The organism is Lichenicoccus roseus, from assembly GCF_005844085.1.
GTDB classification, from domain to species: domain Bacteria; phylum Pseudomonadota; class Alphaproteobacteria; order Acetobacterales; family Acetobacteraceae; genus Lichenicoccus; species Lichenicoccus roseus.
Window position 1 is genome coordinate 1,084,028 of record NZ_VCDI01000001.1, and the last position, 55,060, is coordinate 1,139,087.

General features: G+C 67.5%; 64 protein-coding genes (2 of these 64 cut by a window edge). 41 read left to right on the forward strand and 23 right to left on the reverse strand.

The features are described 5' to 3' along the window. On the forward strand, positions 1-628 hold the 3' portion of the coding sequence (locus FE263_RS04880; protein WP_138324759.1) for a methyl-accepting chemotaxis protein. Its footprint begins 1,064 nt before the window's first position; 628 of the gene's 1,692 nt are visible here — the last part of the coding sequence; its start codon lies beyond the left edge, outside the window; the stop codon is at positions 626-628. Positions 629-735: 107 nt separating this feature from the next. On the opposite strand, the gene FE263_RS04885 is transcribed toward FE263_RS04880, so the two are convergent. Continuing rightward, positions 736-1,290 carry a TylF/MycF/NovP-related O-methyltransferase gene (locus FE263_RS04885; RefSeq protein WP_138324760.1) on the reverse strand — a complete coding sequence of 185 codons (555 nt, stop codon included), beginning with the start codon at positions 1,288-1,290 and terminating at the stop codon, positions 736-738. Between the two features lie 6 nt (positions 1,291-1,296). Next, positions 1,297-1,458, reverse strand: coding sequence for a hypothetical protein (locus tag FE263_RS22025; RefSeq protein WP_171033937.1), 162 nt, complete (start codon positions 1,456-1,458; stop codon positions 1,297-1,299). A 417-nt stretch (positions 1,459-1,875) separates the two neighbouring features. Here FE263_RS22025 and FE263_RS04890 point away from each other — a divergent pair, with 417 nt between their 5' ends. The 12 genes from FE263_RS04890 (at position 1,876) to FE263_RS04945 (ending at position 11,009) form a co-directional block, all read left to right on the forward strand. Beyond that, on the forward strand, positions 1,876-2,436 hold the full coding sequence (locus tag FE263_RS04890) for a general stress protein (RefSeq protein ID WP_138324761.1): 561 nt from the start codon (positions 1,876-1,878) through the stop codon (positions 2,434-2,436). A gap of 6 nt (positions 2,437-2,442) precedes the next feature. Beyond that, positions 2,443-3,834: a F0F1 ATP synthase subunit beta gene (atpD, locus tag FE263_RS04895; protein WP_138324762.1), complete on the forward strand. Its 1,392-nt coding sequence runs from the start codon at positions 2,443-2,445 to the stop codon at positions 3,832-3,834. Further along, entirely contained in the window at positions 3,831-4,265 is a 435-nt protein-coding gene (locus tag FE263_RS04900; RefSeq protein WP_138324763.1) for a F0F1 ATP synthase subunit epsilon, read from the forward strand. The genes atpD and FE263_RS04900 overlap by 4 nt, the downstream gene beginning before the upstream one ends. Further along, on the forward strand, positions 4,262-4,552 hold the full coding sequence (locus tag FE263_RS04905; protein WP_138324764.1) for an AtpZ/AtpI family protein: 291 nt from the start codon (positions 4,262-4,264) through the stop codon (positions 4,550-4,552). Before FE263_RS04900 ends, FE263_RS04905 begins: the two co-directional genes overlap by 4 nt. Further along, on the forward strand, positions 4,549-4,821 hold the full coding sequence (locus FE263_RS22030) for an N-ATPase subunit AtpR (protein WP_171033938.1): 273 nt from the start codon (positions 4,549-4,551) through the stop codon (positions 4,819-4,821). The genes FE263_RS04905 and FE263_RS22030 overlap by 4 nt, the downstream gene beginning before the upstream one ends. After that, positions 4,818-5,489, forward strand: coding sequence for a F0F1 ATP synthase subunit A (locus tag FE263_RS04915; protein WP_138324766.1), 672 nt, complete (start codon positions 4,818-4,820; stop codon positions 5,487-5,489). The genes FE263_RS22030 and FE263_RS04915 overlap by 4 nt, the downstream gene beginning before the upstream one ends. Next, positions 5,486-5,731, forward strand: coding sequence for a F0F1 ATP synthase subunit C (locus tag FE263_RS04920; protein ID WP_138324767.1), 246 nt, complete (start codon positions 5,486-5,488; stop codon positions 5,729-5,731). The genes FE263_RS04915 and FE263_RS04920 overlap by 4 nt, the downstream gene beginning before the upstream one ends. A gap of 4 nt (positions 5,732-5,735) precedes the next feature. Then, a complete protein-coding gene (locus FE263_RS04925; protein WP_138324768.1) occupies positions 5,736-6,539 on the forward strand; it encodes a F0F1 ATP synthase subunit B family protein in 804 nt (267 codons plus the stop codon). Continuing rightward, positions 6,536-8,098 carry a F0F1 ATP synthase subunit alpha gene (locus FE263_RS04930; RefSeq protein ID WP_138324769.1) on the forward strand — a complete coding sequence of 521 codons (1,563 nt, stop codon included), beginning with the start codon at positions 6,536-6,538 and terminating at the stop codon, positions 8,096-8,098. Before FE263_RS04925 ends, FE263_RS04930 begins: the two co-directional genes overlap by 4 nt. Next, complete coding sequence (locus FE263_RS04935) at positions 8,095-8,946, forward strand: F0F1 ATP synthase subunit gamma (RefSeq protein WP_138324770.1); 852 nt, start codon at positions 8,095-8,097, stop codon at positions 8,944-8,946. Before FE263_RS04930 ends, FE263_RS04935 begins: the two co-directional genes overlap by 4 nt. 129 nt (positions 8,947-9,075) lie before the next feature. Continuing rightward, positions 9,076-9,684, forward strand: a complete 609-nt coding sequence (locus FE263_RS04940) for a gluconokinase (RefSeq protein ID WP_240758986.1) — start codon at positions 9,076-9,078, stop codon at positions 9,682-9,684. Next, positions 9,681-11,009 (forward strand): MFS transporter, encoded by a 1,329-nt coding sequence (locus FE263_RS04945; protein WP_138324771.1) that lies wholly within the window; start codon positions 9,681-9,683, stop codon positions 11,007-11,009. The genes FE263_RS04940 and FE263_RS04945 overlap by 4 nt, the downstream gene beginning before the upstream one ends. Here FE263_RS04945 and FE263_RS04950 read toward each other — a convergent pair. From FE263_RS04950 to FE263_RS04960, 3 genes are read right to left on the reverse strand one after another with little or no spacing between them, the layout of a single operon-like run. Next, on the reverse strand, positions 10,981-11,691 hold the full coding sequence (locus FE263_RS04950) for a histidine phosphatase family protein (protein ID WP_240758987.1): 711 nt from the start codon (positions 11,689-11,691) through the stop codon (positions 10,981-10,983). The genes FE263_RS04945 and FE263_RS04950 overlap by 29 nt on opposite strands. Continuing rightward, on the reverse strand, positions 11,688-12,788 hold the full coding sequence (locus FE263_RS04955; RefSeq protein ID WP_138324772.1) for a class I fructose-bisphosphate aldolase: 1,101 nt from the start codon (positions 12,786-12,788) through the stop codon (positions 11,688-11,690). The genes FE263_RS04950 and FE263_RS04955 overlap by 4 nt, the downstream gene beginning before the upstream one ends. After that, positions 12,785-15,193 (reverse strand): phosphoketolase family protein, encoded by a 2,409-nt coding sequence (locus tag FE263_RS04960; RefSeq protein WP_138324773.1) that lies wholly within the window; start codon positions 15,191-15,193, stop codon positions 12,785-12,787. The genes FE263_RS04955 and FE263_RS04960 overlap by 4 nt, the downstream gene beginning before the upstream one ends. A 172-nt stretch (positions 15,194-15,365) precedes the next feature. Between FE263_RS04960 and glk the strand changes: the two genes are divergently transcribed. From glk to FE263_RS05005, 10 genes are all read left to right on the forward strand, one after another. Further along, entirely contained in the window at positions 15,366-16,409 is a 1,044-nt protein-coding gene (glk, locus tag FE263_RS04965) for a glucokinase (RefSeq protein WP_138324774.1), read from the forward strand. A gap of 84 nt (positions 16,410-16,493) precedes the next feature. Next, a complete protein-coding gene (locus FE263_RS04970; RefSeq protein WP_138324775.1) occupies positions 16,494-17,144 on the forward strand; it encodes a BON domain-containing protein in 651 nt (216 codons plus the stop codon). Between the two features lie 39 nt (positions 17,145-17,183). Then, on the forward strand, positions 17,184-18,059 hold the full coding sequence (locus FE263_RS04975) for a universal stress protein (protein ID WP_138324776.1): 876 nt from the start codon (positions 17,184-17,186) through the stop codon (positions 18,057-18,059). Between the two features lie 10 nt (positions 18,060-18,069). After that, entirely contained in the window at positions 18,070-18,720 is a 651-nt protein-coding gene (locus tag FE263_RS04980) for a BON domain-containing protein (protein WP_138324777.1), read from the forward strand. 18 nt (positions 18,721-18,738) lie between these two features. Beyond that, positions 18,739-19,167, forward strand: a complete 429-nt coding sequence (locus FE263_RS22360) for a hypothetical protein (RefSeq protein ID WP_205880258.1) — start codon at positions 18,739-18,741, stop codon at positions 19,165-19,167. Further along, positions 19,164-19,877, forward strand: coding sequence for an HAD family hydrolase (locus FE263_RS04985; protein ID WP_205880259.1), 714 nt, complete (start codon positions 19,164-19,166; stop codon positions 19,875-19,877). Before FE263_RS22360 ends, FE263_RS04985 begins: the two co-directional genes overlap by 4 nt. Next, a complete protein-coding gene (locus FE263_RS04990; RefSeq protein ID WP_138324779.1) occupies positions 19,874-22,228 on the forward strand; it encodes a glycoside hydrolase family 65 protein in 2,355 nt (784 codons plus the stop codon). Before FE263_RS04985 ends, FE263_RS04990 begins: the two co-directional genes overlap by 4 nt. 82 nt (positions 22,229-22,310) lie before the next feature. Continuing rightward, positions 22,311-22,862, forward strand: a complete 552-nt coding sequence (locus FE263_RS04995; RefSeq protein ID WP_138324780.1) for a BON domain-containing protein — start codon at positions 22,311-22,313, stop codon at positions 22,860-22,862. After that, positions 22,859-23,626: a hypothetical protein gene (locus FE263_RS05000; protein WP_138324781.1), complete on the forward strand. Its 768-nt coding sequence runs from the start codon at positions 22,859-22,861 to the stop codon at positions 23,624-23,626. Before FE263_RS04995 ends, FE263_RS05000 begins: the two co-directional genes overlap by 4 nt. Positions 23,627-23,672: 46 nt before the next feature. Beyond that, entirely contained in the window at positions 23,673-25,220 is a 1,548-nt protein-coding gene (locus FE263_RS05005; RefSeq protein ID WP_138324782.1) for a mechanosensitive ion channel domain-containing protein, read from the forward strand. On the opposite strand, the gene FE263_RS05010 is transcribed toward FE263_RS05005, so the two are convergent. Next, positions 25,190-25,993: a Crp/Fnr family transcriptional regulator gene (locus tag FE263_RS05010; RefSeq protein ID WP_138324783.1), complete on the reverse strand. Its 804-nt coding sequence runs from the start codon at positions 25,991-25,993 to the stop codon at positions 25,190-25,192. The genes FE263_RS05005 and FE263_RS05010 overlap by 31 nt on opposite strands. 27 nt (positions 25,994-26,020) lie before the next feature. Then, complete coding sequence (locus FE263_RS05015; RefSeq protein ID WP_138324784.1) at positions 26,021-26,278, reverse strand: hypothetical protein; 258 nt, start codon at positions 26,276-26,278, stop codon at positions 26,021-26,023. 103 nt (positions 26,279-26,381) lie between these two features. Here FE263_RS05015 and FE263_RS05020 point away from each other — a divergent pair, with 103 nt between their 5' ends. Together FE263_RS05020 and FE263_RS05025 are read left to right on the forward strand one after the other, a co-directional pair. Next, the gene (locus tag FE263_RS05020) at positions 26,382-27,143 is read left to right on the forward strand and encodes a LuxR C-terminal-related transcriptional regulator (protein ID WP_138324785.1); all 762 of its coding nucleotides are present in this window, start codon (positions 26,382-26,384) and stop codon (positions 27,141-27,143) included. Between the two features lie 32 nt (positions 27,144-27,175). After that, entirely contained in the window at positions 27,176-28,003 is an 828-nt protein-coding gene (locus FE263_RS05025; protein WP_138324786.1) for a universal stress protein, read from the forward strand. 57 nt (positions 28,004-28,060) lie between these two features. Here the strand turns inward: FE263_RS05025 and FE263_RS05030 are convergent, their stop codons facing one another. Next, positions 28,061-29,044: a zinc-dependent alcohol dehydrogenase family protein gene (locus FE263_RS05030; protein ID WP_138324958.1), complete on the reverse strand. Its 984-nt coding sequence runs from the start codon at positions 29,042-29,044 to the stop codon at positions 28,061-28,063. A gap of 192 nt (positions 29,045-29,236) precedes the next feature. Here FE263_RS05030 and FE263_RS05035 point away from each other — a divergent pair, with 192 nt between their 5' ends. The 3 genes from FE263_RS05035 to FE263_RS05045 are packed head-to-tail and all read left to right on the forward strand — an operon-like array spanning position 29,237 to position 34,215. Next, complete coding sequence (locus FE263_RS05035; RefSeq protein WP_205880260.1) at positions 29,237-30,337, forward strand: HlyD family secretion protein; 1,101 nt, start codon at positions 29,237-29,239, stop codon at positions 30,335-30,337. Positions 30,338-30,368: 31 nt separating this feature from the next. Beyond that, positions 30,369-33,086: a ribosome-associated ATPase/putative transporter RbbA gene (gene rbbA / locus FE263_RS05040; RefSeq protein ID WP_276611161.1), complete on the forward strand. Its 2,718-nt coding sequence runs from the start codon at positions 30,369-30,371 to the stop codon at positions 33,084-33,086. Between the two features lies 1 nt (position 33,087). Continuing rightward, complete coding sequence (locus FE263_RS05045; RefSeq protein ID WP_138324788.1) at positions 33,088-34,215, forward strand: ABC transporter permease; 1,128 nt, start codon at positions 33,088-33,090, stop codon at positions 34,213-34,215. A gap of 107 nt (positions 34,216-34,322) precedes the next feature. Here the strand turns inward: FE263_RS05045 and FE263_RS05050 are convergent, their stop codons facing one another. From FE263_RS05050 to FE263_RS05065, 4 genes are all read right to left on the reverse strand, one after another. Next, on the reverse strand, positions 34,323-34,715 hold the full coding sequence (locus FE263_RS05050) for a response regulator (RefSeq protein WP_138324789.1): 393 nt from the start codon (positions 34,713-34,715) through the stop codon (positions 34,323-34,325). A gap of 52 nt (positions 34,716-34,767) precedes the next feature. Beyond that, positions 34,768-35,010, reverse strand: coding sequence for a hypothetical protein (locus FE263_RS05055; RefSeq protein ID WP_138324790.1), 243 nt, complete (start codon positions 35,008-35,010; stop codon positions 34,768-34,770). Positions 35,011-35,022: 12 nt separating this feature from the next. After that, entirely contained in the window at positions 35,023-35,289 is a 267-nt protein-coding gene (locus FE263_RS05060) for a hypothetical protein (RefSeq protein WP_138324791.1), read from the reverse strand. Positions 35,290-35,567: 278 nt separating this feature from the next. Next, positions 35,568-36,113: an NUDIX hydrolase gene (locus tag FE263_RS05065; RefSeq protein WP_138324792.1), complete on the reverse strand. Its 546-nt coding sequence runs from the start codon at positions 36,111-36,113 to the stop codon at positions 35,568-35,570. 128 nt (positions 36,114-36,241) lie between these two features. Here FE263_RS05065 and FE263_RS05070 point away from each other — a divergent pair, with 128 nt between their 5' ends. Together FE263_RS05070 and FE263_RS05075 are read left to right on the forward strand one after the other, a co-directional pair. Continuing rightward, on the forward strand, positions 36,242-36,964 hold the full coding sequence (locus FE263_RS05070) for a hypothetical protein (protein WP_171033939.1): 723 nt from the start codon (positions 36,242-36,244) through the stop codon (positions 36,962-36,964). Positions 36,965-36,971: 7 nt separating this feature from the next. Then, a complete protein-coding gene (locus FE263_RS05075; RefSeq protein ID WP_138324794.1) occupies positions 36,972-37,169 on the forward strand; it encodes a hypothetical protein in 198 nt (65 codons plus the stop codon). Here FE263_RS05075 and FE263_RS05080 read toward each other — a convergent pair. Further along, positions 37,166-37,498 (reverse strand): hypothetical protein, encoded by a 333-nt coding sequence (locus FE263_RS05080; RefSeq protein ID WP_171033940.1) that lies wholly within the window; start codon positions 37,496-37,498, stop codon positions 37,166-37,168. The two genes, FE263_RS05075 and FE263_RS05080, sit on opposite strands and share 4 nt — an antisense overlap. Before the next feature lie 295 nt (positions 37,499-37,793). Between FE263_RS05080 and FE263_RS05085 the strand changes: the two genes are divergently transcribed. From FE263_RS05085 to FE263_RS05100, 4 genes are all read left to right on the forward strand, one after another. Then, positions 37,794-38,501: a glycosyltransferase family 4 protein gene (locus FE263_RS05085; protein ID WP_276611172.1), complete on the forward strand. Its 708-nt coding sequence runs from the start codon at positions 37,794-37,796 to the stop codon at positions 38,499-38,501. Positions 38,502-38,793: 292 nt separating this feature from the next. After that, the gene (locus FE263_RS22450; RefSeq protein ID WP_240758989.1) at positions 38,794-39,795 is read left to right on the forward strand and encodes a helix-turn-helix transcriptional regulator; all 1,002 of its coding nucleotides are present in this window, start codon (positions 38,794-38,796) and stop codon (positions 39,793-39,795) included. Next, entirely contained in the window at positions 39,792-40,076 is a 285-nt protein-coding gene (locus FE263_RS05095; protein ID WP_138324797.1) for a hypothetical protein, read from the forward strand. Before FE263_RS22450 ends, FE263_RS05095 begins: the two co-directional genes overlap by 4 nt. A gap of 240 nt (positions 40,077-40,316) precedes the next feature. Next, a complete protein-coding gene (locus tag FE263_RS05100) occupies positions 40,317-41,123 on the forward strand; it encodes a Crp/Fnr family transcriptional regulator (protein WP_138324798.1) in 807 nt (268 codons plus the stop codon). Here FE263_RS05100 and FE263_RS22455 read toward each other — a convergent pair. The 6 genes from FE263_RS22455 to FE263_RS05115 all read right to left on the reverse strand — a co-directional run bounded on the left by FE263_RS22455 (position 41,057) and on the right by FE263_RS05115 (position 43,558). Next, positions 41,057-41,359: a hypothetical protein gene (locus tag FE263_RS22455; protein WP_240758990.1), complete on the reverse strand. Its 303-nt coding sequence runs from the start codon at positions 41,357-41,359 to the stop codon at positions 41,057-41,059. The two genes, FE263_RS05100 and FE263_RS22455, sit on opposite strands and share 67 nt — an antisense overlap. After that, on the reverse strand, positions 41,299-41,628 hold the full coding sequence (locus tag FE263_RS22775) for a thiolase family protein (RefSeq protein WP_276611162.1): 330 nt from the start codon (positions 41,626-41,628) through the stop codon (positions 41,299-41,301). The genes FE263_RS22455 and FE263_RS22775 overlap by 61 nt, the downstream gene beginning before the upstream one ends. 130 nt (positions 41,629-41,758) lie before the next feature. Next, on the reverse strand, positions 41,759-42,040 hold the full coding sequence (locus FE263_RS22780) for a thiolase family protein (RefSeq protein ID WP_338086661.1): 282 nt from the start codon (positions 42,038-42,040) through the stop codon (positions 41,759-41,761). After that, positions 42,007-42,189, reverse strand: coding sequence for a hypothetical protein (locus FE263_RS22465; RefSeq protein WP_240758991.1), 183 nt, complete (start codon positions 42,187-42,189; stop codon positions 42,007-42,009). Before FE263_RS22465 ends, FE263_RS22780 begins: the two co-directional genes overlap by 34 nt. After that, a complete protein-coding gene (locus FE263_RS05110; protein WP_138324799.1) occupies positions 42,186-42,839 on the reverse strand; it encodes a CoA transferase subunit B in 654 nt (217 codons plus the stop codon). Before FE263_RS05110 ends, FE263_RS22465 begins: the two co-directional genes overlap by 4 nt. An 11-nt stretch (positions 42,840-42,850) precedes the next feature. Beyond that, on the reverse strand, positions 42,851-43,558 hold the full coding sequence (locus FE263_RS05115; protein WP_138324961.1) for a CoA transferase subunit A: 708 nt from the start codon (positions 43,556-43,558) through the stop codon (positions 42,851-42,853). Positions 43,559-43,851: 293 nt separating this feature from the next. On the opposite strand from FE263_RS05115, the gene FE263_RS05120 reads away from it, so the two are divergent. The 3 genes from FE263_RS05120 (at position 43,852) to FE263_RS05130 (ending at position 47,532) form a co-directional block, all read left to right on the forward strand. Then, on the forward strand, positions 43,852-44,967 hold the full coding sequence (locus tag FE263_RS05120; RefSeq protein ID WP_240758992.1) for an LLM class flavin-dependent oxidoreductase: 1,116 nt from the start codon (positions 43,852-43,854) through the stop codon (positions 44,965-44,967). 151 nt (positions 44,968-45,118) lie between these two features. Beyond that, on the forward strand, positions 45,119-45,886 hold the full coding sequence (locus FE263_RS05125) for an SDR family oxidoreductase (protein WP_138324800.1): 768 nt from the start codon (positions 45,119-45,121) through the stop codon (positions 45,884-45,886). A 62-nt stretch (positions 45,887-45,948) separates the two neighbouring features. Then, a complete protein-coding gene (locus FE263_RS05130; protein WP_240758993.1) occupies positions 45,949-47,532 on the forward strand; it encodes an APC family permease in 1,584 nt (527 codons plus the stop codon). A gap of 53 nt (positions 47,533-47,585) precedes the next feature. On the opposite strand, the gene FE263_RS05135 is transcribed toward FE263_RS05130, so the two are convergent. Beyond that, the gene (locus FE263_RS05135; protein ID WP_138324801.1) at positions 47,586-48,356 is read right to left on the reverse strand and encodes an SDR family oxidoreductase; all 771 of its coding nucleotides are present in this window, start codon (positions 48,354-48,356) and stop codon (positions 47,586-47,588) included. Positions 48,357-48,483: 127 nt separating this feature from the next. On the opposite strand from FE263_RS05135, the gene FE263_RS05140 reads away from it, so the two are divergent. Genes FE263_RS05140 through FE263_RS05155 form a run of 4 tightly spaced genes read left to right on the forward strand, consistent with a single transcriptional unit; the run spans position 48,484 to position 51,983 of the window. Then, entirely contained in the window at positions 48,484-48,987 is a 504-nt protein-coding gene (locus FE263_RS05140) for a winged helix-turn-helix transcriptional regulator (protein WP_138324802.1), read from the forward strand. Further along, complete coding sequence (locus tag FE263_RS05145; protein WP_138324803.1) at positions 48,984-50,090, forward strand: HlyD family secretion protein; 1,107 nt, start codon at positions 48,984-48,986, stop codon at positions 50,088-50,090. The genes FE263_RS05140 and FE263_RS05145 overlap by 4 nt, the downstream gene beginning before the upstream one ends. Before the next feature lie 3 nt (positions 50,091-50,093). Beyond that, positions 50,094-51,629: a DHA2 family efflux MFS transporter permease subunit gene (locus FE263_RS05150; protein WP_240758994.1), complete on the forward strand. Its 1,536-nt coding sequence runs from the start codon at positions 50,094-50,096 to the stop codon at positions 51,627-51,629. Positions 51,630-51,677: 48 nt separating this feature from the next. Next, on the forward strand, positions 51,678-51,983 hold the full coding sequence (locus FE263_RS05155) for a DUF1330 domain-containing protein (RefSeq protein WP_171033942.1): 306 nt from the start codon (positions 51,678-51,680) through the stop codon (positions 51,981-51,983). Positions 51,984-52,300: 317 nt separating this feature from the next. Here the strand turns inward: FE263_RS05155 and FE263_RS05160 are convergent, their stop codons facing one another. From FE263_RS05160 to FE263_RS05170, 3 genes are all read right to left on the reverse strand, one after another. Beyond that, the gene (locus FE263_RS05160; protein ID WP_138324805.1) at positions 52,301-53,677 is read right to left on the reverse strand and encodes an MFS transporter; all 1,377 of its coding nucleotides are present in this window, start codon (positions 53,675-53,677) and stop codon (positions 52,301-52,303) included. Between the two features lie 83 nt (positions 53,678-53,760). After that, positions 53,761-54,786 carry an ABC transporter permease gene (locus tag FE263_RS05165; RefSeq protein WP_138324806.1) on the reverse strand — a complete coding sequence of 342 codons (1,026 nt, stop codon included), beginning with the start codon at positions 54,784-54,786 and terminating at the stop codon, positions 53,761-53,763. A 13-nt stretch (positions 54,787-54,799) separates the two neighbouring features. Beyond that, a protein-coding gene (locus FE263_RS05170) for a sugar ABC transporter ATP-binding protein (RefSeq protein ID WP_138324807.1) crosses the window boundary here: on the reverse strand, positions 54,800-55,060 show its 3' portion. The gene runs 1,221 nt beyond the window's last position; only the last 261 of its 1,482 coding nucleotides appear in the window; the start codon falls outside the window, past its right edge; the stop codon is at positions 54,800-54,802.

Here is a 55,060-nt window from a genome sequence, read left to right on the forward strand (position 1 = left end):
TTCCATCAGCGAGATCAGCCGGCAGGTCGCACAGTCCGCACTCGTGACCAACAGGGCCGTGAACGATGTTCGCCAGACCGACCAGGTCGTCCGGGCCCTGGCGGCGAGTGCCCACAGGATTGGCGACGTTGTAAACCTAATCGCATCCATCGCCAGCCAGACCAACCTCCTGGCGTTGAACGCGACGATCGAGGCGGCCCGCGCGGGAGAGGCGGGCAGGGGCTTCGCAGTGGTCGCTTCGGAAGTGAAAAGCCTCGCCCAGCAGACGGCCCGAGCCACCCACGACATCGGCTCGCAGATCGCCCAGATCCAGGCCTCCACCGGATCGGCAGTTGACGCCATCGGCGGTATCACCGGCATCATCGAGGAGATGAGCGCCATAGCGGCGTGCATTGCAGCCGCCGTCGAGGAGCAAGGCGCGGCGACTTCAGAGATCGCCCGCAACGTGCAACAGACCGCCCATGCCACCCATGAGGTGACCATGAACATCACCGGCGTGAGTCGCGGTTCCAAGGAGACCGGAGCGGCCGCCTCGCAGGTTCTGGAGGCGGCCGCCGACCTCGCGCGACGGGCCGAACTGCTCTCCTCGGAGGTGAGCGGCTTCATCGTGGGAGTGCGCGCCGCATAGGGACGCGTCGTTCGAGTATTCCCGTGAATGTCTATCCGGCGGTCCGGATTACCGACTGCACACGCCCGCCTCGGTGCGCGGTCCCATGCTCACGGTGGCGGGACACGTCAGGGCTTGACGATCAAGCGGACGTTTTCATCGACGCGCGACAAGAAGACCTTCAAATCGGCCTCCGCTATGTATTCGTCCGTCGCCTTCCTTGCGCCCTGGAAGATCCCGTAATCGTCTATAATCAATATTCCCCTGCTTTCCAGTAGCGGATATAGATGAACGAGTTCGTGCAGCGTGGATTTGTAGAAGTCGGTATCGAGGCGCAGTAGGCTGATGCTGGCATGACAGGCATTGGGAAGCGTATCTTCCACCATACCTGGCATGAAGATGAACTGATCCTGGGGGTATTCAGATTTGCGAAGGACTTCGCGGACCACGTCGATCGTACCGCCGTAGCCCCAGGGTTGACCTCTCGTCGTGAAGCTTTCCCAAGTCGGCAAAGCTGAGATTCCATCCCAGCGTTTGTCGATATCATCCGGACGCGGCATCCCGTTGAAGGTGTCGTAGAGGTAAAGCCTTCTCGATGTATCGCCGAAATGGATCAGCGCCATCGCAGCGAGGAGGATGGATCCACCGTTCAAGACACCACATTCGACGATGTCGCCCGGTATGTCGTTCTATACGATGTACTCGATCGACTTGTAGAGCGCCCAGGTCGGTTCGGCGCCACCCATGGCTGTGATGGTATGGTCCTTGATCTTCGGGAAGGTCTCGATGAAGAAGGGATCGTCGATGTCGTGGTAGGACTTCGTAACGCCGTCGACTTCGACCTTCAGCATGCCCGATCACTTTCTTCCAATCTGCGACGGCAGTCCTTCGGGCTTCCTGCCATCTAAGCATGAACAAACAGTTAAGAGCTCTCGAGGTACTCTGCGCAGGCATTCGCGTCCTCCGGTACAAGGCGCTGGATGCGGGGCCTCCCGATAACGGTCGGGAACACGCAGCAGAGCCTGGGCGCCGGTAGGACCTGCATGCACGGACGCGCGTACTGGCGATGCAGGCCGTTCGACGTCGCTACCGCGGCCCGCAAGCCGGCGTCAGGGTCGGCATCTACCCAGCCCCTGCCCTCGAACAGAGGTTGAGTGTTTTCCGATGCTTCGGAAGTCGAGCGCTCCTGCCTAGCATCCGAGGGCACGGCCGCGACCGGAAGGTCCGGCGGATGCTCCAGCATACGCGCATCGGAACAGGAGGAAGTCATGAGCTTCGAGGGAACGGCGGTCGCTACGTTCGTTGATCACGCCGCGGCCGAGGCGGCAATCAAGCGCCTCACGGAAGGCGGCTTCGACATGAAGCACCTCAGCGTCATCGGCAAGGGCTACCACACCGAGGAGAAGGTCGTCGGCTTCTACACCACCGCCGACCGGGTGAAGTTCTGGGGCTCGCGCGGCGCATTCTGGGGCGGGCTCTGGGGCCTGTTCTTCGGCGGCCTGTTCATGACGATCCCGGTGGTGGGGCACGTCGTGGTGCTCGGCTACCTTGCCGCCACGGCGGTCTCCGCCGTCGAGGGAGCCGCGTTCACCGGCGGGCTCGGCGCGATCGGCGCCGCGCTGTTCAGCTCCGGCATTCCGAAGGACAGCGTCCTGCAATACGAGGCCGCCATCAAGGCTGACGAGTTCCTGGTTTCCGCCCGAGGCACCGCGGCGGAAGTCGCCCATGCGCGCGACATCCTGCAGCTCGGCAATCCGTCCATGCTGTCGGTGCACGACCATGCCGAAGCCGCGCCGGCCCGTGCCCCGCTGCTGCAGTCGCACGGCTGAGCAGGAGTGGACAACGGGCGGGTGGTGTCTGTACGCGGCGCGGTCGTCGATGTATGCTTCGATGACGGCATGCTGCCCGCGCTCGATACCGAACTGGTAGTGGCCTGGGACCGGCCGGAAAAGCTGGTCCTCGAAGTGCACAGCCATGTCGACGAGAACACCGTGCGTGGTGTCGCGCTGCAGGCCACCGGCGGCCTGTCGCGGAACGCGAAGGTGCGGCCGACCGGTGCGCCGGTCACCGTGCCGGTCGGGGATGCGGTGCTCGGCCGCCTGCTCGACGTCACCGGCAACATTCGCGACGGTGGTCCGCCACTCCCGGCGGACTGCCCCGTGCGCGGCATCCACGCGTCGCCGCCCGCCCTGAAGGACGAGACCTCGGCGACCGTGCTGTTCGAGACCGGCATCAAGGTCATCGACCTGCTGGCGCCGATCGCGCAGGGCGGCAAGGCGGCGATGTTCGGCGGCGCCGGTGTCGGCAAGACGGTGCTGGTGATGGAGCTGATCCACGCCACGGTGGAAAAATACAAGGGCATCTCGGTGTTCGCCGGCGTCGGCGAGCGGTCGCGCGAGGGCCACGAACTGCTGACCGACATGCAGGGCTCCGGCGTGCTCGCGCGCACGGTACTGGTCTACGGCCAGATGAACGAGCCGCCCGGGGCGCGCTGGCGGGTGCCGCTCACCGCCCTCACCATTGCCGAATATTTCCGCGACCAGAAGCACCAGAACGTGCTGCTGCTGATGGACAACGTGTTCCGCTTCGTGCAAGCCGGCAGCGAGCTGTCGAGCCTGCTCGGCCGGCTGCCGTCGCGTGTCGGCTACCAGCCGACCCTGGCCACCGAGGTCGCGGCACTCGAGGAACGGATCGCCTCCGTCGCCGGTGCGTCGGTAACCGCAATCCAGGCGGTCTATGTCCCGGCGGACGATTTCACCGATCCCGCGGTCACCGCGATCTCGGCGCATATCGACAGCATCATCATGCTGTCGCGCAAGCTCGCGGCGGAGGGCTTCTATCCGGCGATCGATCCGCTGGCCTCCTCCTCGGTGCTGCTCGATCCACTGGTGGTCGGCGAGGAGCATTATCGCATCGCCGAACGGGCGCGCGAGGCACTGGCGCGTTTCAAGGACCTCGAGGACATCATCGCGTTGCTGGGCGTCGAGGAGCTGGCCGCCGGCGACCGCCTCGTGGTCGGGCGTGCGCGGCGGCTGCAACGCTTCCTGAGCCAGCCCTTCGTGGTGACCGAGGCCTTCACCGGCATGCCGGGCCGCAGCGTCAGCCGTGCCGATACCCTCGCCGGTTGCCGGGCCATCCTGGACGGCGAGGCCGATGGCTGGGCAGAACGCTCGCTCTACATGGTCGGCACCCTCGACGAGGCCCGCCAGAAGGAACACGCGGCGTGAGGCTGCGCATCACCACGCCGCTCGACACGGTGATCGACGAGGTCGGCGTGCTGGTGCTGTCGGCCGAGGATGCGAGCGGCTGCTTCGGCATCCAGCCGTGCCATGCCGACTTCCTGACCAGCCTGGTTGTCTCGGTGGTGAGCTGGTGTTCCGCCGACGGCGGCCGGCATTACTGCGCCGTGCGCGGCGGCGTGCTGACCGTCACCGGACGGAGCGGCTCGGGCTGCCAGGAGTTGGCCATCGCGACGCGGGAAGCCGTCCCGGGAGACGATCTCGCGCATCTAGACCGGGACATCGTGACGCAGTTCGACCGCGAGCTCGAGGCGGATCGTGGCGCGCGGGTGGACAGCACGCGCCTGCAGCTCAACGCGATCAGGCAGATCGTCCGCCATCTGCAACCGGGCGGTCCGGGCTCGGGCGACTTCTCATGACGGTGACACCGGGACCCAACCCTCCCGATCCCATGGTTGCCGGCGCACGCCTTCGCCGCGAGCGGCATTCGCTGTGGCTGCGCGACGGCGACGGCTCGGTGGCGCGCCGGCTCGGCCAGATCGGCGTGCTCGGCTGGATCGTCGTCTTGCCCATGCTGACTGGCATCTTCCTCGGTCGCTGGCTGGATCGCTGGCTGCATTCGGGCCTGTTCTGCACCGCTCCGCTGCTGATGCTCGGCGCCGCACTCGGCTGCTGGTCCGCCTGGCGCTGGATGCAGTCGTCGTGATCCTGACGCTCTACTCCGCCGCGGGCTTCGTGCTCGGACTGCTGTATTTTCAAGCCCTCATCTGGAACGCCGACCAGTTCGCCTCGGGCGGCGCGACGCTGTCGGCGGTCGGGCTGCTTGTCGGCCGCTTCGGGTTGCTTGCCTGCATCCTGCTGCTGACCAGCCTGCAGGGCGCGTTGCCGCTCCTCATGCTGACGCTCGGGCTGCTGGTCGGCCGCTACGTGCTGTTGCGTCGCGCCCGGCTCGCCACGCTGCCGGACGTTTCGTGAATTCGCCGCTCAGCAGTCCGCCGGTCTGGCAGATCGGACCGGTGACGATCACCGGTGACGTGGTCGCGACCTGGGTGATCATGGCGGTGCTGGTGGCTGCCAGCCTGCTCGCGACCCGGCACCTCGCCCTGGTGCCGACACGGACGCAGGCGGTGCTGGAACTGATCGTGGGCACCGTCGACCAGCAGATACGCGACACCATGCAGTTGCCACCCGGGCGCTACCGCGCCTTCATCGGCACGCTGTTCGGTTTCATCTTCGTTGCCAACTGGTCCTCGCTGATCCCGGGCGTGCGGCCGCCGACGGCGCATCTGGAGACCGATGCGGCACTCGCCCTGCTGGTGTTCCTCGCGGTGATCTGGTTCGGCGTGCAGGCCGGCGGGATACGCGGCTATCTCGCGACCTTCGCCACCCCGAACCTGGTGATGGTGCCGCTCAACGTCATCGAGAGCGTCACGCGCACCTTCTCGCTGCTGGTCCGCCTGTTCGGCAACGTGATGAGCGGCGTGTTCGTGGTCGGCATCGTGCTGTCGCTGGCAGGCCTGCTGGTCCCGATCCCGCTGATGGCGCTCGACCTGCTCACCGGTGCGGTGCAGGCCTACATCTTCGCCATCCTGGCCATGGTGTTCATCGCCGGCGCGATGCCTCCCAAAGGAAACAAGCAATGAACTGGTTGGCCTGCGTCAGCATCGTGTCGGCCGCGATGGCGGTCTCGTTCGGGGCCATCGGGCCGGCGCTCGCGGAAGGCCGTGCCGTGGCGGCGGCGATGGAGGCGATCGCCCGGCAGCCGGAATCGGCCAGCACGATCTCGCGCACGCTGTTCGTCGGCCTGGCGATGATCGAGACGATGGCGATCTACTGCCTGGTGATCGCGCTGCTGCTGCTGTTCGCCAACCCGCTGCTGAAATAGCCGCATGACCCTCAACTGGTGGACGCTCGGGTTCCAGACCGTCAACGTGCTGGTGCTGATCTGGCTGCTGCAGCGGTTCTTCTGGCGGCCGGTGAGCGCCATGATCACGCAGAGGCAGGCGACGATCCGCAAGTCGGTGGACGATGCCCATGCGATCGAGGCGAAGGCCGCCGCTGCGCTGGCCACCACGGTCACCACGCGCGCAGGGTTTGAAGCCGAGCGCCAGACGATCCTGGCCGATGCGCACAAGGCCGCGGAGGCCGCGCGCGCCTCGCTTCTCGACACCGCACGCACCCAGGCCCTGGCACTGCAGGCGGCGGCGACGGCGGCGATCGAGGCCGGCCGGCAGGCAGCCGACGCAGCGTGGTCAGGGCGCGCCGGCCAGCTTGCCATCGGAATGGCCGGCCGGCTCGCGACCCGGCTCGAAGGTGCCGCTGTGCAGGCATTGTTCCTCGACAGCCTGGTGCAGGCGATCCGGGCGCTGCCGGAAGCGGTGCGCGCCGGGCTTGCCGTGGATGGAGTGACCCTCGACGCGGTCAGCGACGCACCGCTCGACGATGCGGCGCGCGCGGTGGCCGTCACCGCGATCCACGGCGCCATCGGCGCGCAGCCGGAGATCGGGTTCAAGGTCGACGCGAGCCTGATCGGCGGACTGGAGCTGCATGCGCCGCATCTCACCGTCGCCAACAGCTGGCGGGCCGACCTTGCCCGGATCCATGACCAGCTTCCCGGTGAGAGCCAGCCCGCCCCCCGGCCCAAGGCCTCCAATGCGCCGCTGCCGCTGGCCACGGTTCCGACCGCGGCATGAACGAGACCGGTGCCACCGCCTGCGTCGCCGCAGCGGATGCGTGGCTCGCCCTGGCGACGCAGGCGGTGGCACGAACCTCGTTGGGTCCGCGCGCCGAGCAGGTCGGCCGGGTCGAGGCGAGCGGCGACGGCATCGCGCAGGTCTCCGGCCTGCCCGATGCCCGCCTCGACGAGCTGCTGCGCTTCGAGGGCGGCGAGGTCGGGTTCGCGCAGGTGCTGGAGCGCGACCGCATCGGCTGCGTGCTGCTCGACGACGCCGACGGCATCGCGGCCGGCGACATCGTGCGCCGCACCGGTGACGTGGTGCGTATCCCGGTCGGACCGGCGCTGCTCGGCCGCGTCGTCGATCCGCTCGGCCGGCCGCTCGACGGGCTCGGGCCCCTCACCGGCACGCAATCGATGCCGATCGAGCGGCCGGCGCCGGGGATCATCGAACGCGACCTGGTGGTGCAGCCGGTGCAGACCGGGCTGGTGGTGATCGACACGCTGTTCGCACTCGGCCGCGGCCAGCGCGAGCTCATCATCGGCGACCGCGCCATCGGCAAGACCACCATCGCCATCGACACCATCATCAACCAGAAAACCAGCGACATGGTCTGCATCTACGTCGCGATCGGGCAGAAGAGCTCCAGCGTGCGCCGCGCCATCGATGCGATCCACGTCGGCGGCGCGTTCGAGCGCTGCGTCGTCGTCGTCGCCAATGCGGCCGGACCGCCGGGGCTGCAATGGATCGCGCCGTTCGCCGGCATGACGATGGCGGAGTATTTCCGCGATCGCGGCGGCCACGCGCTGATCGTGTTCGACGATCTCAGCAAGCACGCGGCGACCCATCGCGAGATCGCCCTGCTGACACGGCAGTCGCCGGGCCGCGAAGCCTATCCGGGTGACGTGTTCTACGTGCATGCACGCCTGCTGGAGCGTGCCGCGAAATTGTCGAAGGCCAAGGGCAGCGGCTCGCTGACGGCGCTGCCGATCGCCGAGACCGATGCCGGCAATCTCAGCGCGTATATTCCCACCAACCTGATCTCGATCACCGACGGCCAGATCGTGCTCGATGCCAAGCTGTTCTATGCGGGCCAGAAGCCGGCGGTGGATGTCGGCACCAGCGTCAGCCGGGTCGGCGGCAAGACCCAGGCACCGGCATTGCGCGAGGCCGCGCAGACCGTGCGGCTGGATTACGCGCAGTTCCTGGAGCTGGAGAGTTTCACCCGGTTCGGCGGCATGTCGGACAAGCGGGTGCGGGCGCAACTGACGCGCGGCGCGCGGATCCGGGCGATCCTGGACCAGCCGCAGCATGCGCCGCTGCGCCTCGCGGACGAGGTGGCGCTGGTGCTTGCGGTACAGGCCGGACAGCTGGACGAGTTGACCCTGGAGGATGTGATCCGGTTCCGCAGCGGGCTCGGCGCCAAGCTCGATGCGTCCGCCGCTGTCCTGGTGGCGTCGATCCAGGTGAACGGCACCCTCGACGAGGCAGGCCGGAAGACCATGATCGAAGTACTGCTCGCCTATTCCAAGAGCTTCCCGCCACCTGCCGGGCCGGCCAAGGCCGCCGTCGCTTGACCGGACGGCTGTCAGAGGTCAGCGGCCGCCTCGACGGCATCCGGCAGCTTGGCGTGGTGGTGAATGCCATGCGCGGCATCGCCGCCGCCCGGGCGCAGCAGGCGCGTGGCCAGCTGGTCGCGGTGGACCGCTATTCCCACTCCATTGCTGCCGCCCTGGGTCGCGCCCTTGCCTTCCTGCCGCCGGCGCAGGCGGGCGGCAGTCCGGTGCCGAAACGACCGGCGCTGATCCTGTTCTGTGCCGAACAGGGTTTTGCCGGACCCTATAGCGAGCACGTGCTCGATACCGTGGCCGGCGATCTCGGGCGCTCCGAACTGTTTCTGGTCGGCACGCGTGGCCTGTCGGTGGCGCGCGAGCGCGGCGTGCAGCCCGGCTGGTGGATCGCGCTGCCCTCGCATTCGCCGGCGATCCCCCGCCTGGCGGACCGGATCGTCGAGGCGCTGTACCGACGCATCGACGCCGGCAAGCTCGACCGGCTCGATGCGGTGTTCTGCCGACGCGATCCGGGCGAGCCGTTACGGGTCCTGCGCAGATCGCTGTTCCCGCTGGATGTGGACAGCCTCGACATCGCGCGCAACGAAAATCCGCCATTGCTGACGCTGTCGCCGCCCCGGCTCGTGGAAGCCCTCACCGCCGACAACATCCACGCCCAGCTCTGTGCCTGCGCGCTGCACGCCTTCGCCGCCGAGAACGAGGCGCGCATGGAGGCGATGGCGAGCGCCCGCAACCAGATCAAGCGCCAGCTCGACACGCTGCAGGCCACCGAGCGCCAGGTCAGGCAGGAGGAGATCACCGCCGAGATCATCGAGCTCGCAGCCGGCGAGACAGCGAGCCGGGAGCGGACCTGATCGGCCTCATGGGCGGGTCAGACGGTTGGGTGTTTTCCGAAGCTACGCCGTGACGGTTCCCGCGGGCACCCTGGTTGCTGCGATTGCACGGCGTCCTGCGGACCCGCTTGCCCTGATTGGAGATCGATCGTGGACATTGAACAACCAGCGCGGCGGGTGTGGTCGCCGGCGCTTCGGCACACGATCGCACGGCCGGTCATCGTTGTCGTCATGGGCGTCTCCGGATCGGGCAAGACCACCGTGGCGGCGCTGCTTTCGGCCGCCTTGGGCTGCCAATTCCAGGAAGGCGACGCGCTCCACTCCGCGGCCAACGTGCGCAAGATGCACGGCGGCACGGCGTTGACCGATGCCGACCGGTTGCCGTGGCTGCATGCCATCGCCGGAGAGATCGACGGCTGGCGCGCCCGGGGCCAATCCGGTGTACTGACCTGCTCGGCGCTGAAACGGTCCTATCGGGATATCGTCATCGACGACCGTCCGGGCGTAGCGCTGGTCTACCTGCGCGGATCGCACGACCTGATCCGCCGCCGCATGGCGGCGCGATACGAGCATTTCATGCCGCTGGCGCTGCTGGACAGCCAGTTCGCAACCCTCGAGGAGCCGACACCGGACGAGCAGCCGATCACCGTGGATGTCAGCCTTCATCCGGCCGATATCGTAACGACCATCGTACATCAGCTCGAACTGCGCGACGCCATCGCCACCGCTCCGCACAGGCTTTCCGAGGCACGGACATGAGCGCCAGCGCCCCGGCCGTGCTGCCGGCGGCCAGTCAGGCGCCGACCGGACGCGTGCCACGCCTGCGCTGGGGCATCGGCCTGCTGCTCGGCTTCGGCGTACTGGTGAACTATTTCGACCGCATCAACCTCTCGGTCGCCGCACCCCAGCTCAGGCAGGAGTTCCACCTCAGCGACAGCGAGCTCGGCTGGCTGTTCAGCGGTTTCTTCTGGTCCTACGCCTTGATGCAGATCCCGACCGGCATGATCCTGGACCGCTTCGGCGTCAGCCGGACCAACCGCTGCAGCACGCTGTTCTGGTCGATCGTGTCGGCTTCGACGGCCTTGTTCGCCAGCGGATTCGGCAGCATGTTCGGCGCGCGCATCCTGCTCGGCGCGGCCGAGGCGCCCGGCTTCCCCGCCAGCGCGAAGGCCACCGGCTACTGGTTTCCGCGCCAGGAACGATCGCTGGCAACCTCCATCTTCGATGCCAGCGCCAAGTTCGCCAATGTCATCGGCGTGCCGCTGGTCGCGGTCGCCGTGGTGACATTCGGCTGGCGCTGGGGCTTCGCGATCACCGCGAGCCTGAGCTTCCTGTATTTCCTGGCGTTCTTTTCCTTCTATCGCGATCCCAGCAAGCACAAGTGGCTGAGCGCCAGGGAACGCACCTACATCCAGGCCGGCGGCGCCGCTGTCGAGGGGCCATCCCGCAGCGGCGAGATCGCCATGCTCGGCCATCTGCTGCGCAACCGGAAGGTCTGGGGGCTGACCATCGGTTTTGCCGCGTACGGATATTCGTTCTACCTGTTCCTGACCTGGCTGCCGAACTACCTGGTCGAGACGATGCACATGAGCATCCTGCGATCCGCGGGCTTCGCCGCCGTGCCGTGGATCTGCGCGACCGTCGCCGACCTGATCGTCGGCGGCTGGCTGATCGACCATCTGATCGCCAGGGGCTTCGCGGAGACCCCTGTGCGCAAGACCGTGCTGGTGACCGGAATGCTGCTCGGTCTTGCGGTGTTCGGCGCCACGCTCACCACCAGCCCGGTCTGGGCGATCGCGTGGATCTCGATCGCCCTCAGCGGCCTCGCCGCGGCAGCGCCGGTCGGCTGGTCGATCCCGTCGCTGATCGCTCCGCGCGGCGCCACCGGGACGATCAGCGGGATCATGAATTTCCTGAACAACCTGATGGGCGCGGTGGCCCCGATCACTACCGGCTACATCGTCGGCGCCACCCACTCCTTCACCGGCGCATTCCTTGCAGCCGGTGTCGTGCTGGTCGTCGGCATCCTCTCCTACGTCTTCGTGCTCGGCAGCCTTACGCCGATCCCGGATCCGTCGCGGTGAGCATTCCGAAGCGTGGCAGGAACGGCGGGGCGGCGTTCCACAGTGCGATGACCGCAACATCCGGATGCGCCGGGTTGTAGCGCAGGATGCTGAGCGATGCGGTGGTCAGCGCGAGATGCTCGGCCGCCAGCACCGGCGCCATGATCCAGCGCGCCGCCAGCACGCAGGCGAACTGGCCGTGCGAGAACAGGGCGATGTTGCCATGCCCGGCGCGCAGCCTGGCGATCAGCCGGTCGGCCCGGTCGGCAACCTGCTCGGGCGTCTCCCCACGCGGGCAGCCATCCCTGAAGACAGTCCAGCCGGCGTGCTTCGCGCGTATGTCGGACGAGCGAAGTCCCTCGTAGTCGCCGTAGTTCCATTCGAGAAGGTCGGGCTCCGGTCGCGCCGCGCCGCCGAGTCCGGCGAGCTCGCAGGTGCGTCGCGCGCGCAGCAGCGGGCTGGTCAGCACCCGGTTGAATTCGATCGCGGCCAGCGACGGCTGCAGGGCGCGCGCCTCGTCCTCGCCCTCCGGCGTGAGCGGGATGTCGGTGCGGCCGGTATGCTGGCCAGATCGCGACCAGGCGGTCTCGCCATGCCGGACCAGGTACAGGCACAAGGGTGGCCGCTCCGGGCACGCCATGTCCTCGAGCGTGCCGCCACCCTGGTGCTGCATCCGGGCCGGCGCGACCGACGCCAGCATCATTGCGCCGCCTGCATGGTCGCTGGCGCGTCGATGAGGGCGTCCAGGTCGAAGGGCGGCACGCGGCGTCGCTCCAATCCGGGATCGTAGGCGCCGTGCAGGGCGGCCCGGTTGCAGGCCGCCCGGTGGAACAGCACCTGCTGCGCGGCCACGGTATTCGCCTCGAAGCCTTGCCAGAGGTGCAGTGCGGGCTGCTGGATTGCCCGGGCGAAAGAGAAGCCGAGCGTCCAGGGGATGCGAGCCCTGGGGACGGTCGACTGCGCGTTGATCGCGTTCAGCCGCAGGGAGGCCAGCTCGGCGGACTGTCCGCCCGACAGGAACACGATCCCGGCCAGCGCCGGCGGCACGATCGCGAGCAGGCAGCGCAGCGTGGCGTCGGCGACCTCTTGCGCCGAAACCTGTCCTGCGGGCGGCTGGTCCAGCCCGGGCAGCACCATGTTGGCCTTCAGGACCAGGCCGTCGAGCTGCACGCCCTGCCGCCCGATCTGCTCGAAGACGCACGACAGCAGTTCGCCGGTGACTTCGCCGCACCGGGCCAGGGAATGCGCACCGGTCATCAGCACCTCCGGCTCGACGATCGGCACCAGGCCGGCTTCCTGGCACAGCGCCGCATAGCGAGCCAGCGCATGGGCGTTGACCGCGATGGCGCAGGCGGTGGGCGTGTGCGGCCCGATCGCCAGCACGGCACGCCATTTCGCAAAGCGCGCGCCCATTGCGCAATACGCCTGCAGGCGCGCGCGCAGCCCGTCGAGCCCCTCGGTCACCGTCTCGCCGTCACGCAGGGCGAGCGGCTTCGCACCGGTATCGACCTTGATGCCAGGCACGATCCCGGCTTCCGCGAGCACCTGCAGGAAGGGGGTGCCGTCGCCCGTGGCCTGCCGGATGGTTTCGTCGTGCAGGATCGCACCGCTGATGCAGGCGCCGAGATGCGGCGTGGTGACCAGCAGCTCGCGGTAGCGCCGTCGCATCTCGCCGGTCTGCGGGATGCCGGCCTCGGCGAACCGCCGGTTGCAGGTTGGCACGCTCTCGTCCATCGCGAGCAGGCCACGCCCGCTGCCGACCAGCGTACGGGCGGTATCGACGAGGATGTCGGATGTCACGCGGGCGCGCCCCATTTCCAGTCACGGATCTCGGGAAGGTCCTCGCCATGCGCATCGATATAGCGCTTGTGCTCGATCAGCCGGTCGCGCAGGTGCTGCTTGAGATACGCCCCGCGCGTGCCGAGGCCGGGCAGCCGGTCCACCACATCCTCGACCAGGTGGAAGCGATCCAGCTTGTTCTGCACACGCATGTCGAATGCGGTGGTGATGGTGCCCTCCTCCAGGTATCCGCGCACGTGCAGGTTTCGGTTGAAGCGGCGATAGGTGAGCCGGTGTACCAGCGACGGATAGCCGTGGAAGGCGAAGATGATGTGCTTGTCGCGGGTGAACAGCGCGTCGTAGTCGGTTTCGCTCAGGCCGTGCGGATGCTCGCTGCTGGACTGCAGCTTCATCAGGTCGACAACGTTCACGACGCGTATCCGCAATTCCGGCAGATGCTCGCGCAGGATCGACACCGCGGCCAGGATCTCCAGCGTCGGGGTGTCGCCGCAGCAGGCCATCACCACATCGGGCTCGCCGTCCTGGTCGTTGCTGGCCCAGGACCAGATGCCCAGGCCCTGCGTGCAATGCACGATTGCCTGCTCCATGGTGAGCCATTGCGGCAGCGCATGCTTGCCGGCGACGACCACGTTCACGTAGTGCCGGCTGCGCAGGCAGTGGTCGATGGTCGAGAGCAGGCAGTTCGCGTCCGGCGGCAGGTAGGCGCGGACGATGTCGGCCTTCTTGTTGATGACGTGGTCCAGGAAGCCAGGATCCTGATGGGTGAAGCCGTTATGGTCCTGCTGCCAGACATGCGAGGCGAGCAGGTAGTTGAGCGAGGCGATGTTGCGGCGCCACGGCAGTTCCAGGGTGACCTTCAGCCACTTGGCGTGCTGGCTGAACATCGAGTCCACGATCCGGATGAAGGCCTCGTAGCTGTTGATCAGGCCGTGGCGTCCGGTCAGCAGGTAGCCCTCGAGCCAGCCCTGGGACTGGTGCTCGCTGAGCATCGAATCCAGCACGCGACCGGTGGGCGCCAGGAACTCGTCGTTGCCTTGGTGTTCCGCGTCCCATTGCCGGCTGGTGACCTCGAAGACCGCGCCCAGCATGTTGGAGAGGGTCTCGTCAGGACCGAAGATCCGGAAGTTGCGACCGCGGGCGTTGAGTGTGACGACGTCGCGCAGGAACTGCCCGAGCACCAGCGTGTCCTGCGCGTGCACGGCGCCGGGCAACGGCACCTGTACTGCATGCTCGGCGAAGTCCGGCATCCGCAGGTCGCGCAGCAGCAGCCCGCCGTTGGCGTGCGGATTGGCGCCCATCCGCCGCGTCCCGGACGGCGCCAGCTCGGCGAGCTCCGCGATCAGCCGGCCGTCGGCATCGAACAGCTCCTCGGCACGGTAGCTCCGCATCCAGGCCTCGAGATCGGCGACATGCCCGGGATGGGCCGCATCGACCAGGATCGGGACCTGGTGCGCCCGGAAGGTACCCTCGATCTGCAACCCGTCGATGACCTTGGGTCCGGTCCAGCCTTTCGGAGACCGCAGCACGATCATCGGCCAGCGCGGCCGGGATGCATCGCCGGTGCTGCGCGCGGTCTGCTGGAACTGCCTGATGTCGGCGATCGCCCGGTCGAGGGCGGCGGCCATCAGCTCGTGCATGGTGGCCGGGTCGTCGCCCTCGACGAAATACGGCATCCAGCCGCAGCCGCGCAGGAATTGCTCGAGATCCTCGTGGCCGATACGCGCCAGGATGGTCGGGTTGCTGATCTTGTAGCCGTTGAGATGCAGGATCGGCAGCACCGCGCCGTCGTTGATCGGATCGATGAACTTGTTCGACTGCCAGGCGGTAGCCAGCGGTCCGGTCTCCGCCTCGCCGTCGCCGATCACGCAGGCAACGATCAGGCCGGGATTGTCGAAGGCGGCACCGAAGGCGTGGCTGAGCGAATAGCCGAGCTCGCCGCCCTCGTGGATCGACCCCGGCGTGGTGGGTGCTACATGGCTGGAGATGCCGCCCGGGAACGAGAACTGCTTGAACAGCCGCTGCAGGCCGGGCTCATCCTGGCTGATGTCCGGATAGATCTCGCTGTACGAGCCTTCGAGATAGGTGTTCGCCACCAGCGCCGGACCGCCATGGCCGGGACCGGCGATGTAGATCATGTCGATGTCGTAGACCTTGATCACCCGGTTGAGGTGCACGTAGATGAAGTTCTGCCCCGGGGTGGTGCCCCAGTGGCCGACCACCAGCGGCTTGACGTGCGCCTGGGTCAGCGTCTCCTTCAGCAGCGGGTTGGCGTACAGATAGATCTGTCCGACCGAAAGATAGTTGGCGGCGCGCCAGTATGCGTCCATCCGGGCCAGCAGATCGGGCGATAGTGCGGGCGCCTCGACATGACGCGTCAGCTCCCGTGCGGGGGTCGTGGCATCCATCTCGGCGATCCTTCGATTTCCGCTGTCCGGCGCGGGAAACGTGCCGGCTGTCGGGGGCGCCGGATCGTAGGACGCCGCCATTCGCGGACGCAGGTTCGGAAACTACCCAACGGGATCGACGTGGGTAGTTTCCGCCTGTCGTGCCGCCGGCCGCGAACCGCTATGGCGGATCATGCCCCATGCATCGTCGAGCCACGTCGCCGGGGGAAACCTGATCGCCGGGGATATCGGCGGCACCATGACACGGCTCGCGCTGGTGTCACCCGAGAGCGGACCGAGGCATTTCCTTGCCCAGCGAAACTACCGGAGCGCGGAGCACCAGGGATTGCAGCAGATCGTCGAGACATTTCTCGCCGATATTGGCACGCGTGCCGCCAACGCCTGCTTCGATGTTGCCGGGCCGGTGGTGGATGGCCACGCCCAACTCACCAACCTGCCATGGCAGATCGACGCGGAGGAGCTCAGGTCGGGGCTTGGGCTTGCGTCCGTCAGGCTGCTCAACGACCTCCAGGCCGTCGCCACCGCGATCCCGCACCTGCTGCCGGACGAGACCGCCATCATCAATGCGGGCTCTCCCGTCACCGCCGCACCGATCGCGGTGCTGGCGCCGGGGACCGGCCTGGGGGAAAGCTTCCTGATCTGGAACGGAAGCTCCTACATCGCCTGCCCGTCGGAAGGCGGCCACGCCGATTTCGCACCGACCAGCGAGCACCAGGCCGGCCTGTGGAGGTATCTCACCGACCGGTTCCGGCACGCCGCCTACGAGCGCGTCTGCGCCGGATCGGGGATCCCCAACGTGTACGACTATGTCAGGTCGCAGGATCCATCCTCGGAGTCTCCGGGGTTCGCGTCGCGGCTGCACGCGGCGCCGGATCGCTGCCCGATGATCGTCGACGCCGCCCTGCACGACGCCGACCGCAATCCCCTTGCCGCCGCCGCACTCCGGCTGGTGATCGACGTATGGGGCGCGGAGGCCGGCAACCTGGCGCTCAAGGTGCTTGCGACCGGCGGCGTCTACCTGGGCGGCGGACTGCCGCCACGGATGCTGCCGCTGCTGCAGGACGGCGCCTTCATGCGCGCCTTCACCGCCAAGGGACGCTTCTCCGGCCTGCTGCAGGCGATCCCGGTGCGTGTCATCCTGGTGAATGCAGGATTGCTGGGTGCTGCGCTCCATGGCCTGGCGCCCGAGGAAGACCCGGTCACGCCGGCTGCGTAGTTTCCGATTCTGCGGCAGCGGCGCGGTGCGGCGTAGAACGCTCCCGCAAGGTCCAGCGGATCTCGCCAGAACCCGGAGAGCGCCATGTCGAACGACAGCCAGCTGCAGAAGTCGGTCCTTGCCGAATTGGCCTGGGAGCCGAGCATCACCGCCGCCCACATCGGCGTGGCCGCCGATGACGGCGTGGTCACGCTGACCGGCCATGTCGACAGCTTCGTCCAGAAGCACGCGGCCGAAGACGCTGCCCGGCGCGTGCGGGGCGTCAGGGCGGTCGCGGAAGAGATCGAAGTGCGGCTGGCCTTCGACATGACCCGGGGCGACGACGATATCGCGCGGGCGGCCGTCGACCGGCTGTCCTGGGACATCTCGGTGCCGAAGAACGAAGTCAAGGTCAGCGTCGAGGCGGGATGGGTCACGCTGAGCGGCGAGGTGCAGTGGTATTTCCAGAAGCAGGCGGCGGTGCAGGATGTCCGCCACCTCACCGGCGTCATCGGCCTGACCGACCGGATCACCATCCGCGCCAGCGAGAGCGCCGGCGATATCAGCGACGAGATCACGCACGCCTTGCACCGGTCGTGGTTCTTCGATCCGACCCTGGTCACCGTCACCGCGGAGCACGGCCGCGTCCGCCTGCTCGGCACGGTGAAGTCGTCATACGAAAGGCAGGTCGCCGCCGAGACCGCATGGGCCGCCCGGGGTACCATCTCGGTCGAGAACGACATCCTGGTCGGCTGAACTCCACGTGCCGGGCATGCAGCTGACGAGGATGGGCCGATGAGCATCAGGACGATACTGGTGGTGCTGGAAGTGGAAAGCGCCGTCGAGCAGCTTCTCGATGGAGCGCTCGAGATCGCCAGGGCGATGGAGGGTCATCTCGAGATACTCCTGCTGCAGGGTGATCCGGAACAACTCCTTGCCGACTGTGCGTTCACGCCACTCGGCTCGATCCCGATCCAGGCGCTGAATGAAGGGCGCGACGCCGCAGAGACCGAAATCAAGCGGCGCTTCACCGCCTGGCGCGACGCCCGCGACCTGCCCGGCGATATCGTCGACCACAGGCTGCGGACCACCTACGCCAGATGGTCCAGCTGGCAGGGCCGCGCGGAGATCGGGCTGTTGCGTCGCGGCCGTCTCGCCGACGTGATCGTCATGGCACTCCAGCCCAGGCGGCTGGGACTGCGCTCGGCACTGGTCGACGCCGCCCTGTTCGATAGCGGACGACCGGTGCTGTTCCTGCCCGGCGTGCCCGTGGTGCCGCCGCTCGGCAGGGTCGCGCTGGCCTGGAACGACAGCCTGCAGGCGGTGCGGTGCCTCGCCTGCAGCCTGCCGTTCCTGCACGAGGCCGAGCGTGTCTTCGTGCTGTCGATATCCTCCGGCCCGGACGATATCGGTGGCGACAGCGCCAGCATACCCGCCGAGGATGTCGTCGAGGCGATGACGTGGCAGGGGATCAACGCCTCGCTGGTGCGCGTCGCGCCGAAGTCCGGCGAGACCATCGGTGCGCGGATGCTGCGCGAGGCCGCCGACCTCGATGTCGGGTTGCTGGCGCTCGGGGCGTTCACCCACAGCCGGGTACGCGAGGCGTTGCTCGGCGGTGTGACCCGGCATGTCCTCGACCACGCGACGATCCCGCTTCTCATGATCCACTAAGGAAGCAACGGTGTCCCACGACAGCGATCTGCAATCGTCCGTTCTCGCCGAAATGGCCTGGGAGCCGAGCATTGCCGCCGGCCATATCGGCGTGACGGCCAGGAACGGCATCGTCACCCTGTCGGGTCATGTCGACAGCTTCCTGGAGAAGAATGCCGCCGAGGAGGCGGCACGGCGGGTGAAGGGCGTGAAGGGCGTTGCCGGGGAGCTCGAAGTGCGCCTCGCCTTCGACATGACGCGCGGCGACGACGATATCGCTTCCGCCGCGATCAGCCGTCTCGCATGGGATACCGCGGTGCCCCGGGACGCGATCCAGGTCGAGGTCGAGCGCGGCTGGGTCACCCTGACCGGCGACGTACGCTGGCACTTCGAAAAGGAGGCCGCCGCAACCGACGTGCGCAACCTTGCAGGCGTGACCGGGCTCACCGACAAGGTCACGATCAAGGCCGCCGTCAGCACGCTGGACATCTCCGACAGCATAATGGACGCGCTGCACCGTTCCTGGTTCTTCGACCCGAAAACGGTGACGGTCACCGCGGAAGGCGGCCATGTGCGGCTGTCGGGCACCGTGCGTTCGCTGAACGAGCGCCGTGTCGCCGCGAATACCGCGTGGGCAGCACCCGGAACCTCGGATGTCCAGAACGATCTGGTCGTCGTCTAGCGGTAATCGACTCCGGGCATGGAAGAGCAACCGGCCACCATCATCGGGATGATCGGCGCCCTGCTCGCAGGTCCCGGTGCACAACCCGGGCACTGCGAACGGCGGGACGGCAACGGCGCGATCCGGTTCACCCTGTCGCAGGGACCCGACGGGTCGCTGGTCGAAGGTTCCAGCCGGTATCGCGGCCTGGACGGGCAGTTCTCCGGGCAGATCAGGGCAAGCGCCACCACCGGCGTCAGTCGATACTGCCTCGAATACTCGGACGCGGAATGCTGCGGCACCACCCTGTCCTTTACCGTCGACGACGGCAGCGGCAGGATCCTGTCGATCGAGCCGCCGGAGACCGACCGGCGCGACAGGATCGTGCTCCCGGTTGCGGCGGACGCCGAAGCCGCCCAGCTTGCCGAGGACCTCGACTATCGCGAGCAGCATCAGGTCGGCCCGTGACGGATGGCGCAGGCGGGCCGATCGCCGCGATCTTCGACGTGGATGGCGTGCTGCTTGCCTCTCCGCACGAACGCGCATGGCGCGAGGCGCTCGGTGGCCTCGCCGACCCCGCCCTGTTCACCACGGCGCTCTACCAGGAAACGGTCGCCGGCAAGCCGCGGGCAGCCGGCGCGCTGGCGTCGCTGCAGGCACTTGGCGTAGCCGATGCCGCGGGGCAGGCGCCGGCCTATGCGATCCGCAAGCAGGCGCGGCTGGAACAACTCGTGCAGGCCGGCGCGGTACAGGCATTTCCCGACGCCATGCGTCTCGTTCGTACCCTGCGCGGGCTCGCCTGGCCAATGGCGGTCGCATCCTCGTCGAAGAACGCCGCCGCGATGCTGCGCGCGATCGTGGTCGAGCCTGGCTGCAGCCTGTTCGAGATGTTCGCGGTGGACATGTGTGGCCGCGATCTCGCGCACGGCAAGCCGGATCCCGAGATCTTCCTGCTGGCAGCGGCGGGATTGGGAATCGAGCCGAGGCACTGCATCGTCCTGGAGGATGCGCCGGCCGGGATCGAGGCCGCGCGCGCCGGCGGGATGTCATCGATCGGCGTCGCGCGGCTCGACGATGCGGCCGGCCTGCGCGCGGCGCAGGCCGACATGGTCGTGACCAGGCTGGATGACGGCTCGGTGCAGGCCCTGGCGGCCAGGATGCTCGGCGGGACGGTATGATCGCCCCGTCCGCCCCGGGCCTTGCCGGGACGCCCGATCCGGATCCTGCCTGGGCGCTGACCACCGACGGCTTCGACGCCCTGCGCGAGGGCAGCCTGGAATCGCGCTATGCCATCGGCAACGGCCTGATCGGCGTGCGCGGCGCCCGCGCGGCCACACGCGGCAGCCGCTGGCTGGCGCCGCCCCGGACCTACGTTGCCGGCCTGTTCGATACGCCGGAACGATCCGCATCCAGCTCGCAACAGGACGAGGCCGTCTCGCCCGGACTGGTGCCCGCGGCCGACTGGCTGCATGTGCGGGTGCTGCTCGATGGCCATGCCCTGCTGCGCCATCCGGCCGAGGTGACCGCGCATCGCATGACGCTGGACATGCGGGGTGGCGCGCTGCTGAGCCGTTTCGAGCATCAGCATCGCGACCGCGACGGCGGCAATCCCCTGCGCCTGCTGGTGCACACCTTGCGGCTGACCTCCCAGGCGGATCGTTCGATCGGCCTGCAGGTCATCGAGATCGAGGTTCTCGACGGCGAGGCGGCGATCAGCTTCGAGGCTTCGTTCGAGGGCGTGGAACTCGGCCTCGTGCCCGAGCGGATCGGCGACGGGCTCGGCGAATGGCGCACCCATACCGGCGGCCACCGCCTCGCCATCGCCACCAGGGCGAGCCTCGCCATCGACGGCGGCATCCGGCCGCCATCCGGGACCGGGCCGCTGCGCAGCACCTGGCAGTGGCGCTGCCTGGCCGGTGAGCAAATCCGCTTCGAACGCACGGTCGCGGTGGTGCGGTCGGATGGGCCGCAACCTGATCCGGGCACTGCCGCCACCAGACGGCTGGCCAACGCCTCCGACCTCGGCACCGCTGCGGTGATGGCGGCGCACCGGCTCGCCTGGGACGCGCGCTGGACGTGCAGCGCTGTCGAGGTCGGCGGCGATCCCGCTGCCCAGCGTGCGCTGCGCTTTGCGCTCTACCATCTCAACAGCGCGGCAAATCCCGACGACGGGCATGTCTCGATCGGCGCGCGTGCGCTCACCGGCGACGGCTATCGCGGCCACGTGTTCTGGGACACCGAGATCTACCTGCTGCCGTTCTACAGCCTGACCTGGCCGGCGGCGGCGCGCGCGATGCTGATGTATCGATACCGCACCCTCGACGGCGCGCGCGCCAAGGCGGCCGGCATGGGCTGGCAGGGCGCGCTGTATGCCTGGGAGTCGGCCGACAGCGGCGCGGAGGCGACGCCGCTGCATGCCGTCGCCGCCGACCATGCCGTCATCGATATCCTCTGCGGCAAGCAGGAGCAGCATATCAGCGCCGACGTCGCCTTTGCGGTCTGGCAATACTGGCAGGCGACCGGCGACGAGGCCTTCCTGCTCGAAGCCGGCGCCGAGATCCTGCTGGAGACCGCGCGCTTCTGGTCCAGCCGCGCCCGGCTGGAAGCGGACGGGCGCAGCCACATCCGCGGCGTCATCGGGCCCGACGAATATCACGAGCATGTCGACGACAGCGCCTTCACCAACGTCATGGCGCGCTGGAACATCCGCACCGGTCTCGCGACCGCATCCCTGTTGCGCGACCGCTGGCCCGGGCGCTGGGCCAGCCTGTCCGCCGCCCTCGGCCTCGAAGCGGAAGAGCTTGCCCGCTGGGGGACCACGGGCGCGACCATCGTGACCGGGCTCGATCCGGCGACCGGCCTCTACGAGCAGTTCGCCGGCTACAACGAGCTGGAACAGATCGATCTCGCCGACTATGCCGGGCGCTCGGTGGCGATGGACATGATCCTGGGACGCGAGCGGATCGGCCGCTCCCAGGTGGTCAAGCAGGCCGACATCGTCGCATTGCTCGGGCTGCTGCCGCAAGAATTCGCCGGTGCGTCCGGGCTGGCCAATTTCCGCTTCTACGAGCCCCGGTGCAGCCATGGCAGCTCGCTCAGCCGGGCCATGCACGCGTTCGTCGCCGCACGCCTCGGCCTCTCGGATCTGGCGCTGCGGTATTTTCGCGAGACCGCCGATATCGATCTCGGCGACAACCAGGTCGCCTGCGACGGCGGCATCCATATCGCAGCACTCGGCGGGATCTGGCTCACCGCGGTGTTCGGCTTCGCGGGGCTGTCGCTCACCGATGATGGCGTTGCGCTCGATCCGCAACTGCCGCCGCAATGGACCAGCCTTGCCTTCTCCGTGCAGCGGGGCAGGTGCGACCTGCACATCTCCATCGGCACCGGCGTCGATGTGGCGATGCAGGGGCCCGTCACGCTGACCTTGCGTTACCGTGGCGCTGTGCATGTCCTGCAGCCGGGGCAGACGCTGCATCTCGACAGCATCGCATCGGCGGATCGCCCTGCTGCCGGCGTGGTTAGGTAGTTTCCGGCGCTTCAAGAAGTTCCAGGCGGCGTCCAGGTTGTTTGCAGGATCGATGACATCGTAGAACCAGATCGGAAGCATCATGATCGACGACATCCGGCTGCGAGAGGACGTCCTGGCGGAACTGCTCTGGGAGCCGAGCGTCGCCTGCGACGGCATCACGGTGACCGCCCGCCGCGCGGTCGTCACCCTGTCGGGTCATGTCGGCAGCTACGCCCAGAAGTCGGCGGCGGCGGCGGCAACACGCCGGGTGGCCGGGGTGCAAGCCGTGGTGGAGCGGATCAAGGTCCGGCTGCCGGCGGAGATGGGCTGGTCCGATGGGATGATCGCGGCGACCGCGGCCGCGCGCCTGGCCTCGAACGTCTTCGTCCCGGCTGGTCGCGTGCTGATCGCGGTCAAGGCGGCCCGGGTGACGTTGACCGGCCAGCTCGACTGGTGGTTCCAGCGGGAAGCGGTGGAGCAGGACATGAGGGCGCTCTCCTGCATCGTCGACCTCTCGAACCGGATCACGATCCAGCGCCTGTGCAGCCTGGCGGCGCCACCCGCCGCGGACCGGGGCGACGAGATGGTCGAGGCGCTGTACCGCGCGTGGTTCCTGCCCACCGGTGCGTCATCCGATCGGCCGAGGGCATGACCACGAACGACATCACCGCAACCTTCGGGCCCGGCGCCACGGACCGGGACAGCCTGTCGCGCTCGCACCGCTCGACGCTGGATGCGATCTTCGGGCATCCGGTCGCGCACGGAGTGTCCTGGACGGATGTCGTCGCCCTGGTAAAGGATGTCGGTGTGGTCGAGCACGAAACGAACGGCGAGACCAGCTTCGTCATCGGCGGCGACCGCAGGCTGTTCAGGGCGCCGCACAGCAAGCAGATCGAGGCGACCACGGTGATCGATCTGCGCCACATGCTGGCGCGTGCCGGTTGGTCGCCCCATGCCGCCGGGTCGCCGGGGCCAGCACCCGACGCCCCACCGGCCGCGCCGGATGTTCTCGTGGTCGTGGAGCAGGCCGAGGCCCGGGTCTATCGCCTGCATGAAGAGGCCGGCGAGCCGACCGACCAGGTCATCCGGTCGGATCTCTCGTCGCACCGGCTGCATGAGCTCGCACGCCGGGAAGGCGGCCATGCCGGCGAAACCGGTTGGCAGGCGGATACCGAATTCTACGAGCGCATCGCCGGGGCCCTGCACGGGGGCGGCGCCATCGTGCTGGCCGGTCATGGGCACGGCCACAGCGATGCCGCACATGCCCTCGAGCTCTACCTGCAGCGGCATCATGCGGACATCGCCGGCCGGCTATGCAGGACACTCGGAGCCGATCTGTCGAGCCTTACCGACGCGCAGCTTCGTGCCCTGGGGCGGCGGGCGCTTGTGACGGCGGAACCGGCGACCAAAGCCTGAGCCTCGGGCAAGCCCCGGGTCCAGCACCCGTGGTTGACGCCTGATAATGGCCTCGCTCCGATCGGGCTGGCTCGCGACGTCCTGGCCGCTGCCGGTCTCGCTTGCCGCCGCCGCCGCGATCCTGCTGGCCGGGTTCTTCTTCACGCGCAGGGCATTCCGCGACAATCCGGTCGGGCATTTCCTCTGCCAGTTCGCGATCTTCGCCGGAGCCACCCTGGTCATCGTGGGCGGCGGCGTGGTGCCGTTCGAGCCGGCGCCGGCGATGCCTCCGGTCGCCGGCATGCGGCACCTCCTGGAGGCCATGGTCGTCGGCGCCTTCAAGATGGTCTGGTGGCTGGCCGGCGCCTGGCTGCTGGCCGGACTCACGCGCGCCGCCCTGGCGTTCCGGCGCAAGCCGGTCGAGACCCGCTTCCTGCAGGACCTGTGCGCCGGCTTCATCTACGTCAGCGCCGTCCTGGGCATCACCTCCTACGTGTTCGGCATCTCGCTCGGCGGCCTGCTGGCGGCCTCGGGCATTGTCGCGATCGTGCTGGGGCTCGCGCTGCAAAGCACGCTGGGCGACGTGTTTTCGGGTGTCGTGCTCAACCTCGGCCGGCCCTACCATCCGGGCGACTGGGTGACGCTGGAAAGCGGGCTCACCGGACGGGTGATGGAAACCAACTGGCGGGCCACCCAGCTGCTCACGCTGTCGCACGACGTCGCCATCATCCCGAACAGCGTGATTGCCAGGACCAGGCTGGTCAATCTCAGCAAGCCGGGCGGTGCGCACGGCGTCACCCTGTCGATGCGGGTCGATCCGGCCGGAGCGCCCGCGGCGGCAGTGGCGATCCTGGAAACCGCCATGCTCGGCTGCAGCCATATCCTTCGCGATCCGAAGCCGGTCGTCACCATCCTCTCGCTCGATGCGCTGGCGCTGGAATGCGAGCTGATGTGCTTCGTGTCCGCCTACGAGCAGGGCCCGGCCGCACGCAACGAGGTGTTCGACCGCGTGTTCCGGCACTGCATGGCCGCCGGGTTGCGGCCGGCGCCTCCGGCCGGCAGCCCAGGCCTGCCGGTGCCGCACGCAGCATCGACCCGTGACGAGACCGCCCGCCGGTTGCTCGACCACCTGCCGGTGTTCGCTTCGCTGACCGGCGAGGAGCGCGCCGCGCTCGTGCCCGGCATGCGTCGCGACACCTTCAAGGCCGGCGAGACGCTGCTGGAGGAGGACAGCGTGGCGCCGGCCCTGTTCATCCTCACCGCCGGCGTGCTGGTGGCGTCGAGACTACAGAACGGCACCGATGTCGAGACGACGCGCCTTGCGCCGGGCGAGTGCTTCGGGCAGAGCAGCGCGCGGCTCGAGGTCAGGACGTTCTTCAAGGTCAGGGCGCTGACCCGGGCCACGGTCTACCGGATCGCGCGGGCGGAGCTGACACCGCTGCTGCTGGCGAGGCCGGCCTTCCTGCTGGATCTCGAGCAGCTCGCCGCCCGCCGCATCGGCGCCGCCAGTCCACGCGCGTCGCCGGCCGTACCATCGCCGCCGGCCACCGCCGGAAGGCGGCTTGCAGGGCGCCTGCGGACGATCTACCGGTTGCTCTCCAGCCGTTCGAAATAATCCGTCAGCTCCTTCGGCGCGCCACCGAAATGCAGGTAGGTCTCGTTGAAGTCGGCGATCTTCTGCAGGCCGGGAAGGCTGACGAGTTCGAGTTTCCGTCGCTCCATGACGATCAGCCCGTGCTTGCGGAAATCCTGCAGGATCCGGTTCACGTGCACCGCCGACAGGCCGAGCGCGTCGCCGAGTTCGGTCTGTGTCAGGGGCAGGCTGAAAGAACGGCCCTTGGTCAACCCGACCGCCCGGTGGCGCCAGAACAGCTCGCAGAGCAGGTAGGCGATGCGGCCGCGAGCGTCGCGCCGGCCCAGCGCCACGATCCGCTCGCGGAGCATGGCCTCCTCCTGCAGGGAACTCCACCACAGCGCCGCCGACACCCTCGGATGACACGTGAACAGATCCATCATGCCATCGCGGGAGACCGGCGCGATGCGGACCGGCGTGAGCGTTCCGATCGAATGGTCCATGGTCTTCAGCAGGAAGACATGCAGGTCGCAGACATCGCCGGGGATCAGGAAGGTGATGACCTGCCGGGTGCCGTCGGAAAGGTTGCGGTAGCGGATCGCCATGCCCTCGAGCAGGACGAACACCGAGCGCGGCACCGAGCCTTCGGCGACGATGTCGACATGCGACGCAAAACACTCCTCCTTCGACGCGAGAGATTCGAGTGCCGTGCGATCCGGCTCCGAAAGCGGCAAAAAATTCCATAGCTTGCGCGTCAGCGGATTGCGGTTCGGCACCGGCCACCATTCCCTATCCGACAGTGTCGCAACGAGCATGTCCTGTTCACGCCGGAATGGCTACCGTCAAGCCGGCCGATCCGTACGAAGCGGATCCGGAGCCGCCGACAGGCTGCGCGCGACGGCTTGCAGCAGCGAGATCGACTTGACGCTCACCACGACGCTTTCGGTGGTTCCAGCCATTTCGCGCTTGACGTCGATCACCCCGGTGATCGCCTCGAGCATCTGCGCCTTTTCAACCACCCCTCGCTCGATGAGGATTAACGCGACACTCTCGCAGAGCATCAGGGCGGCCTGGCCGTGCGGGTCCGGATCTTGATCCATCACGCAGCATAGAACTTGCCCGGCAACCGGCGGGCTATCCCAGGTTAGCTCGATTCGCCTGCGAGCCCGGCTATGGTCCAGCCCGGCAAGCCGGGACCAGACAATGCAACGGTACAAAGCAGCGATGAGCGCCTTTTCCTGCGAGACGGCGTCCTCGGCACTTCCGCCCGACGCCAGGATCGGTCTGGTTCTGCAGCGCATCGCGCAATCCGACCAGCAGGCCCAGTCGCTGCCTTGCGAAAACCTGGTCTACGAACTCATGCCACCACCTGCCGTGCGCGGCTACCAGACCGCGGATCATGTCGACGGCGCGGCCAGGCGCGCCTTGAACCTCGCCCGCCTGTATGCGGAGCGCCTTGGCGGGGCAGAGCAGGAGCAGTCGGAGCTCGAGAACACGCTCTACGAGTTCAGCAGGATCCTGCTCGGGCTGGATTGTCAGCAGAACGACATGCGCATTGCGAGACCGGCGATCCCGGATGCCACATCCGAGCGGCGGCGCGACGCGAGGCGGCTGATCGCCACCCTCACGACGCGGCAGCGGCAGGTGATGGTCCTGGTTCTGGCAGGACGGCCCAACAAGCTGATCGCCCAGGATCTTTGCATCAGCCAGCGCACCGTCGAGAACCATCGCGCCGCCGTGATGGCCAGGACCGGGTCGAAATCGCTTCCGGCACTGGCACGGACGGGACTCTACGGCGCGCTGGCGGAGCAGCAATCGTCGACCCGGATCGACGCCGAGAATTCGGATCTGCGCGTTCCGCCCGGGTCCTGTTGTTCCGTCGCAGGGTCGCCACCGTCCCGGCCACTCCGTCTATCGAAGCGCCTGGGGCGCGCGAACCGGAGCGGCAACCGCCCGTCGGCCTGATCGGCCCGGTCATTCGACGAGGAAGCCGCATCATGCGCGTCACCCTGATGATCTGCCTGCGGCCCGGCTGCTCCAACAGCGCGCTGCTGCACTTCACCGCCGACCTCGCCGACCGGCTGGATGCCGAAGTCGTCGGCATCGCCGGCTGCCAGCCGATCGTGATCGCCACCAGCGAGGACTGGGCCATCGGCGACGTGGTCGGGCAGGACCGCCTGCAGATGCAGCGCGAGATCGAGGCCGCCCGCAATGAATTCATGACGATGCCCGGCCTGCGCTCGCACGCGCCGCAATGGCGTTCGCACGTCACGCCGGCCAACCTGTCGACCTATGTCGCCCGCGAGGCGCGCTGCGCCGACCTTCTCATCGTCGGCGCAATGCAGGATCCGCCGCACGCCCGTCCGGCGCGTGACGTCGATGGCGGCACTCTGGTGCTCGAGGCCGGCCGTCCGGTGCTGCTGGTGCCCTCCGCGTCGGCGACGCTGCCGCTGGCACAGGTGCTGGTCGCCTGGAAGGACACGCGGGAGGCGAGACGCGCCGTGCTGGACGCCCTGCCGCTGCTAAGGCTGGCGCGCCGGGTGGCGGTGGTCGAGATCGCCCCCGCGATCGACGAGGATGCGGCGCGGCACCGTGTGGCGGACGTCTCGCACTGGCTGCACAGGCATGGCATCGAGTCCGCCGCGTCGGTCAGCCGGTCCTATGGCGAGGATGCGAACGAGCTGGCGAGCGTGGCGCAGGAGATGGGCGCCGATCTCCTGGTCGCCGGCGCCTACGGCCACGGACGGCTGCGCGAGTGGGTGCTGGGAGGCATGAGCCGCGACATGCTGCTGCATGTCGAGCACTGCACGCTGCTCTCGCACTAGGCCCGACCGGTCAGCATCGGGCCGGCGCTCCCTCACCGTGGATCGCAGCGCGGTCGGCTATGGCACCAGCACCGCGGCACCCTCGAAGCGACCGGCGCGCAGATCCGCCAGTGCGCGGTTCGCCTCCCGGAGCGGATAGGAAGTCGTGCGGGTGACCAGGCCCATGCGCGGGACCAGGCCGAGGAAATCGAGCCCGTCCTGGCGGGTCAGGTTGGCGACCGAAAGCAGGGCGCGCTCCTCCCAGAGCAGGGCATACGGGAAAGCCGGGATGTCGCTCATGTGGATGCCGGCGCACACCACGCGGCCCCCCTTGCGCACCGCGCGCAGCGCCACCGGGACGAGGTCGCCATCGGTCGCGAAGATGATCGCGGCGTCGAGCGGCTCCGGCGGCGACTGGTCGGAGCCACCTGCCCAGACCGCTCCCAGTGTCCGCGCGAAGGCCTGCGTCGTGCCGTCCCCCGGCCGGGTGAAGGCATACACCGACCGGTCCTGCCATCGCGCCACCTGGGCGAGGATATGCGCTGCCGCGCCGAAGCCGTAGAGGCCGAGCCGCCTGCCCTCGCCGGCGATCGACAGCGCGCGCCAGCCGATCAGTCCGGCGCACAGCAGCGGCGCCAGCGAGACATCGCTGCCGCTCTCGCCGAGCGGAAATGCGAACCGTGCATCGGCGATGACGCTGGTGGCAAAGCCGCCATCGCGCGTGTAGCCGGTGAATAGCGGACGGTCGCACAGGTTTTCCCGCTGGGTCGTGCAATACGGGCAGGCGCCGCAGGTATGCCCGAGCCAGGGTACGCCGACACGCTCGCCCACCTGCAGCCCCGTCACATCGGCTCCGATTGCCTCGATGCGGCCGACGATTTCGTGGCCCGGGATGATCGGCACAAGCGGCGATGGCAGTTCGCCGTCGACGACATGCAGATCGGTCCGGCAGACACCGCAGGCCGCGATCGACAGCTTTATCTCGCCGCTGCCCGGCAGCCGATCCGGCAGCTCGGTCCAGACCAGCGGCGTACGCAACTCGTTGAGTACCATGGCCTGCATTGCGACCGTCACGATCCGGAAAGATCCAATCACACCACCGGCCGCTATCTCCGGCAACGTTCGGGAAGTACACACAGCGCTCCCGCGGTCGCGACCGGGATGGGTATTTTCCGTTCCTCGCAACGATGGCACCCGGATGGTTGATGACGGCATGCGGGATACTTGCGATGCCACGTCGGGACGGACGATCTGATGCCGGCGTCGCCGACCCCAACGACGGCAGCACCTCCGGCCCCCGGTGCCGTACTGGAGGTTGCACCCGATGTGCAGCCGGGCCGTTCCGGGCGCGGATGGCGGCGCCTGGCAGCCGCAACCCTCCTCCTCGCCGTCATCGCCGGTGCCTCGGCGTGGTGGCTGACGCGTCCGCCAGGGCTGCCCGCCGGGTTCGCTGCCTCGAACGGCAGGCTGGAGGCGGAGGAGATCGATGTCGACACCAAGTTTGCCGGCCGGATCTCCGAGATCCTGGTGGACGAAGGCGACCTGGTGAAGCAGGGCCAGGTGCTGGCGCGGATCGATACCCGGGACATCGCCGCCCAGCTCGCCCAGGCCAACTGGCAGGCGGCACAGGCACAGCAGGCGATCCTCGAGAACCAGGAAACCCTCGTGCAGATGCAGAGCTCGCTGAAGCTTTCCGCACAGGAATTGCAGATGGCGCGACGGCTGGTGCAGCAGGGCTTCGAGACGATCGAGGTGCTGGACCAGCGCCAGTCGCAATTCGACAGCGCGATGGCCAACTACCACACCACCGAGGTCGGCATCATCTCCGCGCGAGCCGGAATGCAGGCCGCCATCCACAATGCCGAGCTGTATGCCGTCAACATCGCCGACGACACCCTGGTGGCGCCGAAGGACGGCCCGATCGAGTACCGGCTGCACAACGTCGGCGAGGTGCTGCCCGCGGGCGGCAAGGTCTACACGATGCTCGATGCGACCTACGTCTACATGGACATCTTCCTGCCGACGAGCGCTGCCGGGCGGGTCAGGTTCGGCGACCAGGCGAGCCTGGTGCTCGATGCGTTGCCTGGGCGTCCGCTGCCCGCCACGGTGTCGTTCATCGCCACCGAGAACGAGTTCACCCCGAAGGCTGTCGAGACGCAGTCCGAGCGCGACCTGCTGATGTTCCGCATCCGGCTGCGCATCGATCCGGCACTGCTGCGTGCGCACGAGGCCCATGTCCGTTCCGGCCTGCCCGGCATGGGCTACATCCGGCTGGATCGGAAGGCCGGGTGGCCCGATGCCATCAAGCCGCTCCCCCGGCCCCCGGCCCATCAGCCCCCGACCAACCAGCCCTGAAGTGCCAGTGCCGCAGCAGGCCGATGCACCGGTGGCCGACCTCGCAGGCGTCCGGCACCTCTACCGCAAGACGGTGGCGCTGCGGGATGTCTCGCTCAGGCTGCAACCCGGCGGCCTGGTCGGACTGATCGGTCCGGATGGCGTCGGCAAGTCCACCCTGCTCGGCATCCTGGCCGGCGCCAAGCGCATCCAGGCAGGCGACGTGCGCCTGTTCGGCGGCGACTTCCGCAGATCGGGCCATCGTCGCGCCGTCTGCTCGCGCATCGCCTACATGCCGCAGGGGCTCGGCCGCAACCTCTACCCGGATCTCACGGTCGTCGAGAACCTTGCGTTCTTTTCCAGGCTGTTTGGCCAGAACGCCGCCGAACGCCGGCGCCGGATCACCGCCCTGCTCGCCGCGACCGGCCTCGCACCATTTCCCGACCGTCCCGCCGGCAAGCTCTCCGGCGGCATGCGGCAGAAGCTCGGCCTGTGCTGTGCACTGATCCACGATCCGGACCTGCTGATCCTCGACGAACCCACCACCGGCGTCGATCCGCTCTCGCGCCGGCAGTTCTGGGACCTGGTCGACGAGATGCGTGCCGGACGGCCGGCGATGAGCGTCATCGTTGCCACCGCCTACATGGAGGAGGCCAATCGTTTCGCGCAGCTGCTTGCCATGAACGACGGCGCCGTGCTGGCATCCGGCACGCCTGCCGACATCATGCGGCAGACCGGCTGCGCGTCACTCGACGAGGCTTTCATCGCGCTGCTGCCGCAGGCGCTGCGCGACCGCCGCGTGCGGCCGGACATCGCGCCCCTCGAGGCGAAGCCGGGCGAGGTCGCCATCGAGGCCATCCACCTGACCCGCCGGTTCGGCAGCTTCACCGCCGTCGACGATGTCAGCTTCAGGATCGGGCGTGGCGAGATCTTCGGGTTTCTCGGATCGAACGGCTGCGGCAAGACGACCACGATGAAGATGCTGACCGGCCTGCTGCCGGCGACGTCGGGCCGCGCGATGCTGTTCGGGCGCGATGTGGACGCGACCGACAAGGCGCTGCGCTACCGGGTCGGCTACATGTCCCAGTTGTTCTCGCTCTATACCGAGCTGACCGTCGAGCAGAACCTCGCACTGCATGCGCGCCTCTATCAGATCCCCCCCGCGCGCGCGAAACTCCGCATCGCCGAGCTGGCGCGGGATTTCTGGCTGACCGACCAGCTCGATGTCGCCGCCGGCGCGCTGCCGCTCGGCGTTCGCCAGCGACTGGCACTTGCGGTGGCGGTGGTGAACAATCCGCAGGTCCTGATCCTCGACGAGCCGACCTCGGGGGTGGATCCGCTGGCTCGCGACCAGTTCTGGTCGCTGCTCGGCCGGCTGTCGCGCAAGGATGGCGTCACCATCTTCATCTCGACCCATTTCATGAACGAGGCGGCGCAATGCGACCGCATCGTGTTGATGAACAACGGCGCTGTCCTGGTCTCCGGCAGTCCCGGCGACGTGGTGCGCACGTCCGGCCGACTGACGCTCGAGGCGGCATTCATCAGCCTTCTCGAGGCGGCAAACGCACGACAAACTCCCGATCCGGGGCTGCGGTCCAAGGCCGGCGCAGCGCTCTCCGATCGCACTGCCGCAACCCGCGCGATCCTGTTCAGCCCGCGGCGCCTGCTGGCCTACGCCCGGCGCGAGGCGCTGGAACTGTCGCGCGACCGCATCAGGCTCGCCTTCTCGCTGCTCGGCACGAGCTTCCTGATGCTGGTGCTGGGGTTCGGCATGAACACCGATGTCGACCACGTTCCATTCGCCGCCTACGACCAGGACAGGACTCCCGAAAGCCGCGCCTATCTCGACGCCTATCGCGGCTCGATCTACTTCGAGGAACGCGCGCCGATCACCGACGACGCCGACATGGCGCACAGGCTCGGCGACGCCGAAATCGAGCTGGCGGTTGAGATCCCGGCAGGATTCGGGCGCGACGTGCGCAGCACGCGCCGGGTGAGTGCGGCGGCCTGGATCGGCGGCGCCATGCCGTTCTACGCGCAGACGACGCAGGGCTACGTGCAGGGCCTGCAGTCGCAATATCTGGCGGATCTGGCGGTGAGCACTGGGCAGGCGCCCGGCGCGACGCTGGCGGTCGCGGAGCCCCGTTTCCTCTTCAACCAGAGTTTCGACAGCATCAGGTCGCTGGTGCCGACGGCGATCGCGCTGCTGCTCGCCCTGGTCCCGGCCGTACTGATGGCGCTCGCCGTGGTGCGGGAAAAGGAGTTCGGCTCGATCACCAACCTCTACGTGACGCCGGTGACACGGCTCGAATTCATCCTCGGCAAGCAGCTTCCCTATGTCATGCTGTCGATGCTGAGCTTCGGCATCCTGGTGCTCATCGCGATCTTCGTCTTCGGCATCCCGGTAAAGGGCAGCGTCATCGCGCTGCTCGGCGGCACCACGATCTACCTGTTCGCCACCACCGGATACGGGCTGCTGATCTCGACCTTCTCCAGCAGCCAGATCGCGGCGCTGTTCGGCACCGCGATCCTCACCTTCCTGCCCGCCACCCAGTTTGCCGGCATGCTGTCGCCGGTCTCGTCCAACACCGGCATGGGCATGGTGATCGGCCGCCTGTTCCCGATGAGCTACTACCTGCCCGTGACGATCGGCACCTTCACCAAGTCGCTCGGGATCGGCCAGCTTGCGCGAACGACAGGCATTCTCGCGCTCTTCGTCCCGGGCCTGATCGGTCTCAGCCTGCTGTTGATGCGCAAGCAGGAACGCTGACGTGGGGGTATCCTCCTCCAACATCTTCTGGCTCGGCACCAAGGAGCTGCGCAGCTTCCTGAACGACACCGTCATGCTGGTGCTGCTCGCATACAGCTTCACCTTCGCCATCGTGGCGCAGACGAACAACACCGCGCAGGAAGTGCACGATGCGACGGTCGCGATCGCCGACGAGGATCGATCGCAGCTATCGGAGGCGATCGCCCGCGACTTCCTGCCGCCGTATTTCAAGCCGGCGGTTTCCATCGATCCGACAGCGACACAGCATGTGCTGGACGATGCCGCGTACACCTTCGTCGTCGTGCTGCCGCCGCACTTCGAGCGCGACGTGCAGGCGGGCCGCTCGCCAGCGGCGCAGGTCGATATCGACGCCACCGCGGCGATGCAAGCCGGGATCGGCAGCACCTATGTCGAGAACATCATCCTCAACGAGATCCGCCACCACGATACCAGGACCGATCGCGTCGCCCCGGACGCCGTGCAGGTCGCGATCCACCTGCTCTATAACCCGAACGCGTCCTCTGGATGGTTCATGAGCATCATGGGCATCGTCAACAACATCACCATGCTGTCCATCATCCTGTCCGGGGCGGCGGTGATACGCGAGCGCGAGCATGGCACCCTCGATCACCTTCTGACGCTGCCGCTGTCCCCGGTCGAGATCGCGCTCGCGAAGGTAATCGCGAACGGCCTCGTCATCCTGGCAGCCACCGCTTTCTCCCTGGTCTTCGTGGTGCGGCTGCTGTTGCACGTGCCGATCGCCGGCTCGATCCCGCTGTTCCTCGCCGGCGTCGCGCTCTACCTGTTCTATTCGCTCGCCGTCGGCCTCTTCCTGGCCACCGTGGTCAAATCGATGCCGCAGTTCGGGCTGCTGTTCCTGCTGGTCTACAGCCCGTCCATCCTCCTGTCGGGCGGCACCACGCCGATCGGCAGCGAGCCATGGATCCTGCGGATGGTGATGCAGGCGGTCGCCACGACGCATTTCGTGAGCTTCGCGCAGACCATCCTGATGCGTGGCGGCGGGATCCCGGCGATATGGCGCGACTTCCTGGCGATCGCCGGGCTAGGGACGCTGTTCTTCGTCCTGTCGGTGCTGCGGTTCCGACGTTCCGCTGTGCTTGCTGGATGAGTTGGCGGACCGGCTTATCCGCCACATTCAGGCCACTCCGGATACCAGCGGCCGGCTACTGCAGAATCAGACTGCGGGACGCCAAGGGTTCCAGACTGATTTGGATGTCAGTGCAGCATCGAGACCGGGGAGACGCTGATGAGGTGGCTCACCATCATGAGCATCGTGGTCATGGCGAACGGTTTGGTCAGGATCTGGCTGCCCGGTACGCCCTTCGCGATCCAGTCGGTGGCATCGTAGCCTGTGACGTAGAGCACCGACATGGTCGGCCTCAGCCAGCGGGCTCGTCGAGCAACATCCCAGCCCGAGATCGACCCGGGCAGGTTCACGTCGACGATGAGCGCGCGATAGTCCATGCCTTCCTGGCTCAACATGGACATCGCCTGGGTCCCGTCCGCCGCCAGAGTCACGGAAAGACCGTCGTCGATCAGCGATTCGGTCAGCATGATCTGGAGAAGCTCCCGATCCTCCACCACCAGGACATCTATCGTTCTGATCATCGCTGCTGTCCTTTGGTCCGAGGTTTGGGCACTCCGATCACGCGGCAGGATGTCAGTGGTCCGAGGAGGTCATCCATAGCGGCAGGAGGAATGGCAGTCCGGTCTTGGCAATGCTGGTTATGCTGAAGCGTCTTTCTGCCAGGCCGAGCGAAAGATTGGCTTCTTCAAGGGCCACCGCCTCCTCCGCGATACCGAAGACTATGAGACTTTCAGCTTGTTCTTCTTCAGCGCCAGTAGCGGTCCAGTGGAAACTGATGCGCCAGTCCGACGTGCCGTCTCGAATGGCGTTGACCATCTGGTTCCTGGCCTACGTGGTCAACGGTGGAAGCGGGGGTGCCAAAGGGATGGCGATTGCATCGGGCTCAGGCTCTGGATGATCGTTCCCCGTGACCAGAAGCGGAACGTCGAGCTTGGAGGAACCACTCCAGACCTCGGCCAGCCACCCGTCCTGCAGGAAGACGCGAGCGATCATGAATGCATGTTCGGCGTCGTCGCTCTCTACGTCGCTGCGCTTCAGGATCTGGTGGTTCTGGTCCAGCTTGTAGATCCTGTAATGATCCAAATCGATCTCCACCGCGGGGTGGAGCTTCTTGCCCCTCGGAAAATACTCAGGCTACTAAGTAGTTCTACGCCTCCTATAGGCTCTATCTGACCGGATAGCTCGGTCTGGAAACAGTCTGATCGGTATTTCTTCGGTAAATCACTTCGGCTTCCAGGTGGTGCCGCCGCAGAGCCTCCTCGTCATCCAGGCGCTGCCCTGTCGCCCACTCAATCGCCTTTGCATCAATGAAGGCGCCTGGGTTGTCATGGCGTCCTGCCCCGGCAAGATCGGCTTCCGGTTCGCTATAATCCTTATCGGAGGGCGTCGATCGACCGCATCGCCAGCAGCAGCGACGACACGTGAGTCGCCTGCTGGAAGATGCCATCTTCCAGTCCGGCCAGGACCTCGTCGATCGGCCGTACGATGACCTCGAGCCCCTCCTCGCCTTCATCGAGTTGCGGCGCCTGGGTGGCGACGGCATCGAGGGCGACGAAGGTGTGCACGCGGTTGGTGTGGGTGGCCGGATTGGGATAGAGGGCGCTGACCTTGCGCCAGCGGTCCGACATGAAGCCGCTCTCCTCAGCAAGCTCGCGCCGGGCCGAGCGCTCGACGTCGTCGTCGCCACCATCCACCACGCCGGCCGGCAGTCCCAGCAGCCACTGGCCCGCCGCATGGCGATACTGACGGACAAGTACCAGGCCGCGATCCGGTGTCAGGGCGACGACATGCACCCAGTCCGGATAGGTGAGCACATAGTACGGGCTGATCTCGGCGCCGGATGGCGTGATGCACCGATCCGCGCGCACGTCGATCCAGCGATCCTTGATCAGGGTCTCGGAGGCAAGCGTCCGCCACATCGGTCTGATCCTTCCCGGCCGCGCGAGGTCTACCTTGAAGGGGTGCCGGCGGGGAATGTCTTTCCCCCGATATCGACAGGCCCAATCTGGCGTGCTCCTCATTCCATCCCATGCCATCCCCTCAACTGATGACCGCTGCGCTCACCTCCGGGGCCGCCTCGCTGGTCGAGTTCATCGAGGCGCTGACGGTCGTGCTGGCACTCGGCGCCGCACGCTCCTGGCGCTCGGCCCTGTGCGGCGCCGCCGCCGCGATGATGCTGCTGGTGCTGCTGCTGGCCTTGTTCGGGCAGGCCATCCCGCACCTGCCGACCGGTGCCGCGCTGCTCGGGCTCGGGATCCTGCTGCTGCTGTTCGGCACTCGCTGGCTGCGCAAGTCGACCCGCCGGGCTGCCGGGCTGATCCCCCTGCGCGACGAGGCCGAAAGCCTGCGCCGGCATACGGAACGCTTTGCCGGGCTGGGCGCGCGCGGTGGGCGCTGGGACGCGCCGGCACTGGCGATCGCCTTCCAGGCCACTGCCTTCGAGGGGCTGGAGGTCGTGTTCATCGTGCTCGCCGTCGGCGCCGCCGGTCCGTCCGCGCTGCGTGCCGCGACCGCCGGGGCCGGGGCAGCCTTTGCCGCGGTCTGCGCGCTGGGCCTGCTGCTGCATGGTCCGATCACCCGGGTGCCGGAGAACAGCCTCAAGCGGCTGATCGGCGCGATGCTGGCAGGGCTCGGCACGTTCTGGATCGGCGAAGGCGCCGGCTTGTCCTGGCCGGGCGAGGACCTTGCGATCCTGCCGCTGGGTCTCGGTTTCCTGCTGCTGTCCGTGCTGGGCGCGTCGATCCTCGCACGCGGGGCTGCAAGGGGCTGATCGCGCCATGAACTTCCTGCGCCGCCTGCCCCGACAGCTCTGGCACCTGTTCGTCGATGACGGCCAGTCCGTCGCGATCCTGCTCTGCTGGGTGCTGGTCGCCTGCGGGCTGCTGCCCCGGTTTGCATTGGGCGTCTGGTCCGGCCCGATCCTGTTCGCCGGCATCGCGGCGATCACCTTCGGCAGCCTGAGGCCGCGTGGCTAGAGCGACCGGCGGCCAGCCGCCTCGCCCGCGGCCAATGCGAGGCCCACCACGGCCCAGAACAGAAAGCCCAATTCGCCGGTCGTGATCCCGGCCATCGGCATCTGCAACAACTGCGCGATCAACAAGGCAGCCGGGACCGCCTGGCGCTGGTCGGCCGCACGCACCGCCTCGACGATCCCCTGGATGCCCGCCCATGCGACGGCCACCGGGCATACGAGGCCAAGCACCAGTCCCATCTGCACCCAGCAGGCGACGATCTGGCCGTCGATGATCCGCCGCCTGCCAGCTGCGCATGTATAGACCGGCGAATAGCAGCCCGCAGGTGGCAAAGGTCTCCGGCGAGTTCATCGTGCTGAACACGCACACCTGGAACGGCAGAGGATTGCCGATCGAGCCCATCTTGGACGAGATCATCCAGTAGCGGTCCCAGTCCGGCGGATCGGTATACTCGAACAGACCGTATACGCTCGCGATCGGGATCAGCACCGAGACCACGGCTTCGGCCGGATCGCCCCGGGCCAGCGCGGCGCGCACGACATCATCCGCTATGGTGTCCTCCAGAACGCCTTCCGACCGCTCGATCGCGCCGCCTGCCGGGCGCGGTTCGGGATCCAGGGTACGACGATCGGCTATGTCGGACGGCTGGTGGAGGAGAAGGGTCTTGACGATCTTCTCGACGCGATGGCGCCGATGCGGTCGAAGCCCAGCCTGGCGCTGCTCGGCCAGGGGCAAATTGGGGCCGCTCTGCTCGACCGCGCCCGTATCCTCGGCCTTGCAAGCCGGGTCGGTGTGCATCGCTGGGGCAACCCCGGCGACGTCGCATGCTTCGTCAACGCGATCGACCTGTCGGTGCTTCTGATCCGTACGTCGGGGTGCGTACGAAAGCAGTTCGGTCGCGCCATCATCGAATCCCAGACTTGCGGCACGACTCTGGTAGGATCGACGTGCGGCGCCATTCCGGATGTCGTCGGCGATGGCGGCTGGGTCGTGCCGGAACGATCTCCTGGCGTCCTGGCCGATTGTCTGGACGTTCTATGCGACCATCCCGAGCTGCTGCAGGATGCAGGCCGGGCCGGACTGCTGCAGGTCGAACAGCGTTTCACCTATGAACGGATCGCGAGCATTCTCACCCGCTCCTGGAAGTGCGCACGCGCCGAGCGGCGCCTCAATGCGGGTAGCCTTGACCGGATCGGAACGACGCCTGTTCCGACTGGTGGCCGCGTTCGCGGCCGCAATTGGCGGGCACCGGCCGTGGAGCAGGTCGGACAACATGATCGGCAAGACAACAATGCCTTTGATTGGCCGCAGGCTGATGGCGCGAGCCTTCCGTAGCTCTCAGTCAGCCCGTTGCAAGAAGACGCTATGTAGATCTGAACCTGCAGGCCTGATCAGATTGAGGTCTGATAGTCAATCCGAACACTGCGAGGTTAAGTCCACACGAGGTTACAAGATCAAGCATTGAGATTTCACAGGGTTATGACGTGACCTCGGTAGTCGGGGGGACAACAATTCGTTACGCTGTCTTCCCAGGCCTGAGGCCGGATCAGGGCATTTCGCGAGCAACTCGATCACGTCGCTCATAGGGTGGCCAAGCCCATACCGCGTATTGCGTAGGAGTTCTGCAGTGGACGCGAGCAACCTCATTCTGATCGGTCGCGATATTCAACGACGTAGCACCTTCTTGCAAATCCTCCAGGCCCGGCATTTCGAAATTGCCCTGACATGCGACGACCTGTCCGGCTTGCTTGCCTACGATATCGAGACATGCCCGGCGCTTTGCATCCTCGTCGTCGATGTCGAGGAACTGGCAGTCCAGCTCGATGAGCTGGCGGCGGCGCGTCGGCTGCACCCCGACATCCGCATCGTCATCATTTCGCAGGATCTGCCACAGGCGGTGTATCGCGACGTGGTGCGGGCCGGCGTCAACGGCATCTTCCGAACGAATGTATCCGGCGACATCCTTGGTCACTCGCTGCGGCTGATCCTGCTCGGGCTGAGGCTTCTGAGCGCACGCTCGATGGAGGCGCCTTCCAATCCTCTACGGCGCCGTTCCACCGATCTGTCGCCGGCTGCGGAGGCGGAGCTTGCGGCTATTCACCTCGCCGGTGGCGACGCCGCCAGCATGGCCGCAGGCAAGTCTGGTGCGACCGGCAAGGCCGGCTTGGTTTCGTCGTACGACCCTTCCAACATGCTGTCCGCGCGAGAACTGCAGGTTCTGCATTGCCTCGCGGACGGCCTGTCGAATAAGGCGATCGCCCGCAACCTCGATCTCGCGGAAGCGACCGTAAAGGCGTACGTCAAGACGCTGCTGCGCAAGATCCGCGTCTCCAACCGCACGCAGGCAGCGATCTGGGCGGTCAATAATCGCGACGCGATGAAAAGCCCCGCGGTCGAAACCGAGGAGACGGTCGAGACCTACGCGCGGAACCCGTCGGGCGATCCGGAGAATCTCGAAGATCCGAGCTTGCGGCCGGACTATGCGTCGATGATCAGGATCGTCCCGCCGCCGATCATGTCCTTCGGCTCGCGAGAGAGTGGCACGGTCATCCATCTGCATGATTCCCGCCATCTTCCGGCCAAGGGACGCACGGGTATGGCCCAGGCCGGCCGAAAGACGACGCAGTGACTGCCGGCAGCCGACTTCTGGGACGGATCCGACGGCGCCAGGCCGGACCGGAGATCGGGGCGAGGAGTGATACGCGGGCGGCACCCGGCCTCCGGCACGCTTCGCTGACCGCCGGGGCGCTCAAGAGCGACGAAAGTGATTTCGGCATGCTGACGATCGGCAACCGTAACCTGATCAGCTTCGTCGGGCTGCTTGGCTATTGCTCCCGCATGGACGACGACGACAGCCTGCTCGTTCGCGATCAGGTCACCAACGAGTTCCCCGCGGCCGCCGAGGCGTGATCCGGGGTCCCTGCCCGGGTCGCCGAGGCCGCGCGGGTGGTAACGTAATATTGCCCATCAGGGGATAATACAGCACCTCTACAGTAATGGTGACTGTCGAACTTTGCCACTTTCTGCTTGTTACTTGTCGCGATCAGGCAGCTCCGGGAAAATCCCGTTCTGCTTGCCGAGTGCCATGGAACGGGATGCGCCAGGTTGACACGAGTCGCAAATGCCATCTTCACGTCCAATCGGATCCTGGTGGCAATCCCACACGCTGAGGAAGCAATCCTGCGGCCCTACCTGTCCCGGGTGCGGCTGCTGACCGGGCAGCCGCTCACCCAGGACGGGCAGGTCCTTGATCATGCCTACTTCATCGAAAGCGGGGTTGCGGCGATGCTGGCCCGGAGCGCTCCCGGCCGACCGGCGGTGCAGGTGGCGATGATCGGCCCGGAGAGCATGGTGGGCGGCCTGGCGCTGCTGGACAGGCACGCGGCGGCTTTCGGGACCGTGGCCATGCTGCTGCCCGGCAGCGGCCTGCGTATCGCGGTCGCGGATCTGCACCGGGTCATCGACACGACGCCGGTCCTGCAGAGGCTGGCCTTGAACTCAGTGCTCCTGCTGACCCGGCAGGTCGTGCAGGTCGCCGCATCGAGCGTGACCGACACGCTCATCATGCGCTGCGCCCGCTGGCTGCTGATGGCGCACGACCGCATCGAGGGCGACGACCTGCCCGTCACGCACGGATCGATTGCAATCGCGCTGGGCGTCCGGCGCGCCGGCGTCACCATCGCGGTCACCGCCCTGCAGCAGGCCGGCCTTCTCCATGCGACGCGTGGACGGATCCGGATTTTGGGTCGAACCGGCCTTGAACGCTTTCTGGAGCATTGGCCCGAGCGCGACCGGGACCACCGCGGTCGATCCGGCGACATCGTCACGACCGCCCCGCCTGCCGCCATCGCGCCACTGGATGGGTTTGCCCCCATCCAGGGCGCTGGCGGTCAGACCCTTTCCAGCACGGCGGCGATGCCCTGGCCACCGCCGATGCACATGGTGACCAGGCCGTAGCGGGCCGCGGTGCGGCGGAGCTCGTTGGCCAGCTTGATGGTGTTCATCGCGCCGGTGCAACCGACCGGATGGCCGATCGAGATGCCGCTGCCGCTCGGGTTGACCTTCGCCGGATCGAGGCCGAGTTCCTGCGTGACCGCACAGGTCTGCGCCGCAAACGCCTCGTTGCTTTCGATCACCGCGAGGTCGCCGATGCCGAGCCCCGCCCGCGCCAGCGCCGTCCGCGTGGCCGGCACCGGGCCGATCCCATGTAGGCCGGCTCCACCCCGGCATGGGCATACGAGACCAGCCTCGCCAGCGGCGCCAGGCCATGCTTTTGCACCGCCGCCTCGCTGGCCAGCACCAGGGCAGCGGCAGCGTCGTTGATGCCGGACGCGCTGCCGGCGGTGACGGTGCCCTGCTCCTTGAGGAACGCCGCCCGCAGGCCGTCGAAATCCTCCCGCCTGGCGTCGTGGCGGATGTGCTCGTCGGTGTCGAACAGCACGGTCCTGCGGCCCTGCTTCACCTCGACCGGCAGGATCTGCTCCTTGAACGGCCCTCGCGGGTGGCCGACGAGGCGCGCCGGTGGCTCCCGAAGGCGGCGTCGTCCTGCTGCTGGCGGGTGATGCCGTAGCGGCTGGCGACGTTCTCCGCCCCTACCCTGTGTGGATGGTGTCGAACGGATCCGTGGGCAGCGCCACCATGCTGTCGATCGACTTGGTATCGCCCATGCGCGCGCCGAAGCGGGCCGCCGGCACCGTATAGGGAATGCGGCTCATCACCTCGGCACCGCCGGCGACTGCGATCTCGGCATCGCCCGGCATGATGCCCTGCGCCGCGGAGACCACCGCCTGCAGGCCGGAGCCGCACAGCCGGTTCACCGCGAAGGCAGGCGTTTCCACCTTCATGCCCGACTGCAGCGCCACCACGCGCGGCAGGCAGGCATCGCGCGCCTCGGTATGGCGGCACGACGCATCGCCTCTCCGGCCACGGTGGTCGCGAGATCGATCGGCGGCGTGTTCTTGAGGGTGCCGCCGAAGGTGCCGACGGCGGTGCGCACGCCGGAGACAATGAAGACACCGGTCATCGTGCCGGGTCCTTGAAGCCGGGATGGATGATGAACGGGGCGCCGGTGCGGGCGCGCACCTCGTCGATCGACACCCCCGGGGCGAGATCGACCAGGGTCAGACCGGGCCGCCCGACATCGAAGACGCAGAGATCGGTGACGATCAGGTTCACCACGCCGGCGCCGGTCAACGGCAGCGTGCAGCGGGTGAGGATCTTCGGCTCGCCCTTCGCCGAGTGCTCCATCAGCACCACTACCCGCGGCACGCCGGCGACCAGGTCCATGGCACCGCCCATGCCCTTCACCATCTTGCCGGGGATCATCCAGTTGGCGAGGTCGCCGTTCTCCGCCACCTGCAGCCCGCCCAGGATCGAGAGCGCGATATGGCCGCCGCGCACCATGGCGAAGCTGGTGGCGCTGTCGAAGAAGCTGGTCTTGGGCAGCGTGGTGACGGTCTGCTTGCCAGCGTTGATGAGGTCGGGGTCCTCGTCGCCTTCGTAGGGGAACGGGCCGATCCCGAGCATGCCGTTCTCGGAATGCAGCGTGATCTCCATGCCGGGCGGCACGTGGTTGGCGACCAGCGTCGGGATGCCGATGCCGAGATTGACGTAGGTGCCGTCCTGCAGCTCCTGCGCCGCACGGGCAGCCATCTGGTTCCTGTCCCAGGGCATTTCCGGGCCTCCTAGACCTGCTGACGGGTGCGGACGGTGCGCTGCTCGATGCGCTTGTCGACGCTGTCGAGCCTGATCAGCCGCGTGACGTAGATCCCCGGGGTTGCGATCGCCTCGTGCTCCAGCGCGCCGGGCTCGACCAGCTCCTCGACCTCGGCGACGGTGACCTTGGCCGCGGTCGCCATCACCGGATTGAAGTTGCGCGCCGTCATCCGGTAGATCAGGTTGCCCTCGCTGTCGCCGCGATGGGCATGCACGATGGCGAGATCGGCGAACAGCCCGCGCTCCATCACGTAGTGCCGGCCCTCGAACTCCCGCGTCTCCTTGCCGGCGGCGACCTCGGTGCCATAGCCGGTGGGCGTGAAGAAGGCCGGGATGCCTGCGCCGCCGGCGCGTATGCGTTCTGCCAGCGTGCCCTGCGGGTTGAATTCGATCTCCAGCTCGCCCGCGAGGTATAGCTGGGCGAACAGCTTGTTCTCGCCGACGTACGAGCTGATCATCCGTCGCACCTGACGGGTCTCGAGCAAGGTGCCGAGCCCGGCGCCATCGATACCGGCATTGTTCGAGATGAGGGTGAGGTCGCGCACCCCGCTGCGCCGGATCTCCTCGATCAGCACCGCCGGGATGCCGCACAGGCCGAAGCCACCGGCCATGATGGTCATGCCGTCCCTGAGCAGTCCCGCAAGCGCCGTTCGTGCGTCCGGACATACCTTGCTGATCGCCACCCCGACCTCCTGCCCAGCCGTGAACGTCCGGCTAGTATGGCGTGACAGCAGGGACGGCAAGAGGGACCGGAATGCAGAAACTTCATGCTGCAGCACACCAAAACCGCTGATGCATGCCGCTGTTTCGCCGACCGGAAAGGGCGCGGGGCGGCTGCATGGCCATCGCGCCAATCCGTTCCGTGCCGCTGCGTCACGAAGCCCATATGAAGCTGGGACGCCACGATGGCGGACGCCGCGGTACCCGCTGGCCACTTGGCCGCTCCTGATTCCGGTTGGAACGACACCTCATGGATATGCTGCCCCAGCCGACCGCCTTCGGCCTGCCGTCCGATACCGGCGGCAAGGATTTCGGCATCTTCATGCCGATCGCGAATGGCGGCTGGATCCTGTCCTCGACCACGCCGCCGATCGATGGGTCGTACGAGTACAATCGCCAGGCGGCGCTGCTGGCGGAGGAAATCGGCCTCGACTTCCTGATGTCGATGGCCAAGTTCCGCGGCTATGGCGGCCGCACCCAGCATTGGCGCTGCGCGCTCGACAGCCTCGTGCTGATGTCGGCGCTGGCGGCGCAGACCTCGCGCGTGCGGATCTGGACCACCTTCCACACCCTGCTGCAGAACCCCGCCGTCGCCGCCAAGATGATCGCGACGCTCGACCAGGTCAGCCATGGCCGCGCCGGACTGAACGTGGTGCCGGGCGCCTACAAGGGCGAGTTCGCGCAGATGGGCGCGTGGCCGGACGATATCGGCCATGACGACCGCTACGACCTCGCGACCGAGTGGCTGCAGGCAATCAAGCGGCTCTGGAGCGAGCCATCGGTCACCGCGCATGGCCGCTACTTCACGCTCGAGGATTGCCACTCCGATCCGAAGCCGGTGCAGGTCCCGCGTCCCTTCATCGTCGCCGCCGGCATGTCGGAGCGCGGCGTGCGGTTCGCCGTCGAGGAGACCGACGCCATCTTCGTCGGCGGACGCGACGATGCCGAAGTGCTTGCCGTCAGCCGCGGCGCCAAGCGGTTGGCGCTCCAGGCGGGACGACGGCTGCGCACCTACGCGATGATGATCCTGATCATCGAGGATACCGACGCCGCCGGCGAGGCGACCGTCGCGCATTTTCGCTCCGGCTTCGACGAGGAGGCGTTCCACGGCATGATGCGGTCATATGGCATGATCGATGCCGAGATCGGCTGCGAGAACGCCTTCACCGCCCGCGCCCGCACCGGCATCACCGCGCCCTACATCGCCGGCAGTCCGGAGACCGTCATCGGCCGGATGTCGACGCTGATCGAGCAGTGCGATCTCGACGGCATGATGCTCGTCTTTCCCGACTACCAGGCCGGGCTGCGCCGGTTCGGGAGCGAGCTGCTGCCCGAACTGCGGGCGCGCTTCCGATCCCGCCCGTAGCTGGCCGGCCATGCCGGCGCCGAACCGGAGTCCGGGCGCGGACGCGGTCCCGGGGTGGGTGGATTTGTGCAGCGCCCGCCGGCATCATAGACCTCGATCGGGGCGCGCGGCCTGCAACAGCCGCCCCTGCGACAGGGAGCGGGATCCGTCCATGACCGACTTTGCGTTCGAGACCGTGTTCGATTTCTCCGGCAAGGTCGCGCTGGTGACCGGGGGCGCCTCCGGGATCGGGTTCGCGATCGCGCAGACCTTCGCGGCGCGGGGCGCACGGCTGGCGCTGCTGGACCGGGATCCGCGCGTGTCGGACGTGGCGGCCGGCCTGGGCGGGGCGGGCCAGCATCTCGGCATCGCGGTCGACGTCACCGACGATGCGGCGCTCACCGAGGCGGTGGACCGGGTCGCGGCCAGCTGCGGGCGGATCGACGTCCTGGTCAACAATGCCGGTTTCGCGCGCCTGGCCCCGGCCGAGGACGTGACGATGGAGGACTGGGACGCGCATATCGCACTGAACCTGCGCGCACCGTTCCTGATGTCGCGCCAGGTTGGCCGCGTCATGCTGCAGCAGGGCTCCGGACGGATCGTCAACATCGCTTCTCAGGCCGGCATCGTCGCCCTGCCGCACCACGTCGCCTACTCCGCGGCGAAGGCCGCCATCATCAACATGTCGAAGCTGCTGGCCCTGGAATGGGGCCCGCGCGGCATCACCGTGAATGCGATCAGCCCGACGATCGTCGAGACCGAGCTCGGCCGGCGGGTCTGGGCCGGCGAACCCGGCGAGACGATGAAGCAGCGGATCCCGACCCGGCGCTTCGCCCAGCCGGAGGAGATCGCACTGGCGGCGCTGTATCTTGCGAGTGGTGCCGCAGGCATGGTGAACGGCGAGAACCTTGTCGTGGATGGCGGCTTCACGATCCAGTAGGACGAGCTGGGTCAGCAGGCACGGCGGGGCCGACGGGTGTCCTGCGGTGCAGGAAATAAGGCGTGAGCTCCGACAACCGGTTCACCCCGACCCGCGCCCCCGCCGACCCGCCCGCCACCGCCGGCTTCCGCCGCAGCCTTTCGCGGCTCGACCTCACCATGATCGGCTTCGGTTCGATCTTCGGCTCCGGCTGGCTGTTCGCCGCCGCCCACGTGGCTTCCATCGCCGGACCGTCCAGCCTGATCTCCTGGATCGTGGCGGGGCTCGCGGTGCTGCTGCTCGGCCTGGTCTATTGCGAGCTGGGTGCGGCGCTGCCCCAGGCGGGCGCGGTGGTGCGGTTCCCGGAATGGTCGCATGGCGCGCTGCCGGGCTTCCTGATGGGGCTGGTGACCACGATCGCCTTTTCCAGCCTGATCGCCATCGAGGTAGTCGCAGCGCGGCAATATGCCGGTGCCTGGATCCCCGGCCTGACCCGCGATGTCGGCGGCGATCCGACGCTGGCCGGCTGGGCGTTGCAGTTCGCCGTGCTGGGCCTGCTGCTGATGGTGAATCGCGCCGGGATCACCACCTTCGCCCTGATCAACAACATCGTCACGCTCTTCAAATTCTGTGTCCCGCTGCTGGTGGTGGTGTTCCTGCTGGCGCATGTGCGGCCGGGCAACTTCACCCTGCACGGCTTCGCCACCGGCGGCAGCATCGGCGTGGAGACCGCCATCTCCACCGGCGGCATCATCTTCGCCTATCTCGGCCTCACCCCGATCGTCTCGGTGGCGAGCGAGGTGCGGGACCCGCAGCGCACCATCCCGTTCGCGCTGATCGCCTCGGTCTTGCTGTCGATGCTGGTCTACGTGCTGCTGCAGGCTGCCTTCATCGGCGCGCTGCCCGCCCGGCTGATCGCCGGTGGCTGGCAGGGGCTCGATACCAGGCTGGCGCTGCCGTTCCACGATATTGCGGTCGCTATCGGCCTCGCCTGGCTCGGCCTGCTGGTGGTGGCGGACGCGATCGTCTCGCCGAGCGGCACCGCCAACGTCTACATGAGCGCAACGCCGCGCATCCTATATGCCTGGTCGGCGGGCGGCACCTTCTTTCGGCGCTTCCAGCGGGTCGACCACGCGACCGGCGTGCCAGGCCCGGCGCTGTGGCTGACCTTCGGCCTCTCCGTGTTCTGGACGCTGCCGTTCCCGTCCTGGCAGTCGCTGATCGGCGTCGTCTCGTCGGCGCTGATGATGAGCTATGCGCTGGCTCCGGTGTCCGCGGCGGCGCTGCGACTTACCGCGCCCGACCTGCCGCGACCATTTCGTGTGGCAGGCTTCGGACTGATCGCACCGGCCGCGTTCATGATCGCCTCGCTGATCGTGTTCTGGACCGGCTGGACGGTGCTGTCCTGGCTGCTTTCGGTGCAACTCGTTGCCTGCCTTGTCTACGGCGCCTGGAGCCGGGCAGCCGGCCGGCCGGCATTCGGCACCGCGTGGTGGCTGTTCGCCTGGCTTGCCGGCCTGCTTGCGCTGTCGCGTTGCGGCAGCATCGGCGGTGCGGGCCTTGTACCGCACCCACTCGACGACGTGCTGGTAGCGGGGTTCGCTCTGCTGATCCACTTCTGGGGCGCTCGCAGCGGTCGTCCGGATCCAGCCCTGCCAGAGGCCTGACCACGGGCGGGATCGCCATGGCGCCGGGCGGCGCTTTCAGGACGAAGACTTCATCACCGGTAGACGGGCGCGCCGCCGGGCGCACCGATGGTGCCGCCATCGACGACGAGTTCGGTCGCGGTCGTATGCCCCGCATCGTCTGAGGCCAGGTACAGCACCGCCCTGGCGACGTGATCCGCCTCTCCGAAGCGGCCGAGGGGGATCGCCCGGCTATAGCGGGCTTCCAGCGCCTCCAGCGCATCCGGCGTCGGGGCACGATTGGTCCAGATAGGCGTCCGTGTCGCTCCCGGCACCACCACGTTGACCCGGATGCCGCGCGGCGCCAGTTCCGATGCCAGCACCCGGCTCATGGCGCCAATGGCCCCCTTGCTTGCGGCATAGGCCGCGGCACCCGGAATACCCAGGACCTGATGGACGGATCCGTTCAGGATCACCGAGGCGCCCGCATGCAGGTGAGGCAGCGCCGCCTGGATGGTGAAGAAGGCCGAGTGCAGGTTGGTGCGCACGATGCTGTCGAACGCCGCGAAGGTGGTCTCGCCAATCGGCGTCGGTCCCGAGATGCCGGCGTTGGCAAACACGATGTCGAGCCCGCCGAAGCGCTCGATGGCGGCCGCGACCGCCCCCTCGATCTCGCCAGCGATGGTCAGGTCGGCCCGGATGGCGATCGCATCGGCACCGAGCTCCCGCCGCGCCGCCTCGAGCGTCTCGGGGTTGCGGCCGGTGATGGCGACTTTCGCGCCTTCCCGAATGAAGAGGGCCGCCGTCGCAAAACCGATCCCGCTATTGCCGCCGGTGATCAGCGCGATCTTGCCGTCCAGTCTCATGACACATCCTTCGTGTTTCGCGGAGCCGGGGCGCAAGCCCGACGAGCCATCGATGACCGCGGATAGGCTTGCATGTTAAAAGCTACTAGATCATGGTGACTTGCACGACGCAAGCGACAGGTCTCCCATGCAGCGAAAGAGTCTCAAAACCACCCAGTGCCCGATCGCCCGCAGCCTCGACCGGGTCGGCGAGTGGTGGAGCATGCTCATCCTGCGCGATGCACTCGGTGGACTGAGCCGCTTCGACCAGTTCGAGAAGAGCCTCGGGATCGCGCCGAACATGCTCGCGCGCCGCCTCGCCGCGCTGGTCGAGGCCGGGATGCTCGAGCGACGGCGCTACAACGAGCGGCCGCCACGCGACGAATATGTCCTGACCGACCGCGGCCGCGACTTCCAGCCGGTGCTCTGGGCCCTGCTGGCCTGGGGCAACCGGCATCTGGCGCCCGAGGGCGAGAGCCTGGTGCTGGTGGATCGTGAGACCGGTGCCACGGCGGACCCGGTCCTGGTCGATCGCGTCACCGGCAAGGAGATGACGCTCGCGTCGTTCCGCGGCGCCCCTGGCCCGGCCGCCGGCGACCGGCTCCGCCTCCGCTATGCCGACCCGCAGGATCCGGCCGCGGTGCCGACATGAGCGCGGTCATAGGCACGGCAAAGACGTCGCCTCCCCTCGGGGATATCGCCACACCCCGGCGCGCCCGGATCGGCGCCAGGAAGGCGGCGATGCTCGGGATCGTCCTCGTCGGTGCCCTCGCGGCCGGTCGATACGGCTATGGCTGGTGGACCAACGGCCGGTTCATCGTCTCCACCGACGACGCCTACGTCGGCGGCGACATCACGGCGATCGCACCACACGAGGCGGGCTTCGTCTCCGAGGTCGCCGTCATCGACAACCAGCACGTGCGTCCCGGGCAGTTGCTGGTCCGGCTGGACCCACGCGACTTCCAGGCGATCTGCGATCATGCCGCGGCGACGCTCGAAGCCCGCAAGGCGACGCTGCAGGGCCTGCGGGCTCAGCGGGAGCAGCAGCTCGCGATGGTCGACGTCCGGGCGTCCGATGTCCGCGCCGCCGGGGCGCGTCTCGCCTTCGCGCGCATCGAGGGGGCCCGCTACGCCGCCCTGGCACTTTCCCCGGCGGGGTCGCGACAGGATGCCGAGCGAACGCGCGCCAACGACCAGGAGACATCCGCATCCGCGACGGGGGCCGTTGCCAGCCTCGAGGCGGCGCGCCGGCAGCTGGACGTTCTGGCGGCGCAGATTGAGGAGGCAGAGGCTTCGGTCAAGGTCGCCGAGGCCGACCTCAGGACCGCCGAGCTCGACCTCGGCTATACGGAGATCCGCTCGCCGATCGACGGCTATGTCGGCAACCGCGCCGTCCGGCTTGGAGCCTATGTCTCGCGGGCCAGCTACCTGCTCTCGATAATCCCGGCGCATGGCCTCTGGGTGGACGCCAACTTCAAGGAGGACCAGCTCGGCCACATGGCGCGCGGCCAGGCTGCCGATGTGGTAGCCGACGTCGCCCCGGGAGTCGTGTTCCACGGGCGCATCGACAGCCTGGCGCCGGGAACCGGCGCCGTCTTCAGCATCATTCCGCCCGAGAACGCGACCGGGAACTTCACAAAGATCGTGCAGCGTGTCCCGGTGCGGGTCATGCTGGACGCCGACGGCGCCACCCTGTCCCGCCTGCGCCCCGGCCTCTCGGCGGTCGTCAGCGTCGACCTCCGGACCGGTCACTAGGCGGTGCAGCCGGGCATCCTGCCATTCGTGGTGATGTGCGTCGGCCTGTTCATGGCGCTGCTCGATATCCAGATCGTCGCCTCGTCGCTGCAGAACATCGGCGGCGGACTGTCGGCCGCGCAGGACGAGATCAGCTGGGTGCAGACCGCCTACCTGATCGCCGAGATCATCATGATCCCGCTTTCGGGATGGCTCACGCGGGTGTTCTCCACGCGCTGGCTGTTCACCGCGTCGGCTGCCGGGTTCACGGCATCGAGCCTGCTCTGTGCCCTCGCCTGGGACATCCAGAGCATGATCGTGTTCCGCGCGCTGCAGGGTCTTCTTGGCGCCTCGATGGTGCCGACGGTGTTCACCTCCTCGTTCCATTATTTCCAGGGCACCAGGCGTGTCTACAGCGCGGCGGTGATCGGAACGATTGCCTCGGTGGCGCCCACCCTGGGACCGGTCATCGGCGGCTGGATCACCGACACGCTTGACTGGCGCTGGCTGTTCTACGTCAACCTGGTGCCGGGCCTCGCGGTCACGCTCCTGGTGCCGCTGCTCGTCGACATCGACAAGCCCGATCTCTCGCTGCTGCGGCGCGCCGACTATGCCGGCATGTTGCTCATGGCGGTCGGACTGAGCACGCTGGAATATGTCCTCGAGGAAGGCACGCGCTGGAACTGGTTCGACGATGCCACGATCACCGACTGCGCCTGGATCTCCGGCGTGTCGCTGGCTATCTTCGTCGTGCGCAGCCTGATGGTTGCCAACCCGGTCGTCGACCTGCGCGCCTTCGGCAACCGCAACTTCTCCCTGGGCTGCTGCCTCTCGTTCATCACCGGCGTCGGCATCTTCACCACCATCTACCTGACGCCGCTGTTTCTCGGCTACGTGCGCGGCTACAGCGCGTGGCAGACCGGGATGGCGATCTTCTCCACCGGTGTCGCCTCGCTGCTCGGGACGCCCGCCTTCATCCTGCTGTCGAAGCGTATCGATGCAAGATGGCTGATGATGGCGGGGATGGCTTGCTTTGCGGTCGCCATGTGGAGCTTCTCGTTCATCACCAGCGCGTGGAGCGGAGCCGAACTGCTGGTGCCGCAGGTCCTCCGGGGTTTTCCGCAGGTCTTTGCGGTGGCGCCCAGCGTCAATCTTGGCCTCGGCAGCTTGCCGCCGGAGCGGCTCAAATATGCCAGCGGGCTGTTCAACATGATGCGCAACCTCGGCGGTGCGGTCGGTATCGCCGTCAGTGCCGCGGTCCTCAACGACAGGACGAACCTGCACTTCACGATGATCGCCTCGAATCTCACGACTGCGAACGGAGCGGCAACCCGATTCGTCGCTGCCGCAACGGCGCGCTACGGTGCGATGCCCGGCGCCGCGCAAGACGGTCATGCCGCAGCGATACGCGCGCTGTGGAACCTGGCCGACCGCGAGGCCTCGACACTCGCCTACGCCGACGCATTCCGGGTCATCATGCTGGCATTCGTAGTCGGGACCATCCTGGTCGCCTTCATGCGCCGGGTCGCTCCGCCGAAAGCTCCGGTGGCGAGCCACTGAAACCGGAAACGAAGATCGTGCCGACAGACAACCAATAGGATCAGGATGATGTCCGCCTACCTTATTTTCGAGTTCGGTGTGACTGACTGGGAAGCCTATCGATCCTACAGCGCTCAGGCCGGTCCGCTTCTAGTACGAGCGGGGGCAGAAATCGTTGCCATGAGCGACAATGCGACAGTCTTCGAAGGCTCGAAGCCCGGCGTGAGCGCTATCGTCAGGTTCGATAGCATGGAACAAGCCTCGGCCTTCTACCATGGCGACGAGTATGCGCCCCTCAGGAAGCTGCGTCTCGATGCCACTGCCGACCACAGTTGCATAGCCATACCGGGCTTTGTCATGCCGGCGCCACCCTGAGCTGGATGAGGTCGCGTAATCAGGAGTCGTGCCCAGCGCCACTACTCGCATGGACAGCTTCTCCCGAGCGGATTTCTGCAAGCTGCCTGTCACAGAGACCACCATGTAGGAGATCGACGATGAATGTCGTAGCGCTCTGGCTATGCCTGGGCCTGCTTGCCGCCTGTACCCCAGTCGGGCCACCGTGCCAGGTCTCGGATTGCGGGAGCCAGCCCGCGACTCATTTCCAGGCGTCTCGATAAGCCTGAAGCTTCAGCATTCCCTGCACGGTTCCAGGAAAGCTGCACCGTCTTCCGGTAAAACTTTCAGGCATCCGGCTAGGGTGCGCGTATGGCTTTCACATGCCTGATGTGGCCGAGACAAAGCAGGGCCGCGGCGCTGACCAGTGTGATACCCGATCCGACGCCGAGGGCATGGCGAGGCCCGGCAAGATGTGCGACGGGCCCGGCAAGTGCGAAACCGAGCGGGCCCAGCCCGGTAGCCACCACGCTGAACAGGGCGTTGATCCGCGAGAGCACCTCTTCGGGCATGCGCTCCTGGATCGTCGTCTGCACCGTGACGTTCAGGATGGACAAGGCCAGGCCGAACACGGCGCTGCTGGCCATGAGCACCGGCACCGAGGCATGGAGGGCGAGCACGATGAGCGGAGCCGTCAGGAGAGCTGCCGAGATCTCGTAGGCGACGAGTGGCCTGGATGGCCGGAACCTGAGAATGAGCAGACCACCGACGACGCCGCCGGCACCGGTGGCCGATGCGATCCAGCCCCAGGACCGGGCACCATTCGGCATCGAGGAGAAGATGACCGGCCCGAGCACGAAGAATGGGGCGAAGGTGACCAGGTTGAGCAAGCCGTATTGTGCTGTCACCAGTTGAAGCCACTTGTGCTGGCGGAATACCGACCAGCCCTGCTTGAGGTCGGTCAGGACCGATGTCGTCAACTTCCGCTCGTGTTGCGGCAGATGGATGAATGCCAGGCAGGCGGCGCTCAAGGCGTAGGAAAGTGCGTCCATGCCGATTGCAAGCGGGGCATCTCCCAACCCGACGAGCATGCCGCCGATGACCGGGCCCAGAATGGCCGAGAGCGAGTTGGAAATGCCCAGGAGGCTGTTGGCGGCCTTGATCCGGCTCTTCTCACCGGCGATCTCAGGGATCAGCCCACTCTCGGCTGGGCTGAAGAACGCGTTCCCGACGCCCAGGCACGCCGCCAGAAGCATGAGGGCAGGCAGGGACGGATGGCCTGTCGCAAGAAGCGCTGCAAGGCCTCCCTGGCAGACGCACCTCAGGGCGTCCGCTCCCATCATGATGCGACGGCGGGACCATCGATCACCAATGACGCCACCCGCCAGAAGCAGGATGACCGTGGGCGCGGTCTGGGCTGCCAGGATCAGGCCGACCGCAGTCGCGGTGTAGCCGATCTGGAGGAGTGCGAAGGTCAGGGCGACAGGCACCACTGCCGAGCCAAGCGTGGACGCTGACGCGGCCATGAAGAAGAGGGTGAAGCTTGGCTGGCGCAGCAGGGTCAGGTAGGTCGGCTTGCCGCTCTCTTCCGGGGTCGCAGGCAGCCCAGCTGATACCGCCATTCTCAGCACCCCTCTTCGCAAGGACGGTTGAACGCACGTAGAGCCGCTGTCGTTCAAGATGCTTGCGAGCAGGTTGAGAAAGCGATCCTCAGCCTCGACCGGTGTGGTGTTCATGCGGCTCTGCAGATGAGCCGATCACCCGGACCGCCCGCCGCCAGGCCCGGCTGGGCGGGAGAAGGCAGAGGCAGGCCGTGCTCCTACTTTATGATGCCGATCTTCTTGCGGTCGATGGTCACGAACACCGACAACACCAGGACCCCACCCTTCACGATGTTCTGGAAGTAGGGATCCAGGCCGATGCTGTTCATGCCGTTCGAGAGCGTGGTGATGATCAATGCGCCGAGGATGGTGCCCTGTATGCTGCCGACGCCACCGGTCAGCGGAGTGCCGCCGACCACCACCGCCGCGATCACGTCGAGTTCCAGCCCCTCGCCGAGCTGCGCCGTCGCCGCCATGGCGCGGGCGCCCTGCAGCAGGCCCGCCATGCCGCACAACAAGCCGAGCAATGCGAACAGCCCGATCTTGACGCGGTCGACCTTGATGCCGGTCAGGAATGCGATGCGCTCGCCGCCGCCGACGGCACGCACCTCGCGGCCGAATACCGTGAGGTTCAGGATCACCAGGGTGATCGCGATCAGGCCGAGCGCAATGATGGCGGAGGTCGGGATACCGAACACGCGCCCGGAGAATACGTCGAGGAAAGTCTCGTCATCGATCGAGATCGGCGCGCCGCGGGTGAAGAACAGAACGATGCCGCGATAGATCACCATGGCGCCGAGGGTGACGATGAAGGACGGCACCTTGCCCTTGGCAACGACGATGCCGTTGGCGAGGCCGCAGGCCAACCCCACCAGGCAGGCCGGCACCACGGCCGCGACACCCAGCGTCGGCACCGACCAGGCGGTGGCGAGCGCGGACAGGGCCACGATCGCTCCCACCGACAAGTCGATCGAGCCCGCGATGATGACGAAGGTCATGCCAAGGGCGGCGACCAGCAGCACCACCGCCTGCTGCGCCACGATCAGCAGGTTGTTGATGTGCAGGAAGCGAGGCGAGAGTGCCGAGAACACGATCACCAGCGCCAGCAGCAGCAGCACGGGGAAGAATTTCTGCGCGCTGCCTGAGCGCCAGCGCGAGACCGGTGGCTCCACTGCCCCGGACGTCACCGCCGGGGAGGCCGCCGCCTGCGGCACCGGAGCCGCCTCGCTGTCGAACTGATCCATGATGTCCGCTAGCTCACGTCATATGCCGGATGATGTCGTCCTCGGTCGCATCCGCCGGCCGGTCGACGGTGAAGGCGACCGCGCCGGCGCGCATCACCAGGATGCGGTCGCTCAGGCTGATCAGCTCGTTCAGGTCCTCGCTGAGTACCAGCGCCGCCAGGCCGGATGCTGCCTCCTCGCGCAGGATGCGGTAGATCTCCAGCCGTGCGCCGATGTCGACGCCGCGCGTCGGGTTGTGCAGCAGCAGCACGCTCGGCTGGATCGCCAGGCATTT

Bases quoted from the DNA above. Each gene is read 5' to 3' on its own strand.
- FE263_RS04975 (WP_138324776.1), top strand. From the start codon at position 17,184: ATGAGCATCAGGACGATACTGGTGGTGCTGGAAGTGGAAAGCGCCGTC.
- FE263_RS05120 (WP_240758992.1), top strand. From the start codon at position 43,852: ATGGATATGCTGCCCCAGCCGACCGCCTTCGGCCTGCCGTCCGATACC.
- FE263_RS05165 (WP_138324806.1), bottom strand. From the start codon at position 54,786: ATGGATCAGTTCGACAGCGAGGCGGCTCCGGTGCCGCAGGCGGCGGCC.
- FE263_RS05065 (WP_138324792.1), bottom strand. From the start codon at position 36,113: ATGTGGCGGACGCTTGCCTCCGAGACCCTGATCAAGGATCGCTGGATC.
- FE263_RS05160 (WP_138324805.1), bottom strand. From the start codon at position 53,677: ATGAACACCACACCGGTCGAGGCTGAGGATCGCTTTCTCAACCTGCTC.
- FE263_RS05020 (WP_138324785.1), top strand. From the start codon at position 26,382: ATGCAACGGTACAAAGCAGCGATGAGCGCCTTTTCCTGCGAGACGGCG.
- FE263_RS22465 (WP_240758991.1), bottom strand. From the start codon at position 42,189: ATGACCGGTGTCTTCATTGTCTCCGGCGTGCGCACCGCCGTCGGCACC.
- FE263_RS05005 (WP_138324782.1), top strand. From the start codon at position 23,673: ATGGCCTCGCTCCGATCGGGCTGGCTCGCGACGTCCTGGCCGCTGCCG.
- FE263_RS04960 (WP_138324773.1), bottom strand. From the start codon at position 15,193: ATGGATGCCACGACCCCCGCACGGGAGCTGACGCGTCATGTCGAGGCG.
- FE263_RS05010 (WP_138324783.1), bottom strand. From the start codon at position 25,993: ATGCTCGTTGCGACACTGTCGGATAGGGAATGGTGGCCGGTGCCGAAC.
- FE263_RS05125 (WP_138324800.1), top strand. From the start codon at position 45,119: ATGACCGACTTTGCGTTCGAGACCGTGTTCGATTTCTCCGGCAAGGTC.
- FE263_RS05140 (WP_138324802.1), top strand. From the start codon at position 48,484: ATGCAGCGAAAGAGTCTCAAAACCACCCAGTGCCCGATCGCCCGCAGC.
- FE263_RS04925 (WP_138324768.1), top strand. From the start codon at position 5,736: ATGACCCTCAACTGGTGGACGCTCGGGTTCCAGACCGTCAACGTGCTG.
- FE263_RS05030 (WP_138324958.1), bottom strand. From the start codon at position 29,044: ATGCAGGCCATGGTACTCAACGAGTTGCGTACGCCGCTGGTCTGGACC.
- FE263_RS04995 (WP_138324780.1), top strand. From the start codon at position 22,311: ATGATCGACGACATCCGGCTGCGAGAGGACGTCCTGGCGGAACTGCTC.
- FE263_RS04945 (WP_138324771.1), top strand. From the start codon at position 9,681: ATGAGCGCCAGCGCCCCGGCCGTGCTGCCGGCGGCCAGTCAGGCGCCG.
- FE263_RS05035 (WP_205880260.1), top strand. From the start codon at position 29,237: ATGCCGGCGTCGCCGACCCCAACGACGGCAGCACCTCCGGCCCCCGGT.
- FE263_RS05145 (WP_138324803.1), top strand. From the start codon at position 48,984: ATGAGCGCGGTCATAGGCACGGCAAAGACGTCGCCTCCCCTCGGGGAT.
- FE263_RS05055 (WP_138324790.1), bottom strand. From the start codon at position 35,010: ATGGTCAACGCCATTCGAGACGGCACGTCGGACTGGCGCATCAGTTTC.
- FE263_RS05135 (WP_138324801.1), bottom strand. From the start codon at position 48,356: ATGAGACTGGACGGCAAGATCGCGCTGATCACCGGCGGCAATAGCGGG.
- FE263_RS05025 (WP_138324786.1), top strand. From the start codon at position 27,176: ATGCGCGTCACCCTGATGATCTGCCTGCGGCCCGGCTGCTCCAACAGC.
- FE263_RS04890 (WP_138324761.1), top strand. From the start codon at position 1,876: ATGAGCTTCGAGGGAACGGCGGTCGCTACGTTCGTTGATCACGCCGCG.
- FE263_RS04970 (WP_138324775.1), top strand. From the start codon at position 16,494: ATGTCGAACGACAGCCAGCTGCAGAAGTCGGTCCTTGCCGAATTGGCC.
- FE263_RS04990 (WP_138324779.1), top strand. From the start codon at position 19,874: ATGATCGCCCCGTCCGCCCCGGGCCTTGCCGGGACGCCCGATCCGGAT.
- FE263_RS04930 (WP_138324769.1), top strand. From the start codon at position 6,536: ATGAACGAGACCGGTGCCACCGCCTGCGTCGCCGCAGCGGATGCGTGG.
- FE263_RS04905 (WP_138324764.1), top strand. From the start codon at position 4,262: ATGACGGTGACACCGGGACCCAACCCTCCCGATCCCATGGTTGCCGGC.
- FE263_RS05075 (WP_138324794.1), top strand. From the start codon at position 36,972: ATGAACTTCCTGCGCCGCCTGCCCCGACAGCTCTGGCACCTGTTCGTC.
- FE263_RS05000 (WP_138324781.1), top strand. From the start codon at position 22,859: ATGACCACGAACGACATCACCGCAACCTTCGGGCCCGGCGCCACGGAC.
- FE263_RS05155 (WP_171033942.1), top strand. From the start codon at position 51,678: ATGTCCGCCTACCTTATTTTCGAGTTCGGTGTGACTGACTGGGAAGCC.
- glk (WP_138324774.1), top strand. From the start codon at position 15,366: ATGCCCCATGCATCGTCGAGCCACGTCGCCGGGGGAAACCTGATCGCC.
- FE263_RS05015 (WP_138324784.1), bottom strand. From the start codon at position 26,278: ATGGATCAAGATCCGGACCCGCACGGCCAGGCCGCCCTGATGCTCTGC.
- FE263_RS04950 (WP_240758987.1), bottom strand. From the start codon at position 11,691: ATGATGCTGGCGTCGGTCGCGCCGGCCCGGATGCAGCACCAGGGTGGC.
- FE263_RS22360 (WP_205880258.1), top strand. From the start codon at position 18,739: ATGGAAGAGCAACCGGCCACCATCATCGGGATGATCGGCGCCCTGCTC.
- FE263_RS04920 (WP_138324767.1), top strand. From the start codon at position 5,486: ATGAACTGGTTGGCCTGCGTCAGCATCGTGTCGGCCGCGATGGCGGTC.
- FE263_RS05070 (WP_171033939.1), top strand. From the start codon at position 36,242: ATGACCGCTGCGCTCACCTCCGGGGCCGCCTCGCTGGTCGAGTTCATC.
- FE263_RS05050 (WP_138324789.1), bottom strand. From the start codon at position 34,715: ATGATCAGAACGATAGATGTCCTGGTGGTGGAGGATCGGGAGCTTCTC.
- FE263_RS22025 (WP_171033937.1), bottom strand. From the start codon at position 1,458: ATGCTGAAGGTCGAAGTCGACGGCGTTACGAAGTCCTACCACGACATC.
- FE263_RS05110 (WP_138324799.1), bottom strand. From the start codon at position 42,839: ATGCCCTGGGACAGGAACCAGATGGCTGCCCGTGCGGCGCAGGAGCTG.